This window comes from Pinirhizobacter soli (genome assembly GCF_015905305.1).
GTDB classification, from domain to species: domain Bacteria; phylum Pseudomonadota; class Gammaproteobacteria; order Xanthomonadales; family Rhodanobacteraceae; genus Pinirhizobacter; species Pinirhizobacter soli.
Genome location: NZ_JADZLQ010000001.1, coordinates 629,678 through 687,048, shown reverse-complemented (window position 1 = coordinate 687,048; position 57,371 = coordinate 629,678). Strand labels below are relative to the sequence as shown.

General features: G+C 63.5%; 46 protein-coding genes, 1 other RNA gene and 1 riboswitch (2 of these 48 running past the window's edge). Of the genes, 16 read left to right on the top strand and 31 right to left on the bottom strand.

The features are described 5' to 3' along the window. Positions 1–649 carry the 3' portion of a DnaJ C-terminal domain-containing protein gene (locus NDK18_RS02615; RefSeq protein ID WP_250624390.1) on the top strand. 263 nt of this gene lie to the left of the window's left edge, so only the last 649 of its 912 coding nucleotides appear in the window; its start codon lies beyond the left edge, outside the window; it ends in the stop codon at positions 647–649. A gap of 55 nt (positions 650–704) precedes the next feature. Here NDK18_RS02615 and pilH read toward each other — a convergent pair whose 3' ends face one another. The 8 genes from pilH to NDK18_RS02575 all read right to left on the bottom strand — a co-directional run bounded on the left by pilH (position 705) and on the right by NDK18_RS02575 (position 10,349). Further along, positions 705–1,070, bottom strand: coding sequence for a twitching motility response regulator PilH (gene pilH / locus NDK18_RS02610; RefSeq protein ID WP_250622668.1), 366 nt, complete (start codon positions 1,068–1,070; stop codon positions 705–707). Between the two features lie 111 nt (positions 1,071–1,181). Beyond that, positions 1,182–2,177, bottom strand: coding sequence for a YhdH/YhfP family quinone oxidoreductase (locus tag NDK18_RS02605; RefSeq protein WP_250622669.1), 996 nt, complete (start codon positions 2,175–2,177; stop codon positions 1,182–1,184). Positions 2,178–2,190: 13 nt separating this feature from the next. Next, positions 2,191–2,790, bottom strand: a complete 600-nt coding sequence (locus NDK18_RS02600; protein ID WP_250622670.1) for an LOG family protein — start codon at positions 2,788–2,790, stop codon at positions 2,191–2,193. 76 nt (positions 2,791–2,866) lie between these two features. Continuing rightward, on the bottom strand, positions 2,867–4,291 hold the full coding sequence (gene lpdA / locus NDK18_RS02595; RefSeq protein WP_250622671.1) for a dihydrolipoyl dehydrogenase: 1,425 nt from the start codon (positions 4,289–4,291) through the stop codon (positions 2,867–2,869). Positions 4,292–4,463: 172 nt separating this feature from the next. Continuing rightward, the gene (gene odhB, locus NDK18_RS02590) at positions 4,464–5,672 is read right to left on the bottom strand and encodes a 2-oxoglutarate dehydrogenase complex dihydrolipoyllysine-residue succinyltransferase (protein WP_250627015.1); all 1,209 of its coding nucleotides are present in this window, start codon (positions 5,670–5,672) and stop codon (positions 4,464–4,466) included. Between the two features lie 7 nt (positions 5,673–5,679). Continuing rightward, complete coding sequence (locus tag NDK18_RS02585) at positions 5,680–8,526, bottom strand: 2-oxoglutarate dehydrogenase E1 component (protein WP_250627014.1); 2,847 nt, start codon at positions 8,524–8,526, stop codon at positions 5,680–5,682. Positions 8,527–8,653: 127 nt separating this feature from the next. Beyond that, complete coding sequence (locus NDK18_RS02580) at positions 8,654–9,133, bottom strand: DUF7931 domain-containing protein (RefSeq protein ID WP_250627013.1); 480 nt, start codon at positions 9,131–9,133, stop codon at positions 8,654–8,656. A 37-nt stretch (positions 9,134–9,170) separates the two neighbouring features. Beyond that, positions 9,171–10,349 carry a cupin domain-containing protein gene (locus NDK18_RS02575; protein ID WP_250627012.1) on the bottom strand — a complete coding sequence of 393 codons (1,179 nt, stop codon included), beginning with the start codon at positions 10,347–10,349 and terminating at the stop codon, positions 9,171–9,173. A gap of 85 nt (positions 10,350–10,434) precedes the next feature. Here NDK18_RS02575 and cysK point away from each other — a divergent pair, with 85 nt between their 5' ends. Further along, positions 10,435–11,376 (top strand): cysteine synthase A, encoded by a 942-nt coding sequence (gene cysK, locus NDK18_RS02570; protein WP_250622676.1) that lies wholly within the window; start codon positions 10,435–10,437, stop codon positions 11,374–11,376. A 3-nt stretch (positions 11,377–11,379) separates the two neighbouring features. On the opposite strand, the gene purB is transcribed toward cysK, so the two are convergent. Continuing rightward, positions 11,380–12,747 carry an adenylosuccinate lyase gene (gene purB / locus NDK18_RS02565; RefSeq protein WP_250627011.1) on the bottom strand — a complete coding sequence of 456 codons (1,368 nt, stop codon included), beginning with the start codon at positions 12,745–12,747 and terminating at the stop codon, positions 11,380–11,382. Between the two features lie 119 nt (positions 12,748–12,866). Between purB and NDK18_RS02560 the strand changes: the two genes are divergently transcribed. After that, positions 12,867–14,264, top strand: coding sequence for a class II fumarate hydratase (locus NDK18_RS02560; protein ID WP_250627010.1), 1,398 nt, complete (start codon positions 12,867–12,869; stop codon positions 14,262–14,264). A 226-nt stretch (positions 14,265–14,490) separates the two neighbouring features. Here NDK18_RS02560 and NDK18_RS02555 read toward each other — a convergent pair whose 3' ends face one another. The 9 genes from NDK18_RS02555 to NDK18_RS02515 form a co-directional block, all read right to left on the bottom strand. Continuing rightward, positions 14,491–15,072 carry an SMI1/KNR4 family protein gene (locus tag NDK18_RS02555; RefSeq protein WP_250627009.1) on the bottom strand — a complete coding sequence of 194 codons (582 nt, stop codon included), beginning with the start codon at positions 15,070–15,072 and terminating at the stop codon, positions 14,491–14,493. After that, positions 15,069–22,043: a dermonecrotic toxin domain-containing protein gene (locus NDK18_RS02550; RefSeq protein WP_250627008.1), complete on the bottom strand. Its 6,975-nt coding sequence runs from the start codon at positions 22,041–22,043 to the stop codon at positions 15,069–15,071. The genes NDK18_RS02555 and NDK18_RS02550 overlap by 4 nt, the downstream gene beginning before the upstream one ends. A 102-nt stretch (positions 22,044–22,145) precedes the next feature. Further along, a complete protein-coding gene (locus NDK18_RS02545; protein WP_250627007.1) occupies positions 22,146–23,390 on the bottom strand; it encodes a hypothetical protein in 1,245 nt (414 codons plus the stop codon). Positions 23,391–23,490: 100 nt separating this feature from the next. Continuing rightward, a complete protein-coding gene (locus tag NDK18_RS02540; RefSeq protein WP_250627006.1) occupies positions 23,491–24,816 on the bottom strand; it encodes a hypothetical protein in 1,326 nt (441 codons plus the stop codon). Between the two features lie 127 nt (positions 24,817–24,943). After that, positions 24,944–25,927, bottom strand: a complete 984-nt coding sequence (locus tag NDK18_RS02535; RefSeq protein ID WP_250622683.1) for a hypothetical protein — start codon at positions 25,925–25,927, stop codon at positions 24,944–24,946. Further along, on the bottom strand, positions 25,924–26,781 hold the full coding sequence (locus tag NDK18_RS02530; protein WP_250622684.1) for an ABC transporter ATP-binding protein: 858 nt from the start codon (positions 26,779–26,781) through the stop codon (positions 25,924–25,926). Before NDK18_RS02530 ends, NDK18_RS02535 begins: the two co-directional genes overlap by 4 nt. Further along, positions 26,778–27,158 (bottom strand): GntR family transcriptional regulator, encoded by a 381-nt coding sequence (locus NDK18_RS02525; RefSeq protein WP_250622685.1) that lies wholly within the window; start codon positions 27,156–27,158, stop codon positions 26,778–26,780. The genes NDK18_RS02530 and NDK18_RS02525 overlap by 4 nt, the downstream gene beginning before the upstream one ends. 5 nt (positions 27,159–27,163) lie before the next feature. Next, a complete protein-coding gene (locus tag NDK18_RS02520) occupies positions 27,164–27,493 on the bottom strand; it encodes a hypothetical protein (RefSeq protein WP_250622686.1) in 330 nt (109 codons plus the stop codon). 27 nt (positions 27,494–27,520) lie between these two features. Further along, a complete protein-coding gene (locus NDK18_RS02515) occupies positions 27,521–27,748 on the bottom strand; it encodes a hypothetical protein (RefSeq protein WP_250627005.1) in 228 nt (75 codons plus the stop codon). A 211-nt stretch (positions 27,749–27,959) separates the two neighbouring features. Between NDK18_RS02515 and NDK18_RS02510 the strand changes: the two genes are divergently transcribed. Beyond that, positions 27,960–28,745, top strand: a complete 786-nt coding sequence (locus NDK18_RS02510; RefSeq protein ID WP_250622688.1) for an SDR family NAD(P)-dependent oxidoreductase — start codon at positions 27,960–27,962, stop codon at positions 28,743–28,745. Positions 28,746–28,797: 52 nt separating this feature from the next. On the opposite strand, the gene NDK18_RS02505 is transcribed toward NDK18_RS02510, so the two are convergent. Next, positions 28,798–31,041, bottom strand: coding sequence for a TonB-dependent receptor (locus tag NDK18_RS02505; RefSeq protein ID WP_250627004.1), 2,244 nt, complete (start codon positions 31,039–31,041; stop codon positions 28,798–28,800). A gap of 254 nt (positions 31,042–31,295) precedes the next feature. Here NDK18_RS02505 and NDK18_RS02500 point away from each other — a divergent pair, with 254 nt between their 5' ends. Then, positions 31,296–32,732: a porin gene (locus tag NDK18_RS02500; protein WP_250627003.1), complete on the top strand. Its 1,437-nt coding sequence runs from the start codon at positions 31,296–31,298 to the stop codon at positions 32,730–32,732. Here NDK18_RS02500 and NDK18_RS02495 read toward each other — a convergent pair. The 4 genes from NDK18_RS02495 to NDK18_RS02480 are packed head-to-tail and all read right to left on the bottom strand — an operon-like array spanning position 32,729 to position 38,755. Further along, positions 32,729–34,492, bottom strand: a complete 1,764-nt coding sequence (locus tag NDK18_RS02495; protein ID WP_250627002.1) for a M28 family metallopeptidase — start codon at positions 34,490–34,492, stop codon at positions 32,729–32,731. The two genes, NDK18_RS02500 and NDK18_RS02495, sit on opposite strands and share 4 nt — an antisense overlap. Before the next feature lie 55 nt (positions 34,493–34,547). Next, positions 34,548–35,771 (bottom strand): hypothetical protein, encoded by a 1,224-nt coding sequence (locus NDK18_RS02490; RefSeq protein ID WP_250627001.1) that lies wholly within the window; start codon positions 35,769–35,771, stop codon positions 34,548–34,550. After that, positions 35,768–38,098, bottom strand: a complete 2,331-nt coding sequence (locus NDK18_RS02485; RefSeq protein ID WP_250627000.1) for a putative bifunctional diguanylate cyclase/phosphodiesterase — start codon at positions 38,096–38,098, stop codon at positions 35,768–35,770. The genes NDK18_RS02490 and NDK18_RS02485 overlap by 4 nt, the downstream gene beginning before the upstream one ends. 6 nt (positions 38,099–38,104) lie before the next feature. Beyond that, on the bottom strand, positions 38,105–38,755 hold the full coding sequence (locus NDK18_RS02480; protein ID WP_250626999.1) for a carboxypeptidase regulatory-like domain-containing protein: 651 nt from the start codon (positions 38,753–38,755) through the stop codon (positions 38,105–38,107). 99 nt (positions 38,756–38,854) lie between these two features. Here NDK18_RS02480 and NDK18_RS02475 point away from each other — a divergent pair, with 99 nt between their 5' ends. Then, on the top strand, positions 38,855–39,424 hold the full coding sequence (locus NDK18_RS02475; protein WP_250622695.1) for a DNA-3-methyladenine glycosylase I: 570 nt from the start codon (positions 38,855–38,857) through the stop codon (positions 39,422–39,424). Positions 39,425–39,436: 12 nt separating this feature from the next. On the opposite strand, the gene NDK18_RS02470 is transcribed toward NDK18_RS02475, so the two are convergent. From NDK18_RS02470 to smpB, 5 genes are all read right to left on the bottom strand, one after another. Continuing rightward, complete coding sequence (locus NDK18_RS02470) at positions 39,437–40,459, bottom strand: LLM class flavin-dependent oxidoreductase (RefSeq protein ID WP_250626998.1); 1,023 nt, start codon at positions 40,457–40,459, stop codon at positions 39,437–39,439. Continuing rightward, positions 40,456–41,388, bottom strand: a complete 933-nt coding sequence (locus NDK18_RS02465; RefSeq protein ID WP_250626997.1) for an ATP-grasp domain-containing protein — start codon at positions 41,386–41,388, stop codon at positions 40,456–40,458. Before NDK18_RS02465 ends, NDK18_RS02470 begins: the two co-directional genes overlap by 4 nt. Before the next feature lie 113 nt (positions 41,389–41,501). Then, positions 41,502–42,644: an acyltransferase family protein gene (locus tag NDK18_RS02460; RefSeq protein ID WP_250626996.1), complete on the bottom strand. Its 1,143-nt coding sequence runs from the start codon at positions 42,642–42,644 to the stop codon at positions 41,502–41,504. A 558-nt stretch (positions 42,645–43,202) separates the two neighbouring features. Further along, positions 43,203–43,590, bottom strand: a transfer-messenger RNA (tmRNA) gene (ssrA, locus tag NDK18_RS02455). Between the two features lie 96 nt (positions 43,591–43,686). Further along, positions 43,687–44,178, bottom strand: a complete 492-nt coding sequence (gene smpB, locus NDK18_RS02450) for an SsrA-binding protein SmpB (protein WP_250622699.1) — start codon at positions 44,176–44,178, stop codon at positions 43,687–43,689. 70 nt (positions 44,179–44,248) lie between these two features. Between smpB and NDK18_RS02445 the strand changes: the two genes are divergently transcribed. Then, entirely contained in the window at positions 44,249–44,677 is a 429-nt protein-coding gene (locus tag NDK18_RS02445) for a type II toxin-antitoxin system RatA family toxin (protein WP_250622700.1), read from the top strand. Then, positions 44,670–44,927 (top strand): RnfH family protein, encoded by a 258-nt coding sequence (locus NDK18_RS02440; RefSeq protein WP_250626995.1) that lies wholly within the window; start codon positions 44,670–44,672, stop codon positions 44,925–44,927. The genes NDK18_RS02445 and NDK18_RS02440 overlap by 8 nt, the downstream gene beginning before the upstream one ends. Positions 44,928–44,931: 4 nt before the next feature. Here the strand turns inward: NDK18_RS02440 and NDK18_RS02435 are convergent, their stop codons facing one another. Further along, positions 44,932–45,396 (bottom strand): outer membrane protein assembly factor BamE, encoded by a 465-nt coding sequence (locus NDK18_RS02435; RefSeq protein ID WP_250622702.1) that lies wholly within the window; start codon positions 45,394–45,396, stop codon positions 44,932–44,934. An 81-nt stretch (positions 45,397–45,477) separates the two neighbouring features. On the opposite strand from NDK18_RS02435, the gene fur reads away from it, so the two are divergent. Continuing rightward, positions 45,478–45,891, top strand: a complete 414-nt coding sequence (fur, locus tag NDK18_RS02430) for a ferric iron uptake transcriptional regulator (protein ID WP_250622703.1) — start codon at positions 45,478–45,480, stop codon at positions 45,889–45,891. Between the two features lie 599 nt (positions 45,892–46,490). On the opposite strand, the gene NDK18_RS02425 is transcribed toward fur, so the two are convergent. Continuing rightward, positions 46,491–48,092 (bottom strand): MASE1 domain-containing sensor histidine kinase, encoded by a 1,602-nt coding sequence (locus NDK18_RS02425; RefSeq protein WP_250622704.1) that lies wholly within the window; start codon positions 48,090–48,092, stop codon positions 46,491–46,493. Between the two features lie 58 nt (positions 48,093–48,150). Between NDK18_RS02425 and NDK18_RS02420 the strand changes: the two genes are divergently transcribed. Beyond that, positions 48,151–48,777, top strand: a complete 627-nt coding sequence (locus tag NDK18_RS02420) for a response regulator transcription factor (protein ID WP_250622705.1) — start codon at positions 48,151–48,153, stop codon at positions 48,775–48,777. Here NDK18_RS02420 and recN read toward each other — a convergent pair. Beyond that, on the bottom strand, positions 48,774–50,441 hold the full coding sequence (recN, locus tag NDK18_RS02415; RefSeq protein WP_250626994.1) for a DNA repair protein RecN: 1,668 nt from the start codon (positions 50,439–50,441) through the stop codon (positions 48,774–48,776). The genes NDK18_RS02420 and recN overlap by 4 nt on opposite strands. A 169-nt stretch (positions 50,442–50,610) precedes the next feature. Between recN and hrcA the strand changes: the two genes are divergently transcribed. The 6 genes from hrcA to NDK18_RS02385 all read left to right on the top strand — a co-directional run. Beyond that, complete coding sequence (hrcA, locus tag NDK18_RS02410; RefSeq protein ID WP_250624391.1) at positions 50,611–51,666, top strand: heat-inducible transcriptional repressor HrcA; 1,056 nt, start codon at positions 50,611–50,613, stop codon at positions 51,664–51,666. Positions 51,667–51,751: 85 nt separating this feature from the next. Then, the gene (gene grpE, locus NDK18_RS02405; protein ID WP_250622707.1) at positions 51,752–52,297 is read left to right on the top strand and encodes a nucleotide exchange factor GrpE; all 546 of its coding nucleotides are present in this window, start codon (positions 51,752–51,754) and stop codon (positions 52,295–52,297) included. 120 nt (positions 52,298–52,417) lie between these two features. Beyond that, the gene (gene dnaK, locus NDK18_RS02400; protein WP_250622708.1) at positions 52,418–54,337 is read left to right on the top strand and encodes a molecular chaperone DnaK; all 1,920 of its coding nucleotides are present in this window, start codon (positions 52,418–52,420) and stop codon (positions 54,335–54,337) included. A gap of 116 nt (positions 54,338–54,453) precedes the next feature. Next, a complete protein-coding gene (gene dnaJ / locus NDK18_RS02395; RefSeq protein WP_250622709.1) occupies positions 54,454–55,572 on the top strand; it encodes a molecular chaperone DnaJ in 1,119 nt (372 codons plus the stop codon). 62 nt (positions 55,573–55,634) lie between these two features. Beyond that, complete coding sequence (gene dapB, locus NDK18_RS02390; protein WP_250622710.1) at positions 55,635–56,429, top strand: 4-hydroxy-tetrahydrodipicolinate reductase; 795 nt, start codon at positions 55,635–55,637, stop codon at positions 56,427–56,429. Between the two features lie 52 nt (positions 56,430–56,481). Continuing rightward, positions 56,482–56,583, top strand: a riboswitch (yybP-ykoY riboswitch). Between the two features lie 108 nt (positions 56,584–56,691). Then, a protein-coding gene (locus NDK18_RS02385) for a sodium:calcium antiporter (protein WP_250626993.1) crosses the window boundary here: on the top strand, positions 56,692–57,371 show its 5' portion. 325 nt of this gene lie beyond the right edge of the window; 680 of the gene's 1,005 nt are visible here — the first part of the coding sequence; the start codon lies at positions 56,692–56,694; the stop codon falls past the right edge of the window.

The window sequence follows — 57,371 nt, the reverse complement described above, 5'->3', positions numbered from 1 at the left end:
GGGCCAGGGTTTTGACTTCGGCGACATGGGCGGCGCCGGCGGCGGCGATTTCAGTGACTTCTTCGAAAGTCTCTTCGGGCGCGGCCGGGGTGGCGGGGGTGCGCCGCAAGCCCGCCGCGGACGAGACATCCAGGCCCAGATCGACACCGACATCCAGACCGCCTTCAGCGGTGGCAAGACGCGCGTGGCGCTCAATGGCGCCTCCGGTGGCGACCGCGTGCTTGAAGTACGGATTCCCGCTGGTATCCAGCCGGGGCAGGTGATCCGCCTGGCCGGCCAGGGACATCCGGGGTCCGGCGGTGGCCCGTCGGGCGATCTCCTGCTCGAAATTGGCATCAAGGACGATGCGCGTTTCCGGCTGGAAGGCCGCACCGTGCATTCGACCCTGGCGATCGCTCCCTGGGAGGCTTCCGAGGGCGCCACGGTGGCTGTGCCGACCCTTGCCGGCAGCGTGGACCTGCGCATCCCGGCGGGCTCACAGAGCGGCCGCAAGCTGCGGCTGAAGGGACGCGGTATGCCTGGCGGCGCCCATCCGGGCGACCAGATCGTTACTCTGGAAGTGCGCGTGCCGGTGGCGGTGAATATCGAACAGAAGGCGGCATTGCAGGCCTACCGCGAAGCGTTTGCCGACTTCGACCCGCGAGCCTGAGATACCGGCGACAGGGTGGGGGTCAGAGCAATTACTCTGACCCCTTCGGCACAGGTCACCCTGGCAGCAGTTCCTTCAAGGTGGAAACCAGCTCTTCTTCCTTGATTGGCTTGACCACATAAGCCTTGGCGCCCTGGCGCATGCCCCAGACCTTGTCGGTGTCCTGGTCCTTGGTGGTGACCAGCACGATGGGAATGTGGGCCGTGGTCGGCTCCTTGGAGATGGTGCGCGTGGCCTGGAACCCGTTGAGGTTGGGCATGACCACATCCATCAGGATGAGATCAGGGAGTTCGCGCTTGGCCGCTTCCACGCCGGCGGCGCCATCTTCGGCGGTGAGCGCCTCATGCCCGAGTTTCTCGACGATGCGCTTGATGCCAAGCAGTTGCGACGGCGAATCGTCGACGATCAGGATACGGGCCATGCATTTCCCCAGGGACGCTTGTTTTCCGGTAGCCGCTCGCGACTTCTTGCGGTCGGCCAGTCCGGTGGTGATTAGTACTTCCTGAGCATTCTACGGGTCGTGGCGGATTCATCAATCCTCAGCCACTCGCACCACGGTGCGACCGAAGGATTGGCCCTCCAGCATGCCCCCGAACACGCCCGGAAGCTCGTCCAGGGTGATTTCCCGGGTGACGATGGTGTCCAGGTGGGCCGGTTTCCAGTCACCCGCCAGGCGGTGCCAGATCTCCTGGCGGATGTCCCGGGCGGTGCCGGCCGAGGCGATGCCCAGCAGGCTTACGCCGCGAATGATGAAGGGCATCACCGTGGTGGCGAGCGCCGGGCTGCCGGCCAGGCCGCAGCTGGCGACATTGCCGTAGGGCGCGATCAACGGCAGCAAGCCGGACAGCATGTCGCCGCCGACGTTGTCCAGCGCTCCGCCGAAGCGGCCTGAATCGAGCGGCTTGCCCGAAAACTGCAGGTGGTGGCGGTCGATGCACTGCGTGGCGCCGATGCCCTTGAGGGTATCGAAGCGATCGGGCTTGCCTGAGATCGCGTGAACTTCGAAACCCGCCCGGTTGAAGATATCGATGGCCAGCATGCCTACGCCGCCGGTGGCGCCGGTGATGGCGATCGGGCCGAGTGTCGGGCTCTGGCGGTTGTCGAGCATCCGCAGCAGCGAGAGCGCCGCGGTGAAGCCGGCGGTGCCCAGGGCCATCGCTTCGCGGGTGCTAAGGCCGGCGGGGAGCGGGATCGTCCATTCGGCGGGAAGCTTCACGTATTCGCCATAGCCCCCGTCACGGGTTTCCGATAGCCCGCAGCCCGTGCACAGCACCGCATCGCCTTCCTGGAAGGCGGGATCGGCCGATGCCACCACGTGGCCGGCCACGTCGATGCCGCCATTCAAGGGAAACTGACGGAGGATCTTTCCCTTGCCGGTGCCTGCCAGCGCATCCTTGAAGTTCACCGACGACCATTGGACCTTGACCAGCACTTCACCCTCGACAAGATCAGCCACTGATATGTCGGTGAGGCCGGCGCGATAACCGTTAGCGTCGTTGTTGATGCGGAATGCGCGAAATCGTTTCATTGGTCGGAGTCCTTCAGGCGTGATCGCCCGCTTCGCCAGGAAGCCACTTGGGCGTATACACGGCTTCGTAGTTTTCCATCCACGTGAACATCGCTTCGGGATCCTCGCCGAACCATAGCGACTGGCGCTGCTCCATGCGAACGAAACCTTCTTCCACCATGTGGTCGATGCCCTGTTCCAGCGGCGTATAGAAACCGCGGGTACCGAGGAAGGCGCAGGGGTAAGTGTGCAGGCCCAATTGCGCCCAGGTGAGCATTTCGAACATTTCATCGAGCGTGCCGAAGCCGCCGGGCAGGGCGACGAAGGCATCGGAGAGCTCATACATGCGCGTCTTGCGCTCATGCATGGTTTCCACCACGTGCAATTCGGTAAGGCCGGTATGGCCCACTTCCTTGTCCATCAGGTGGCGGGGAATGACGCCGATGGCGCGACCACCGGCCGACAGCACGCCGTCGGCGACCTTGCCCATCAGGCCGACGCGTCCACCGCCGTACACCAGCGCCGTGCCCCGCCGGGCGATCATTTCGCCGAAGGCGAAGGCGCGCTCGGCATACTCCGGACGCGTGCCGGCGCTTGAGCCACAGTAGACGCAGAGCGAAGTGATGGCGTGCATGGACTGTCCTGGTCTTGGAAACGAAAAAGCCCGCTCATGTCGCCACGAGCGGGCTTTGTTGGCTAGCGTCGGGCGCTCAGTTGCCCTTGTGGATGGCGCGCTTGTCCACGGCCAGCGCCGCCTCGTGCACCGCTTCGGAAAGCGTCGGGTGCGCGTGGACGATGCGGGCAAGGTCTTCTGACGAACCCTTGAACTCCATGGCCACCACGCACTCGGCGATCAGCTCGGACACGCCCGGGCCCACCATGTGCACACCCAGGATGCGGTCGGTTTCGGCATGGGCGAGCATCTTCACCTGGCCGATGGCCTCATTCATGGCCACGGCACGGCCGATGGCGGCGAACGGGAAGCTGCCGGAACGGTAGGGGATGCCTTCGTCTTTCAGCTGCTTTTCGGTCTTGCCGGCCCAGGCGATCTCGGGCTCGGTGTAGATGACCCAGGGGATGGTGTCGTAGTTGACGTGGCCAGACTTGCCGGCGATCCACTCGGCCACCGCCATGCCTTCCTCGAAGCCCTTATGGGCCAGCATCGGACCGCGCACGGCGTCGCCCACGGCCCACACGCCATCGACCCCGGTGTGGCAGTGTTCGTCGACCTCGATGCGGCCGCGGTCGTCGATCTTCACGCCGACGTCGTCGGCCAGCAGGCCGTCGGTGTAGGCGCGGCGGCCCACGGCTACCAGCAGCTTGTCGACGACGAGGTCGTGGTCGCCGTCCTTGTCGTTGTAGGTGAGGTGCACTTCAGAGCCCTTCACCTGCGCCTTGGACAGCTTGGCGCCGAGCTTGATATTGAGACCGAGCTTGTTGAATTCCTTCAACGCGACCTTGGCGATATCGGCATCGGCGGCGCCGAGGAAGTCCGGCAGCGCTTCGATCACGGTGACTTCGGCGCCAAGGCGACGCCATACGCTGCCCAGTTCCAGGCCGATCACACCCGCGCCGATCACGCCCATGCGCTTGGGCACTTCGGTGATGTCCAGCGCACCGGCATTGTCGATGATGTACTTGTTGTCAAACTTGGCGAACGGCAGCTCGATGGGCACGGAACCGGAGGCCAGCACGACGTTGGTGGCGCTGATGGTCTGCTTGGCGCCATCGTTGCCGGTGATCTGAACGTTGTTGCCCTTCAGCAGCTTACCCGTGCCGAAGTAGCTGACGATCTTGTTGGCCTTGAACAACTGGGCCACGCCGCCGGTGAACTGCTTGACGATCTTGTCCTTGCGGCCGATGAAGGTGCCCAGGTCCACCTTGGCATTTTCAACGGTGATGCCGTGCACGGGCAGGTTGTGCGCGATGTTGTAGAACTGCTTGGATGAATCGAGCAGCGCCTTGGAGGGGATGCAGCCGACATTGAGGCAGGTACCGCCCAGCGCAGCCTTGCCGTCCTTGCCGACGAAGGCATCGATCACGGCGGTTTTCAGGCCCAGCTGCGCGGCGCGGATCGCGGCGTGGTAGCCGGCAGGGCCGCCGCCGATGACGATGACGTCGAATTTGTCGGTCATGACGCTATTAATCCTTTGGAAGGTGTCGCCGGGCGTTTGGGCCCGAGCGGTTTCTGCACTACAAATGGGGTGAAAGCTCGCGTTTTAAAGGTTTCGGGGAGCCCTGCGCTTTGGCGCGGTGGTCAGCGCCAGGGCCACCCCTTTACCTATTTTCTCTAGGCGCGGGGCGCGCCTAGAGACCAAGCAGCATCCGCTGCGGATTCTCAAGCTGGTTCTTGATGTCCACCAGGAACAACACCGCGTCGCGGCCATCGATGATGCGATGGTCGTACGACAGCGCGATGTACATCATGGGCGCCGCGATCACCTGGCCGTTCTCGACGATCGCGCGTTCCTTGATCGTGTGCATGCCAAGGATCGCGCTTTGCGGCGGGTTCACGATGGGCGTGGACAAGAGCGAACCGAAAGTGCCGCCGTTGGTGATGGTGAAGGTGCCGCCCTGGAGGTCGTCCAGGCCCAGCTTGCCGTCGCGCGCCTTCTTGGCGAAATTCAGGATGCCCTTCTCGACATCGGCGAAGGACATGTCCTGCACGTCGCGCAGCACCGGCGTGACCAGGCCTTTCTCGGTGGAGACCGCGATGGAGATGTCCTGGAAGCCGTGATAGATGATGTCGCTGCCGTCCACCGAGGCGTTGACCACCGGGTAGCGCTTGAGCGCTTCGGTGGCGGCCTTGACGAAGAAGCTCATGAAGCCGAGCTTCACGCCATTGGCCTTCTCGAACGACTCGCCCAGCGTCTTGCGCAGCTTCACCACCTCGGCCAGGTTCACTTCGTTGAACGAAGTGAGCATGGCGATGGAGTTCTTCGACTGCATCAGGCGCTCGGCGATGCGCGAGCGGATGCGGGTCATGGCCACGCGCTCTTCCGGACGCGAACCCGGGGTGGGCGCGGCGGCGGGCGCGGGGGGCGCTGCAGCCGTACCGGACTTGGAATAGTTGACCAGGTCTTCCTTGGTGACACGGCCATCGCGGCCGGTACCCGGAACCTTGGAAGGATCGATCTTTTCTTCGTCGGCGACGCGACGGCCGGCGGGCGAGAGTTCGTCGGTGTTGCCGGCCTTGGCGGCGGGTGCGGCAGCCTTCTCGGCCTTCGGTGCCTCGGCCTTGGCGGGTGCGGCTTCTTTCGCCGGCGCGGCGGCGGATGCGCCTTCCTCGATCACGGCGATCAGCTGCTGGCTGTTGACGGTTGCGCCTTCGGCTTGCTTGATCTCCTTCAGCACGCCGTCGACGGGCGAGGGCACTTCCAGCACGACCTTGTCGGTTTCCAGGTCCACCAGGTTTTCGTCGCGCTTGACGGCTTCACCCACCTTCTTGTGCCAGGTGGCGATGAGCGCGTCGGAGACCGACTCGGGCAGGACGGGGACTTTGACTTCGATGGACATGCTTGCCTTACTCCGCTGCGTGATCGGTGCCGACGGGCGCTACGAGCGCCTGTTCGACGAGAGCCGCCTGTTCGGCGACGTGGGTGTTCAGGTGGCCTGCGGCCGGTGCCGGCGAGCGCGCGCGGCCGGCGTAGGAAAGGCTCTGCTTCGCATCGATACAGGCCTGCAGGTGATGCCGGATCTGGAACCAGGCACCCTGGTTCATGGGTTCTTCCTGGCACCAGATGACTTCTTTCACACCGGTGTATTTGGCAAGTTCCGCGGACACTTCGGCGCGCGGGAACGGATACAGCTGCTCGACGCGGACGATGGCGACGTCCTTCAGGCCGCGCTTGCCCGCGTCGTCGAGCAGGTCGTAATAGACCTTGCCCGAACACAGCACCATGCGCTTGACCTTCTTGTCGGCAAGCTTCTGCTGGTCGCCGATGACGAGCTGGTACTGGCCGGTGGCAAGTTCATCCAGCGACGACACCGCCAGCTTGTGGCGCAGCAGGGACTTCGGCGTCATCACGATCAGCGGCTTGCGCACCGGGCGCACCAGCTGGCGGCGGATCATGTGGAAGGCCTGGGCTGGTGTGGTGGGCACGCAGACCTGCATGTTCTCCATGGCGCACAGCTGCAGGAAGCGCTCCAGGCGGGCGGAGGAATGCTCCGGACCCTGGCCTTCGTAGCCGTGGGGCAGGAACAGGGCCAGGCCGCACAGGCGGTTCCACTTCGCTTCACCGGAGCTGATGAACTGGTCGATCACCACCTGGGCGCCATTGGCGAAGTCGCCGAACTGGCCTTCCCAGATGCCCAGCTGATCCGGCGAGGTGGTGGCTTCGCCGTATTCGAAAGCCATCACGGCTTCTTCGGACAGCAGCGAATCGATCACGTCCACCAGCGCGCCCTTGCGCACTTTCGACAGTGGCAGGTAGGTGTTGTCGGAATTCTGGTCGTGCAGCACCGCATGGCGGTGGAAGAAGGTGCCGCGGCCGGCGTCCTGGCCGACCAGGCGCAGGTCGTGGCCTTCGTCGATCAGGCTGGCGTAGGCCAGGTTCTCGGCGAAGCCCCAGTCGCCCGGTAGCTCGCCCGCGGCCATCTTGCGGCGGTCTTCGTAGATCTTGGCCACGCGCGCGTGCAGGGTGATATCGGCGGGGATATCAAGGATCGTGGCGCTGAGCTCGGCCAGCTTCTTGCGGTTGACGCCGGTCTCGGCGGGTGTGGCAAGGGTGTTGCCGGCGAAGCGGGACCAATCGACGGGAATGTCGCGTTCGGGGGTTTCGTCCAGGGCGATCAACGAGCCACCGGCCTCCAGGCGCGCACGGTAGTCGTCGAGCATCTTCTGGCCATCGTCGGCGCCGATCACGCGGGCTTCGACCAGTCGCTGGGCGTAGAGGTCGCGGGTGGTCGCGCGCTTGCGGATCACCTGGTACATCAACGGCTGGGTGGCTGCGGGTTCGTCCGCCTCGTTGTGGCCATGGCGGCGGTAGCAGACCAAGTCGATCACCACGTCTTTCTTGAATTCCTTGCGGAATTCGTAGGCCAGGCGGGTGACCTGCAGCACGGCTTCCGGATCGTCGCCGTTTACATGGAACACCGGGGCATTGACCATCTTGGCGAGGTCGGTGCAGTACAGCGTGGAGCGGGCGTCCTGCGGGTTGGAGGTGGTGAAGCCCACCTGGTTGTTGATCACGATGTGCAGCGTGCCGCCGATGGCGAAGCCGCGCGCCTGCGACATGTTCAACAGTTCCATGCCCACGCCCTGGCCGGCGAAAGCGGCATCGCCGTGCACCAGCACGGCCAGCGACTGGCGGCGCTCGGCATCGCGGCGGCGCGACTGGCGCGCGTGCACGGAACCGGCCACCACGGGATTGACGATTTCCAGGTGCGACGGGTTGAAGGCCAGCGCCACGTGCACGCCACCCTTGGGTGTCTTGACGTCGGCGGAGAAACCCATGTGGTATTTCACGTCGCCGGAGTGATGCGGATCGTCCGGGTGGTCGAACTTGCCTTCGAATTCGTTGAAGAGCTGGTGCGGGGGCTTGCCCAGGATATTCACCAGCACGTTCAGGCGGCCGCGATGGGCCATGCCGATGATGATTTCGCGCATGCCGTTGTCGCCACCGGCGCGGACGACATCGTCGACCATGGGGATCAGGCTGTCGCCGCCTTCCAGCGAGAAGCGCTTCTGGCCGACGTACTTGGTGTGCAGGTAGCGCTCAAGGCCCTCGGCGGCGGTGAGCGCCTCCAGGAGGCGGATCTTTTCCTTCTTGTCGAACCCGGCGTCGGCGTTGGCCTTTTCCAGCCGTGAGTAGATCCAGCGCCGCTGGTCGTGGTCGCTGATGTACATGAACTCGGCACCGATGGTGCCGGTGTAGACCTTCTTAAGCCGTGCCAGGAGTTCGCGCAACTTCAGGCGCTGACCGCCGCCGGCGTAGGTGCCGCAGTCGAATTCGGTGTCGAGATCGGCCTCGGTGAGGCCATGGAAGGCCAGTCCCAGGTCCGGCGCGTCCATCTTGGTGGCAAGGCCGAGCGGGTCGAGATCGGCGGCCAGGTGGCCACGGGAACGATAGGCGGTGAGCAGGCGGATGACACCGGCCTGCTTGCGGGCATGGGCATCGTCGCCGGCGCTGACCGCGGGGGCCACGGCAGTACGGCGCTGGCGCTGGGCTGCCTCGATGCGGGCGATGGCCGCGGAGTGCGGGGTGTCGCCGGCCTCGCGGCCTTTGAACGCCTTGAAGTAAGTGTTCCATTCGGCCGAGACGGAGGAGGGATCCGCCAGCCAGAACTCGTACATTTGCTCGACATAGTCGGCGTTGCCGCCGGCGAGCTGGGAGGAATCGAAGAACTCGCGGATCAGGTTTGTGCTCACGTCACCACCGGCCAACACGACTTAGGATGTCCGCCAAGACCTAACCGTGTGGGCGCGGGCTGGCGGCATAAAGAATTCCTTAAGTATAGCCCCCTCGTGCTGCGTCGCGCCAACCTTGGGACGCGCTCTACAGGTCGATCCGGCGCAGTTCCGCCGCGGGCTGCGAGCGTTCCCACATGGCATCGAAATACCCCTGTAAACGGGCACGTTCGCCCACTTCCCCGGAAGGCCCGCGGGTGTCGTGCCGCGAGGCCTCGGGCCTGAACAGAAGGCCACCGGCGTCGACCGTGGTGTAGGCGCATGCGTAGGCAAGGTCGGCCGCCTCCGAGGGCACGCGAATGGACATCGCGCTGGACATGCGCTGGACCAGGGCAAGCAGGCGGGGTGCCTCGACCTGCAGCCGCGAGGCGTCCTGCACCAGGATGCGGATCCGGGCCCCGCGGCCGGACGCGGCCAGGGAGCGCAAGGCGTCAAGGACGGCTTCGTCATCGTGGACGTCGCTTTCCAGGTGATGTTCGAGGATCGACGCCTCATGCCGTGCGCTGGCCAGGAGGCTGGCCAGTGCGGCGGCCCGCGTCGGGGCGGAGGCAATGGGTTCGGCGGCCATGCTTGCTCCTGGCGTTGGGATGATCAGGGTGGACGGCCTAGCGACCGCGGGACGGGACCAGGACGCCATCGTTGACCAGCGCCAGCAGGACGTCGACGTCCGCACCGTCCAGGGATTTGGCGTCAATCCGTGGGTTTGCACAGACCGCGCGCGCGAAGCCGGTGTTGGTGTCGTACGCGTGGCCGCTGGCGAAGAGGCGTGCATGGCGGCCATGGCGGACCCAGGCCAACCGCGCCCAGGGATGGCGAAGGAACTCCCGTCCGGCGGCGAGGTGTTTTTCCAGGGCGGGAACGGTCATTGCCCGCGCAGGTCCCGCAATCGTCTGTGCGCTTCGATACCGGGTGATGAACCGGCCGAACCAGTCGGCCAGGGTGTCGTCATCGAGCGCCGAGGCGGTGGGCACGGCGGCGCGGACCCGGACGAGGGCAGCCGAATCGATCTCGCCTGCCGCCGTGGCAGGGGCAAGGTCAGGATCGGTGTAGCGGTCGTCGTCGGCCAGGCGCTCGGCGATGAAGTCGGCGAGGTCCCCGGTCAACTCTGCCTTCGAGGGCGCGCGCATGCCGATCGAGAGCGTCATGCAGTTGCCTATCGCCACGCCGTCGTGTGGCACGCCGGGCGGCAGGTACAGCATGTCGCCGGGTTCCAGCAGCCATTCGTGGGTGGGCTCGAAGATCGCCAGCTGCTTCAGTTCGACGTCGGGGCGGAAGTCCTTCGGCGCCGCCGGGTCGTTGCTGACCGCCCAGTGGCGCTGGCCGATGCCCTGCAACAGGAACACGTCGTACTGGTCGACATGGGCGCCCACTCCGCCGCCGTCCTCGGCGTAGGACACCATGACATCGTCCACGCGCCAGCTGGGCAGGAAGGCGAAGGCGTCGAGCAGGGCGGCGACGTCGGCGTCCCATTTGTCGACATCCTGCACCAGCAGGGTCCAGCCGCGCGGCGGCGTGGAGGCAAAATCTTCTTCGTTGAACGGCCCGCTGCGCACGGTCCAGCGGTCGCGCTTGTCGTCGTGGGTGATGAGCCGGGCCAGTACGGCTTCTTCCATAGCCAAACCGGCCAGGTCGTCCGGCTGCAGCGGCGGCTGGAAAGCCGGGAAGGCGTTACGAATCAGCAGGGGACGTTTCTGCCAGTAGTCGCGCAGGAATTCGGCGGGGGGCATGCCCAGGCGCTGGCGGTTGTCGCCGCGCACTTCGATGGGTAGGGAGGTTTTGGCCATGCCTTTCATTCTAGCCGTTGGGCCGGTTGCCCCGGGAGGAGGATGCGGCGCAATATCGGAGGTCCACGTCCCCGGGAAAACGACCATGATCTACGAGAGCATCCTGGACACCATCGGCAACACGCCCGTGGTGAAGCTGCATCGACTGGCGCCTGCCGGCATCACCCTGTACGCCAAGGTGGAAGCGTTCAACCCCGCCGGATCGGTGAAGGACCGCCTGGCCCTGGCGATCATCCTGGATGCGGAGAAAACCGGCGCGATCAAGCCCGGGCAGACGGTGGTGGAAGCCACCTCCGGCAATACCGGGGTAGCGCTGGCGGCGGTGTGCGCGGCGCGTGGCTATCCCTTCGTGGCGGTGATGAGCGAAACGTTCTCGATCGAGCGGCGCAAGCTGATCCGCGCCTACGGCGGCAAGGTGGTGCTCACGCCCGCCGCGGCCCGCGGTAGCGGCATGGTGAAGAAGGCCCAGGAACTGGCGGACAAACACGGCTGGTTCCTCGCCCGCCAGTTCGACAACCCGGCCAATCCCGCCTATCACCGCAGCACCACGGCGGCGGAGATCCTGCGCGACTTCGCCGGAAAGCGTCTGGACTACTTCGTGACCGGCTGGGGTACCGGCGGCACGATGACGGGCGTTGGCGAGGTGTTGCGGGTGGCGCGGCCGGAAACAAAGCTCATTGCCTGCGAGCCTGCCGGCGCGTCGCTGCTCAACGGCAAGGAATGGCAGCCGCACAAGATCCAGGGCTGGACGCCGGATTTCGTGCCTTCGGTGCTTAACCGCGAAGTGGCGTCCAAAGTGCTCACCGTCGATGACGTCGTTGCCCGTGACACGGCTCGCCGCCTGGCGCAGGAGGAGGGCATCTTCGTGGGCATCAGTGCCGGCGCGACGATGGCTGCGGCCCTGGAAGTGGCCAAGGATGCCGGCGACGGGGTGGTGATCCTGGCGATGCTGCCCGATACGGGCGAGCGGTATCTGTCCACCTTCCTGTTCGAGGGCGTGAACGAGGGATCGGACGAGGTCGATTGACCGCTAGATGCCTTTGGCCAGTTCCGAGGCCAACCCGGTGTAGGTGCCAGGGGTCATTTCCAGCAGCCGTTGTTTGGCCTGCTCGGGAAGATCCAGTCCACCGATGAATTCGCGCATCGAGTCGCGCGTGATGCCGTGGCCGCGCGTCAGTGCCTTGAGCTGTTCGTAGGGCTCGGGCAGGCCATAACGGCGCATCACCGTCTGCACCGCCTCAGCGAGCACTTCCCAGCTGGCATCGAGGTCGGTGGCCAGGCGGTCGGCGTTGATGGTGAGCTTGCCCAGGCCCTTGCGCAGCGATTCCAGCGACACCAGAGTGTGCCCGAACGCCGTGCCCAGGGCGCGCAGCACGGTGGAGTCGGTAAGGTCGCGCTGCCAGCGGCTGATCGGGAGCTTCTCGGCGAAATGGCCAAGCAATGCGTTGGCCACGCCGAAGTTGCCCTCGGCATTCTCGAAGTCGATCGGATTGACCTTGTGCGGCATGGTCGAGGATCCGACTTCGCCGGCCTTCAATGCCTGGCGGAAGTAGCCTTGCGAGATATAGCCCCAGATGTCACGGGCCAGATCAATCAAGATGACGTTGGCGCGGCGGATCACATCGCAGAACTCGGCGATGCCGTCGTGGGGTTCGATCTGGGTGGTGTAGGCGTTGTACGACAAACCAAGCTGCTCGACGAAGCCCTTGGACAGGGCTCGCCAGTCCACTTCCGGATAGGCCGCCACATGTGCGTTGAAGTTGCCCACGGCACCGTTGATCTTGCCGGGGATCTCCACCTCCACCAGCTGGTCGCGCTGGCGCACCAGACGCGCCACCACGTTGGCCAGTTCCTTGCCAAGCGTTGTCGGCGAGGCGGTCTGGCCGTGGGTGCGCGAGAGCATCGGCAAGGACGCCTGCTGATGGGCAAGCGCGCGTAGCGTATCGATCACCTGGTCGAAGGCCGGCAGCAGCACCTCGTCGCGAGCGTCGCGGAGCATCAGCGCATAGGACAGGTTGTTGATGTCCTCGCTGGTGCAGGCAAAGTGCACGAACTCGCGGGCCTGGGCTAGCGAGGCGTCGTCGCCCATGCGCTCCTTGATGAAGTACTCCACGGCTTTCACGTCGTGGTTCGTGGTGGCCTCGATGGCCTTGATGCGGGCGCCGTCATCGAGCGAGAAGCCATCGGCAATGGCCAGCAGCTTTGCCTTTTCTGCCTCGCCGAAGGCAGGCAGCTCCACGATGCCGGCATGGGCGGCCAGGGCGAGCAACCAGTGGATCTCCACGTGCACCCGCCGGTGCATCAGGCCGTATTCGCTGAAGATCGGTCGCAGCGGCTCCACCTTGGAGGCATAGCGCCCGTCGAGCGGCGAAAGGGCGGTGAGGGCGGCATGCGACATGGCGGCGTCCGGGCGTTTTCGTGGGTCAGCCGGCGATTATACCCGTGCTGCCTCCACGCGGCTTTAGCCTGGGCCCTGCCTATACTCAAGGCCTGGTCCCATCTTCAGGAATGCCCCGTATGACCAAGTTCCGCACCGAACGCGACAGCATGGGCGAGCTGAACGTCCCGGCCGATGCGCTCTATGGCGCCCAGACCCAGCGTGCCGTCGACAATTTCCCCATTTCGGGCCTGCCCATGCCCCGGGAGTTCATCCGTGCCCTGGGCCTGGTCAAGGCGGCTGCCGCCGAGGCCAACGGCAAGCTGGGATATCTCAAGAAAAAGCAGGTGAAGGCGATCCGCGAGGCCGCCGAGGCGGTGGCTGCTGGCCAGTACGACGCGCACTTCCCGATCGACGTATTCCAGACGGGCTCGGGCACCAGTTCTAACATGAACGCCAACGAGGTGATTGCCCATATCGCTGCCAAGGCAGGTACGCCGGTGCACGCGAATGACCACGTCAATTACGGGCAGAGCTCCAACGACGTGATTCCTACGGCGATTCTTGTGAGCGCCGCACTCACAGTGCACGAACGGCTGCTGCCGTCGCTGGCGCATCTGCAAAAAATCATCGACAAGCGCGCCCGCGAACTTCGCAACGTGGCCAAGACAGGACGCACGCACCTGATGGACGCCATGCCTGTGACCTTCGGGCAGGAACTGTCCGGCTGGTCGGCCCAGGTGGCATTCGCCCGGGAACGCATCGGCGACACGCTTGTGCGAGTGCGCCGCCTGCCGCAAGGTGGCAGTGCCGTTGGGACTGGCATCAATGCCGATCCTAAGTTCGGGCCCGCTGTGGCGTTGGAATTGAAACGGCTGACCGGCGTGAAGTTCGAATCGTCGACGAATTTCTACGAGGGCATGTCCTCGCAGGACGCCGCGGTGGAGCTCTCCGGCCAGTTGAAGACATTGGCCGTGTCGCTGATGAAGATCGCCAATGATCTTCGCTGGATGAATTCAGGTCCCCTGGCCGGCCTTGGCGAGATCGAACTGCCGGCGCTGCAGCCCGGGTCTTCCATCATGCCCGGCAAGGTCAATCCAGTGATCCCTGAAGCCACGGCGATGGTGGCGGCCCAGGTGATCGGCAACGATGCCACGATCACCATCGGCGGACAGTCAGGCAACTTCCAGTTGAATGTGATGCTGCCGGTGATCGCCTATAACCTGCTGCAGTCGATCCAGCTGCTGGCCAATGTATCGCGTCTGCTCGCGGACAAGGCGATCGCGGGTTTCACCGTGAACCGGGAGCGGATCAAGCTGGCGCTGGATCGGAACCCCATCCTGGTCACCGCGCTCAACCCGGTGATCGGTTATGAAAAGGGCGCAGCGACCGCCAAGCAGGCGTACAAGGAGGGAAGACCCATCCTGGACGTCGCCGAGCAGACGACCGGACTGACACGTGAGGCGTTAAAGGAATTGCTCGATCCCCTTGCCCTGACCAAGGGTGGCATTCGCGAGGGTGGTGGCGGAGGCGGATAACTCAGGCGCCGTCCAGGGAGTGATCTCGCACGGCGCTGCCGTTGTGCTGGACTATTCACTCAATACCGACAGCGACAGCTCCTGTGACCTAATTCGCATCTCGAATTCGTAGTTTCCCGTCAAGTCCGTGCTGTACGGCTCAGAATCCAAACCGCCGGTTAACCGGCGGTTTGGAAGCATTTCTGTGGTCCTTAGAGCCCAACATGCGGCCGACGATGGTTCGCATCTATACACCGCTTGATTGAACCTTCAGCCAGTAGTTGATCAGCTCCAACCTAAGAAAATCGAGCATGGTCGTTGCTTCTTCCTTCAAATCGCCATGATCGTTATGGATCCAAAAAACCGTCGGATCGTTGTCTGCTACGTCTACGCAGTAATAGTCCTGCCCCTGGACGTTGCATGCGATGACAACAACGGATGAAGATGGCTTGCCATCTTCCCCATGGCGGTGCAAAACCGTGGATGCATCGCCTGATGGGAACTCACTCAGAAACCTGTCCGCGAAGTCACGATTGACTTCGTAATGCTCCGGACGATAGCTGTCTTCAAAATCGCTATTGATGAACGGCGCATCCTTTCCAGCGCGATACAGAAATTCTGCTAACGCGGGAGGGACTTCATGATTCGGGCATACCTTGTGCCACGCGTGGAGAATCTCATGATCCGCCATGCCTTTCAGCTTTCCGGGGGCTACCCATGCTTCAGCGTCATCGAGCAGGTGAGCGATAGAGTTCCACTGCGCTTCTTCAGGTTTAACCCCTGGATAGAGTACCGGACGCATGGCGATGGTCGTGTAATTGATCGTCATGATTGTTTCCACTGGTGTATGTCGGCCTGAGCCAGCGGCGTACGGCTTCGCTCGCGGTCACCCTTGAAGGAAAAATAGACCCCCAATTCAATGTTCGGGAAGTAACTCTTGAATTGTCCGAGGATGTTCTGGCAAGAGGCGCACGGTGTCAACTCGGTGTAAATAATCAACTTGCCGCTCAAGTCGGCATTGGGTGCTTTAAATTTCGAGCCTACGTATACCTCCATTTGGGCAACCACATATTCAAGAAGCGCCGCTTCCGTATCGGACGGCCTGTCCAGGGCCAGTATGTCTTTTGGAACCTGGTTCTGTTCACGAGGCGCCGCTTTTGTATCCGACGGTCTGTTCTTTGCTGGTTTTTCTTTTGCGACCTTTACGTGGTATTTGAAATGACGCCCTTCAACTTCCATGCCGCCTTCATTGTTGAGGCGAACCACCTGTTGGAAGAGGGTCTCTCCCTCCTTAGGCTTGGCAAACTTCTTATCGTCGTAGTTAGAAGCAAAAATGAGGTAAGCCGGACTCTCTTTAGCGCCACTGCTTCGACTCGCGAGTGCATTTTGCTGTATCGCCGTGTATGTGTCCGCGATCTTTTCGAACATCACTGTGTCAGGACGGCCAGGCAGCTTGATAGCGTCGGCGACGACAATCGCGGCAAAGTTGCTATTTCCTACATTTTGACTGCGAACGGAACTTCCGGAGGTCGAAGACGACGAAGAAGAGGGCCGCTGCCTTGGGGGGGTGACTATGGACGCCTGAGCAGCCGCGACCACACTTTTCGCATCGTATGCTTCCGGAGAAATGGCGTCAGCGGCGCCTGACGGGCAGCCATCTGCTGCGCCTAGCATTCGGCGCACGCGACACAAGCTCGCTACAGCGCCGTCTGCTTCATCCGCAGTCTCGCGGTGACGCTGGAAAATAGCCTTGTCCTGTTCCGCTTGTTTCCATACTGCCCCCCTCAGGGCATCGGCATTGGTAGCGTCCGGCCCAAGTTTCTCGCGGTCGGCCGGCGTCAGGGCGAACCAGATGGCTGCATAGATATCACCAGCCTCGTTCAGTACGCGCATGTTCGAACCGAGAACCTGATATCCGTCGCCATCGCCACGAATAAGCCGTGACCCGTCGCCCTGGTACAACGCCATATCGCCGTCGGCATTCACGGCCAGATCGGCCTCCCATCCTGGTAGACGGTCCAACAAGTCCACGACGATGCTTCTTTCGCTCGCCGCAACGACGCGCCCCGTTCGCACTGCCTCGGCCAGGCGTTGGGCACGCGTCATCTCCGACGCATCGAGCGAGCGCTTTTTTACGTTGCTGGCCAGCCGGCCGTTCGGCATCAGGTCGGCTTTGCGAGTAATTTTCGCGTCGAGGAGGATCTGCTCGGCGGCACGTCGTGTCAGCCCCGGGGATGCGCGCATCAACTGGAGCTCGAGCATGGATTGAGGCTCTTCCGATTGGCCATACCAGGTAAGAAGAAGCGTGTTCGGGTACTTTCCGGCCATCTTGCTCAACTGCTTGCCTAGCTTGTCTAGGAGGGAAGGCGTGGTGGGCTCCTTAATGATGCTGCCCATGAAAGCCGTACCGAACAGATCGCCAAGGCTTTCCAGCACTGGCGATTGCAAGTCGTCCAGCGCCACGCGGACGGCCTTCGTGGTGCCTGGTTGGCCGTATACGGTGACATGGCCATCCTGATCGGACACCTCGATGGCGGTGTCCTTGGGCCAACCGTCCAATTTCGTCAGCATTGCAAGGACGGGCGTGGGGTCTTGCAGCTCGTTGAAATGATCGGCATCGCGCGACAGGCGCGCAATGACGCTGCGCATGCGAGCCCGGGTGATCGCATCGTCAAGCTCGGGCGACGGCGTTCTCTTGCCGAGCTGAATGTCCTTGAGCTGCTTTGCGGATACACCCGTGATATCCAGCACGGCACGCGCCTGGGTGGTATCCACGCCCTGCGTAATGGAACCCAACTTATGAAACGTCCACAGGCGGTCTTTCGTATCCAGCCTCCAGACGCCATGTTGGTCGCGCCCAATCAATGGTGCGAAATCCAACCCTGAATAAGTGGAGGATGGAGACAGGCTTTCCGGTGAGCCGGAGGAAATCACCCGGTAATGCCCGGCGCGGTCGGATTCCGCCTTCAAACGATAGGTTTGATCATAGGCACGAAGATAGATTTTCCCATTCACTTCATACGTGCCGTCCTGACCCAACTGCCGGTCGTTTAGCGAAATCGAGTCCGGCGTGATACCGGACAGCATGATCGGTTTCAATGCCGTCGACTCCTGCCCCATCCTGGCATCGAGCGTTCCGCTATCGAGGCGACGCGCGCGCGCGGCTACCCAGCCATTGACGTCGCGTCTTTCATGGACGGAAGTCCAGGCGCTGCGCTCGTCGGATGTCATGGCTTGAAGCACCGCACTACCCAGATCGTCGGGCGCGCCACCGGCGAAAACAGGAACACTGCCCCGTTCGGGCCCGTCGCTCGCGATAGGCGCGTAAGTGCCATCCGGGCGCCTGTATAGCTGTAACCGCCGGGATTCCTTGGAGACGTCGCCATAGAGATGGGTGGATTTATTCTTAATCCGATACAAGGAGCCATCATTCATCGCTACAGCGGCGGGAATGACTTCCACCGCCAAATTCCTCGGCCATGCCGGATCGTTAACGAGAATATTGAGGTAGGCCGCTTCGCTATGCTTCGTATGAGGGCCGTTCTGCAACCGGAACAGAACATCATGACGCCTTGCCTTGGCGTACTGATCGGCCACGACACTCCCCGCTTTTCCGCTATCAAATGGCCCTGCAGTGCCGCCAGCGCCGTCCAGTTCGGCGGATACTCGTTGCAACAGATCCGCGGGAATCGAAGGAAAGACGCGCAGTACCTGCGATGGCCTGCCGGTCGACGCGTCCATAGACGCCGCTCCGGTAGAGACTTGCCGCAAGCACATATTCTGGAACGTCGCGCGCTTCTTCTTGATGTGGCTGATGACCTCGGTCACCGCCTGGCCTCGGCGTACCGGCTTCTGTTTCGCCCCCTGCAGACTTTCGTTAACCCCAAACGTCGGTAATGCGTCGATGACGGCATCGAACAAGGAGAGCCGGTTTGGGACGTTCTGATTCCCGGCGCCAGCAGCCAGGGGGACGTATTCAGTGCCTGCTCTGTGCAGGACCTTTACCGGCGAAGCATTGGCCACGGTTGTCGCAGTCGGCTCGTAGCGTACTTTCAGAACCGGTGCGCCATTGCCGTTGGAGATGTACACCTCGAGAGGATGTCCGCTCCGGTCTGCCAGGGCCTGCGCGATAACACCCTGCATGCTTTGTGGAACCGGGGACAAATCGTTGCTCAGCACATCGGGTAGCGCGTCGAGGTCGAGCAGATTCTGATATCGCTGCATATGTTCGGACAGCAGGCTTGACGGCGATTCACCATCCCATATCCCACGCAGCGTGGGCCGATCGAGGCTAAGGTCATCGATCAGATCTTGCATGTGCTTGCTGGACCAGGAGGCCTGTCCTTCCGGGAGCATGCGCTTGAAAAGCTCCGCCGAAGTCAGACTATCGACGTTGTCAGGTTTCGGACTCCAGCGGCCGTCCGCTCCACGTAGCAACTCAGGACCACGTACCGCCACCTCTTGCCACCGGGCCATAAGACGCGGGCGTTCGGGCTCACTGGCGTCCACTTCGACGATATCGTCGTTGTCCATGCGCGCGTACGTTCGCTGATTCACCTTCATTAGCCCATTTGCGTCGACGGGCGGTAATCCCATTTGCTCCGCGTTGGGGACCTTGAAGTATCGTGGTAACGCGGATGTCTTTCCTCCACGCACCCCGTTCCGTGGGGGTGCTTCGGGTTCAAAATCGACAGCCGACAACAGGCCAGCGAGCAGATCCGGCAAGAGTTCGGCGGCGGCCTCGCTTCCTTCTTGCCGCCGTAACTGCGTATATTCCATGGCGGTACTGGCGAATGCCGCCAGGTTGGGCCCGATGAACGCCGGGCCTATGAGCGGCAGGCCGCTGAATGAACTGATCATCCCCATGACCGCCTGATACAGGGCCATATTTTGCGCAATCGTGGAATCGCGATCGACGTCTGCGGTGGGTTTGACAAGCGTCTTGAGATTGCGCTTGCGAAATGCCTGCTCGCGGGCATACATGGCATCCCAAAGGGTGCCCTTGAGACTTTGGCCCAGTTCGACCTGGCCGTTGCGCATGTCGCCTGATGCGGCGGCTACTTCGGCCCTGCGAATGAATGACTCCCGCACATCCAGTGGAGCGCGTTCTGCCAGAAGTATGCGCCCGCTTGGCGTACCGATATTTTCTTCAACGATATCCCCCAGCTCTGTCGCGGAGGAGAACGCCTTCAGGCACTGATTGGGAAGATAGAGCACGCCTCCATCGGCGTGGGTATCGCCCCGCCCATCACCTCCGAGCCCGCCCGTATGAAATACAAAGGCTTCCAGCTCCGTGCCGAACAGCCGTAGAGGACTGACCTGCCATTGGCGCCCCGAGAGCGTTGTCGGGCGCTCGTGAGGTTTTTCGAGGACTTTTCGCAACAGCTCCGCTGAACTTGAGGGGAAATCACTCAGCACCGCCATATCCAGGCTTGCCTTCAGTGCCAGCGGATAGCTGCCAAGCAACGTTGGCTTCGCTGAATCCAGGAGTCTATCGAGACGGACCTGCGCCTCGTTACCGAGGTCTTCCTGACGAATGAGCGTTGTCCATTCACGGATGCTCCGACCGGTGACCGCGGTGTTGGCCGCACCCTGGGAAATCGACACGTGTTGTGCGGACAAGTTCCCACGCCGAAATTCGGACAAGCCTTCGTCATCCTGAAAGTTGCCCTGGGCAGCTTCCCACAAGGTGCGACTGACGTTGGTCTTTTGCGGAGCGCGCGGGTGATATGCCGGCACAGGGTGCGAGCCCATGTTCCAGTTCTCTTGGGTAGGCCAGGTCTGTGAGTGAAGCGTGGCTTCGCGTGGGTCGACATCCAATCCAAAGTGGAGACGGATATGCTGTTTCAGATAGTCGGCCATGTCATTGGGTAGCGCCGCTACGTTTTTTTCCAACTGGGTCAATGCGGGTTGCACCGCAGCATAGGCCGCCAGGCTTTTCCTTGCCTCTTCCTGCTCCGCCGGCTCGGCGAGCATCCATCCGGGGATAGCCTCCTCCAGTGCCTTCTGGCGCATGCGAAGCTGGTAGGCGCGACCCGATAGCAGGGCCACATTGACTAGTGTTGCGGGTGCGGCCGCCTGGGGGCTGATGGGCTTGGGTCGCAGCGCCGCGGAAGTTGCACCCGTGAAAATAGACGATGTCGTTTCGAAGGATGACACCGGCTCGCCTGGGGCGGTAAGCGCTCCAGCGAGACCCCCCGGATAAATATCGGGGTGCCCGCTAACCATATACCGATGAACGCCACTCGCTGACGTTTCGTTTTTCCTCGCGTCATGCGATTGGATGGCTATCGATGACGTGGATGCATGGAGCGGATCGACAGTTATTACGGAGTTACTACCGGGTTTGCCAGAAGGAGAAATTCTATGATCGCGCGCGGTATTTTGCGTATCGTGCAAGCGATGTCTCTCAACGTAACCATCGCGCCCCATGCTACTCAGCTCATTCTTGCGCTCGTGGTGTTCGCGCTGCTGACGGAATTTTCCGATCTCTTCGGCCGAGGCGCCTCGGATCATGGCGGCGTCGTGCTCCATATTCCAGATAGCCCGCTTCAGTTCGCGGTTCTGTGCTTTGTCGTCAGACTTCTCCAACTGATTTTTTAGCGAGTTCAGTTGCCTGACATGACTTTTCTCGGTGTAGCTCGCACGCACCGGCACCTGTAAGCCGAAGGCATTCAGGATGCGTTCGGCGACAGGCCTTCCGGAACCGGCCTGTGAACCCCAGAGCGCGCTTGCAAAGATTTCAAAAGCAGTAGCCATGTCGCTGGGCCTGCCTATGCTACCGGGGTCGAAAGAGTGACAGTTGTGTTCGGCCGCCCGCGCCCAGTCCCCCACCGGCAAGCGCCGAAGTGTTGTTTCGACGTCCTGCGTTGGCGGCGAAGCGTCCAGCCGTTTGTATACGTTCGTAACCAATAAAGCCGGCGTAAGGCTGGCCATGTAGGGCCCGACTTTCTCAAGTAAAATACCGCGCTGCTTTTCGTCTAGTCGATCGCCGAACAAAAGTTCGATAAGCGCGGCATTCGCATCCATCGGCTGTTGATGCTGCGCCTGATAAAGTTTGGCCAACATACCCAGCGTGACCGACCCCATCAGGAGCATCGCTGCCATGGGGCCGCCCCCCGCGGCAGTGGCCACGGGCAGTCCCGGTACCTGAATATCTGCAATCGTGGGCGCTCCTGCCCAACTGACACCGGTGATGGCGGCGAAGGTCGACAAGATCAGCCCAAGATCGATCACGGCCTGCGTTGCGAGCGACCGCAATCCGTCGCTACGGGCCCATTGTGAAATGTCCACGTCTTTCTGCAAGAGACGGTGTAACTGTCCACCAAGCATGAGCCTTAGCTTTTCGTCCAGTACCTCATCGACGGGTAGCGGGTTCGCTTCCGGCAAGCCCAGCACTTGTCTTTGCTCGTGATCTTCCAGAAGCCCCAGCAGGCAGTTCGTAAAAACCATGCCCGGATTATTCTTCTGCGTGCTTTCGGGATTGTTCGAAAAGCAGCGATCACCACGCACATGGATAGCCACTACCTTTTTTGCACCCGACGCGCCGATCGCTCGTGTTGCCCGCCCATCCTGCAGATCGATTCGCAGATCACTCGGCCAGCTCGGAAGGCTTGTTGCCAATCGCGCCAAAAGACGCGCGGATGAAGCACCAGTGCCGTTGTCAGGATAGTTGCGGCGCGCCGCCGGTATGTTGCCTACGCCTTGAAAAGCCTTGCGTCCCGCTGAGCCAGGAATTCCATCGTCAAGTCCGCGAGAACGTGCGAATGAAGGGGTGTCGCAACGGACAGATGTTTGCATGGGGCACCTCAAAAGCTCGGCACTTTACCCAGCAACTGCCTTTCAATCTTTCAGGTTACGCTTGTCCTAACCGTTCGAGGCGGGCTTGCGCTTCGGCCTGATTCAAAGGCCGCCCTCGTCACACGAACTCTCGCTGTCGGTATCGAGCGAATAGTCCAGGACCACGGGGGCGCCATGCGAGATCAGATCCTGGCCACCCTGGGTGAATTGATCGCGAATCCAGGATGCGCGCTCCTGGGCGCGGAATGGATCGTCGGGCGATAGCACGTGTAGCGCAATATGCTGCACCTCGCGCGGAAAGGCACGACCGATTCGACTTGTGCTGCGGCATAGCACGAAGCGGTTTCGAGCGGGGTCGAAAAAACCGCCCTCCCTCATTGCATGATGTTCGACTTCAGCGCAGGGCGCGCACGGAACGAATCGCCCTGCCATGGGAACGACAACGTGTTTGCCTTGATGAAGGCCAAGCGTTCGCGTGGCTTCCCCGTAGACATGATCACTATGCGTGGCGACGTATTCTTCAATGCACTGCTCAGCGTGCATGGTTTGTGTGATGCCGGGCGGCAACGTCTCGCCGAGGCTGGGGTCGCTCAGCGGGTAGCACACCTCCACGTGGTTGGAATGCCCAACGTTTCGAAGGTCCTGCAATACCGCAAGGATGGTCCTGAATCCTGAGGCGCACTGGTGGATTATCTCCATCGTGGAAAGGTTGGTACCTTTGCATAGGCCGATGCCGCTTTCGATCTCCCGCGATGCCTTTTCAATCGTCAAGGCGATACTTCTTTCCGAAGCGAAGGTCTCCTTCAACTTCTGCACGTGGCGCCATCGCCGGGCCGTAATCACCTGGTCCCAGTCGCGGATGTCGCGCGGGACCCGGCGTACGGCATTGTCGGGGGGAAGGACATCGCAAAATGCCGCCCGCAGCGAGTCGACGACTTTTTCGACGTGGAAGTTCGAGCACAGGTGAAGCCTGTCACCGATCACGCTGGCCTGGACTTCCAGTGGATCGACGTGGTGGACGGCTTTCATCGTCATGTTGATGGCGATGCAGACATGTCTGAGTGACTGATGCAGCCTGAAAAAACCCCGATACGGCTTGGCAGGTCCGGGCGATATGGGCGCGCGATGCAGTCGGTTCGCCGATTCCTTGTCCAGGTAAAAGGCCGGGCGGTTGCCTGCGTGGTGGATGTTGCCTGATGCTGCAGCGCCCGGACGGTGCAGCCCCAGGACAGGTTGGTTCGAAACGGCGTAAGGCGGGATCGCCATCGGTCCGTCACTGCGTGCCTCGCCGCCGGGCGAACGCGGGCCATTAGGCAGGGCGGGGGGCAATCCGGTTGCAAGGAGCATCGTCCACCTCGGATGTTGTGTTGCGTGGTTTCCAGTCTACTGACGGAGTGTCCGATGTTCGATGCACCTGCCTTAGATGGAGCGTGTACTGGTTTCTTCTTCAGCTATCGGGTGGACGTGCGGGTGTCATGGAAGCAACGTCAAGTGCGTCCCGGCCGATGGGGTGGGAAGCGAGGTCTTCGTAGTCTTCCATATGCTGGTAACGAAGGGTTTCAGTGCCGTCAGTGACGCCGACGCTGGCAAGCATGATCTCGTGAAAAGAATGATGATTCTTCGGCGGTATGAGATTGGCGAGCATGACAAGCCGCGCCTCGGCCAGTGTTGGCCAATCCGCGACACCCGACTTGCTATATCCCACCATCTCCTTGCACATGGCGTAATGATTCAGATAGCGAAGCGTATGGCCACTTGGGCCGGAGATGACCGGTTTGCCCAATTCCATCGCTTTCACGACCCACGCATTGACAACAGGATCGGCCGGATCGTGGTACCTCACCACGTTCGAACGGGCCCCCGTCTTGTGCTGGCGAAACTGGGACCCTAAAGGATTGGTCAGTCGTGTCGGGCTGGTTGGGCAGTTGTCATTTTCGTCCAGGATGTCTTCTTCGGTGCTCCAGGGAATGCGCAAGTCATCGCACAAGAGGGTCTTTCGCGCTGACTCATCGAGGGAACCCAGGACGTGGAAGACGCCGGCGTTGGCATCAAGGCCTTCGAGGCCCAGATCGTCCTGGACGAATTTATTCGGGTCGGGTTTCGTCGCCAGCAATGCCGTCCACCGGTCGGCGATGAGGTTGGACAGACGGGCGGGGTACTGCTCGGGTTGGGTGACCTTGTAGATCTCCAGGTCGAAGTCACGCGTGTTCCACGGTGCAATGATGTTGTCTTTGGGAGCCGCATTGAACATGCAAAGGCGACGATCGAGATTCACGATATAGCGTTTGTCGCGATATTCCGTGGCCGATCGATCGATGTTGTATTCCCGCCGTTCGGCTTTGATAAGCGTGGCCAGGACGTGGGCGTCGAGCGTGTCGATGTCCTCGCTGAGCTCATGGGCGCCGCCGATGTGCTTCATGCCGCGGATCTCGTCACGTTCATGTTCGTCGAACGCGGCTATGTAGCTGGGCGCACCGGTCAGTGAACGAATGCGCTTGGCGATGTCTACAAGCCTTGGGTCCGATTTGAGAGCCTTGCCAAGCTGCGTCTCAAACTCATAGTTTCTCGTTGAATTTGTTCGATAGGGCTCAGTGTCGAAGTGATTGCAATTTGCAGCAGGTATCTGGCTGCCGCATGCCACGCCCGTTGGGTGGGACGTCGCGCACGTATTCACGACATTGCTTAATACGCCAGGACCATATGGAGAGGAGGGGGTAGGGGAATCCGTCCTCGAGGAAGTGGAGAGGGGGAGAGTTTGGATGTCGAGCTTCATTCAAGTACCTGTGCAGCGGTTAGGATGTTGTCCTCCGCCTCATGGTTGTCCGGAATGCCTGGGCGAGCTTCCAAAAAAAAACCGCCGGCTAACCGGCGGTTTGGAAGCATTTAGATTTCAGTGCCCGCTAGGTATCGTCGCGCCAGCGGCGGATCCAGACGGCGCCGGCAATCAGCGCCACGCCGCAGATCAGGCCGATCCAGGCGGTGGTGGTTCCCAGCGTGGCGTACAGGTTACCCAGGCTCAGGAACTGCACCATCGGGTTGTCCGGGTTTTCCACACCATCCAGGCCGATGCCCAGGCTGACGTTGTTGCTGGCGTGGTGGGCGGCGGCAAACCAGCTGCCCGGCCACACGCTACCCAACAGACGCGGCAGGAACTGGCTCCAGTAGAAGTTGCTCGAAGGCAACAGGCCCATCAGCTGCACCCACCAGATCAGCACGCCAGTGACCACCGGGATCGCCACCGCCCACAGGAAGGGCTTGGACTTGGCCCAGGCCGAGCACAGCAGCAGCCAGCCCACGGTCGGCAGTGCCCACAGGAAGTACATCGGGATGCTGGCAATCAGGTTGGCGATCACCCGGAACGGATGGGCCAGGGTCAACAGCTGCCACACGCCCAGGCCATGCATCGACAACACAGTGGCATACATCAAGAGGGTGATGACCCCGGCAACGACGCCGGTGACGAAGGCCACGGCCGGGGCGACGATGGTGGCAGCCAGCACCTTGGACAGCACCGTCTGCGTGTCGCTGATCGGCAGTGATTTCCAGAACAGCAGGCTGCGGTCGCGGCGATCGTCGTACAGGGCGCCCAGGCAGTAGAAGAACACCACGAAGCCCATGACTACCGAGATGATCGCGGTGGAGAACAGCATGGCCGTATCCAGGCCCATGCCCACCATCGCCAGCTGCTTCTCGTCGAGCATCCGGCCCAGTTCGCGGATGGAATTGCCGCCGAAGCGGATGTTCTGCCCGGAGACGACTTCCCCGGCGATCAGGGTCATCAGGTTCAATACCAGGAAGATGGCGCCGCCGATCAGGGGGGCGCGGATGAAGCCGCCCTTGTGTTCCCAGATTTCGCGTTTGACGAGCCAGTAGAGGGTGTTCATGCGTAGGTTCCCTTCATGGTGGCGACGAAGAGGTCGGCGATGGACGGCCGGCGCAATTCCCCGAGCGTGGACAAATGCCCGCGATCGGCGTTATCGAACAGGAAGATGCTCTTGCCGAACACCTGCCGTTCGTCGAGCGGCTTGAGCGCGCGAACCTCGGCGGCGCGTTCGGCGCCCACCATCACTTCACAGAAGCGTTCGCCCACGGCGTCCATGTCGGCATCGAGCACGATGCGGCCGTCGCGGATGAACATCAGGTCGGTGAGGATGTGTTCGATTTCCTCCACCTGGTGCGTGGTGATCAGGATCGTCTTGTCCTCGTCGAAGTAATCTTCCAAAAGGCTCTGGTAGAACTGCTTGCGGTAGAGCAGGTCCAGGCCCAGGGTGGGTTCGTCCAGCACCAGCAGGCGGGCGTCGATCGCCATCACCAGGGCCAGGTGCATCTGCACGATCATGCCCTTGGACATCTGCTTGACCTTCATCCGCGGCGTCAGCTTGGTGCGTGCCAGGAAGGCCTCGCACTTGGCGCGGCTGAAGCGGGGGTGCACGGCGGCGACGAAATCCACGGCGTCCTTCACGCACAGCCACCGCGGCAGCACCGCCACATCGGCGATGAAGCACACCTGCTCCATCAGCTTGCCGCGGCTATGACGCGGGTCCATGCCCAGCACGGAAAGCTCGCCGTCGAAATCGGTCAGGCCCAGGATGGCCTTCAGCGCCGTGGTCTTGCCCGCCCCGTTGGGGCCGATCAGTCCGACGATGCGGCCGGACTGGATCTGGAAGCTGGCGCCGGCCAGCGCCCTGGAGTCCTTGTAGGTCTTGGACAGGCCGTTGGCACTGATGACGGTGCTCATGGGGTCTCCTTCGCGTTGCCGCCTTCAGGCAGGTCGCGCAGCAGGGTCTTGAGGTCCAGCCCAAGGCGCTGCAGTCGAGCCAGCACAATCGGCCACTCTTCGCGCAGGAAACGCTCCCGCTCGGATTTAAGCAGCGCTTCGCGAGCGCCATCGATAACGAACATGCCCAATCCCCTCCGTTTCTCAACCAGTTGTTCGTCGACCAGCTCCTGGTACGCCTTCGAGACGGTCAGCGGATTGATGGAAAAATCCGCTGCCACTTGGCGCACCGACGGCAGCGGGTCGCCCTCGTTCAGGGCGCCGTCCAGGATCATCGCCACCACGCGTTCGTGCAGCTGGCGATAAATCGGGACGCTGTCGTTCCAGGTAACGGTCATATGGGTTATTCCTTGCCTGCGGGGCGAAGTGCCGTGCCAAACGAATAGTAGGGCATGGCCAGTTGTGATCCGATCATTCCCAGGGCCTGGTCGCTTGCATCACGGGCCAGCGCGCTTGCGCCATTGCCCCGGTGCAGTGCGCCTGTCGCGCCCATCTGGGCTGCGGTCGGGCGGACGACGATGGTCTGGAACTGGGTAACTTTGATGCCGTCGATGACGGAAGCCAGCGGCTGGGCCGGGGCCGGGAATTCGATGTCTGCGGAGCGCAAGGCGAACAGGGTGGCTCCGACTAGCAGGGTCGAGACGGCCATGGCGATGGGGTTCGGCGCTTTCATGGGTGTTCTCCGCGGAAGGAAGCTGCGTTACTCGGCGTCGGGGGTGACGACGATGGGGGCCAGCGTGGTGATCGTGGCGGTGACCGTCATCGGGGCCAGGTCGGTCACTTCGATACCGTTGATGAAGCGGGCGGCGGAAGCGGCGGCGACGTGGGCAACGGGGGCGGCGTAGTTGGTGGTGTCACGGACGGCAGCGACGCTGGCGAAGGTGATCAGCAGGGAGGCGACGGCGGCGGTGGCGTTGATGCGGTTCATGGTGATGTCCTCTGGTGGTGCTGTGGGTGACCGGTGTTGTAGTGAACTATAACACCATGTTTCGAGCCGTCAAGGAATTTTTTGAAAAAGTCACCATGACTAATGGCCTATATTTGAAAAACCCTTTCAAACCAGAAAGTTAACTGGTGCATCTGGCATTCGAGGGGCGATTTGGGCATGCTCGGGGCGTGATATCGACCGGGGAAAAGGCATGCGAAGCGGTCTGGAAGGGCGCATCGTGGTGGTCACCGGCGCCAGTAAAGGCATCGGATTGGCCTGCGCAACGGCATTTGCCCGGGAAGGAGCCCTCGTGGCGGGCATTTCCCGCAGCCGGGAACACCTGGAGCTTGCCCAGGGGGATTTGCACGGCCATGGCCTGGACCTGGCCATCTACGATGCGGATCTTTCCGACGCCGTAGCGGCGCGCGAAACGCTCGCGCGAATCGCGCACGAACTGGGCCCGGTCGATGTTCTGGTCAACTCCGCTGGCGCCGCGCGGCGCTATCCGCCAGACGAGCTCGACCTGCACGCATTCGAACAGGCCTTCGCCGCGAAGTACTACACCTACGTCAATGCCATCGAGCCCTTGATTCGAGGCATGGCCGAACGCGGCCGAGGCAGCATCGTCAACATCGTGGGGCAGGGTGGACGGCGGGCCAACATCATGCATATCGCTGGCGGATCGGCCAATGCCGCCTTGATGCTGACCACCGTGGGTTACGCCAAGGCGTATGCGGCGCGTGGTGTGCGCGTGAACGCGATCAACCCGGATCTGACCAGGACTGGCCGGGTGGAGGAGGGCCTGAATGCTTCGGTTCGCGCCACGGGCCGCGACCGCGAGGACCTCCTCGCCGAACAATTGCGCGAGATCCCCATGGGTCGAATGGCCGAGCCTTCGGAAGTGGCAGACGTCGCGCTCTTCCTCGCCTCGGACCTCGCCAGCTATGTCACCGGCGCGATCATCCCGATGGATGGCGGCAAGGCTTCGGTGATCTAAAGCGGTGTCGTCGATCGGGGTCAGTGTAATCACTCTGACCCCGATGGGCTCCTTACAGTTCGGCGCGGAACTCGATGCCGATCACGCGCGGGTCGTTGACGAACGCCGTGCGGTTGTTGAAGTCGATCGCGCCGGTGATCACTTCCTTGCCGGTGATGTTGCGGCCGTAAAGCGCCACTTCGCGCTTGCCGAAGTCCCAGTTGTAGCCCAGGCGCAAGCCGCCTTCGAGGAACGCCTTGGAACGGTATTCGGCCGAGTCGTACAGGAAGAAGTTGATCTCGCTGCGGTAGTTCCAGTCGGTGTAGACGAAGAATTCGCCGTTGTCGCCATAGGGAATACCGTAGCGGGCAGTAAAGGTGCCGATCCACTTGGGCGAGTTCGGCAGCACGTTGCCATTGATCAGGGCGTTGCCCTGGGCGTTGAGCGGGTCGAGCACCGTGCAGCCTGAGCCGCAGATCGCAACAGCAAGGTTCCGGTCCTTCAGTTCCGTATGGTTGTAGCTGCCGCCGGCGGTGACGATGAAGTTCGGAGTGAGGTAAGCCTCGGCATCGAACTCGGCACCGTAGCCTTCGGTCTTCTTCGCATTGAGCAGCTGCGTCACGTTGGTGGCGCCGCCCACCGCGGTGAGCTGTTCGTTGTGCATGTTGTACTTGTAGATGTCGGCGTTGAAGCGCAGCTTGCCGTCGGCGGCGAGCGTCTTCATGCCGAACTCGTACGAAGTGATGGTTTCAGGCTTGGCCGTGGAGATGGTGTCGGCGAAGGTGAGGCGGCCCTGCACGCTGGGCGCGCGGAAGCCGTTGGCCACGCGCACGTAGGCATTGGTCTTGTCGCTGATGGCGTAACTGCCGGTGATGTCGCCGCTCCAGCGGGCATCGGTGGGCTTGGCGGTGAGCGGGCTAAGCGGGCCATCGAAACCGAACACGCGGCTGGCCGAGAAATCGCGCTTGTCGTGCGAGAAGCGGGCGCCGGCGCGAATGTCGAAGCGATCGGTGACATCGTAGTCGGCCGAGCCGAACACCGCCCATGCCTTGGTGCGCTGGGACTGCTGCGCCCAGTCGTTGAGGGCGTGGTTGGCCAGCGTGTCGTACGAGAAGTTATCGATGGCGATATCTTCATCGAAGTAATACACGCCGGTCTGCCACTTCAGGCGCTCGGTCTGGTCGTTGGACAGGCGTATTTCCTGGGTGATCTGGCGGTCCTTCGGCAGCGCGTCGGCGGTTTCGGACGGGAAGGGGATCACGCCTGGGCCGCTGGGCGGCGCGAATACGGCCCCGTAGCCGCCGTCGACGTCACCCAGGCTGTAGGTGGTGGCGCGTTCCAGGCCCGTGATCGAGGTCAGGTTCAAGTCGCCAAGCTTCCAGTTCAGGTGCAGATTGCTGCCCCAGGTGAACAGGTGCTGCTTGTTGTTGCCGTCCTGGGCCACCTTGTCGCGGTCGAATCCGGGCACGAAGCTGGGTTCGCCAAGTTCGATGGCGTTGGCGCGGTTCACCATGGCGCTGCCGTCGAGCCATCGGGCGTGCACGTTGATCAGCGCGTTGAAATCGCTATTGGGTTCGTACAGTGCCTGCACGCGCACGGCGCGGTCGTTGTAGCCACCCAGGTCGTCGTTCTTGCCCTTGAAGGTGTTGTCGATCCAGTTGTCGCGATGCTGGGCGAGCGCCGAGATGCGTGCCGACCATGCGGAGGAAAGCGCGCCGCCGATGGCGGCCTCGGCGTTGGCGGTGCCGAGCGAGCCATAGGACACACGGGCGTACCCTGTGGTTTCCTGCGTGGGCTTGCGCGATTCGAACTTGATCACGCCCGCCGGGGAGTTACGTCCGAACAGCGTGCCTTGCGGACCGCGCAGTACTTCGACCTGTTCCAGGTCGAACAGGGGAAAGCCCTTCAGGATGGGGTTCTCCTGCACGATATCGTCGTACACCATCGACACCGGCTGCGAGGCATTGAGGTCGAAGTCGCTGTTGCCCAGGCCGCGAATATAGAAGCGCGGGAATTCCCTTCCGTAGGACGTCTCGGCGTAGACGCTGGGCGCGCGCGAAGCCAGCTGCAGCACGCCGTCACCGGCCTGGCCGAAGGCCTCGAGCTTGTCCGCCGGCAGCACCGTCATCGAGATCGGCACCTTCTGCATGTCTTCCACCCGTTTTTCCGCCGTTACCGTGATCGTCTGCAAGGTGGCGGGCTTGTCCGCGCGCGGGGCGGTGGCGGTGTCCTGGGCGAACGCAGGTACGGCGAAGGCGGCGGCGAGGGACAGGGCAAGGCGGGCGCGGCGCGGCAGGCGCTGGGAGGCGGTGGGCATCGGCGTGGATCTTTTTATTGGGAAGGGGTTGGCCGGCGCGCCATGGATTCCCCTAGGGCGGCCGAGATCGGATTATCGCCGCAGGAACGGTGGGTTTGAACTATGAATTTTCGGCAAAATGTATAAACCGCTGATTCTGCTGCGATTGTTTTCGCAGCCTTTTGCGCTCGTTGTCACTACGCCGAAACATCCGCATCGTACCGTCCGCCCTTGTCGCCAGGATAGGCGACGCCGTTGACACAAGGAACGTGAGCATGAAACGAAGCATCCTGGCCGTGGGCCTGTTGGCCGCCATGTCGAACGTCAATGCCGCCGAGGCGGACGTTGAGCTTTACGTCGATCAAAAGACCCGGCAGATCTTCGCCGAACCGGGCCCCGGCCGGACCCGGCTGGGAGCGTTTCGCAAGGTCGACGAGCCCGCTGCCACGAGCCACGCCACAGCGAACGTCGCTGCGCCGTCTGCGGCCACCGCCCCGGCCGACGGCGACCACCGTCCCGCCGAGACAACCGTCTCGGCCTCCACGGCCAGGGTCGCGGCGGTCAAGCCGCCTGTCGGGCCTTGGCATGAACGCCTGCAGCTTCGCGGCTATGTGCAGATGCGCTACAACCAGGTGCTTTCAGGTGATGAAGCTCGGCTGGCGACGCCGGGAGATCGGTTCCTGGGTGCGAACCAGTCGTTTGGGCTGCGACGTGTTCGCCTGGTCATCAGCGGCCAGGTGAGCGAGCGCGTATTCGTCTACCTGCAGCCGGACTTCGGCAGTACGCCCACGGGTTCATCGACATCCAACTTCGGCCAGCTACGCGATGCCTATGCCGATATCAATCTTGACCGCGCCGGTGAATGGCGCTTGCGCGCCGGGCAGTCGAAAGTGCCTTATGGCTTTGAGAACCTGCAGTCGAGCCAGAACCGCCTGGCACCTGATCGCGCCGACGCGCTCAATGCCGGCGTGCGCGACGAGCGCGATCTTGGAGTGTTCCTTTATTACTCTCCGAAGGTTGCCGCCCAGCGCTTTGGCGAACTCACCAAGTCGGGGCTGAAGGGAAGCGGGGACTATGGCGTACTTGGACTGGGCGTCTATAACGGCCAGGGCGCCAACCGCGCGGAGGGCAACGACCGGCGCCATGTGGTGTTGCATGCCACCTGGCCGTTCAAGCTGTCTTCTGGACAGTTCGTGCAAGTGGGCGCCGATGCCTATGCAGGCCAGTACCGGGTGGGGACGCCGACGTCGATCAAGATCGATGGCACTTCGTTTACCCCTGCGGTTGATGCTGGCATCCAGGGCTCCACCGATCGCCGGGTCGCCGCCCACGTGATCTGGTATCCGCAGCCTTTCGGCCTGCAGGCGGAGTGGACGGTCGGTGAGGGACCGCAGCTGGATGTCGCGCAGCAGCGCATCCGTACCCGCTCGCTTCGCGGCGGTTACGTGCAGGCGATGCTGCGCCGCACGGGCGCCTATGGCGTGCTGACGCCTTACCTGAAGTGGCAAACATACCGGGGCGCGGCGAAGTTCGACACCAATGCCCCGCGCATGCTGGTCGACGAGCTGGAAGCTGGCGTGGAATGGCAGCCGTCCAATGCGCTGGAAATCGCCGTTGCCTACGCCAACATGCGCCGCACCAACACGCGCCAGGCGCCGTACCCGCGGGTGCGGGCCAACGTGGCGCGTGTGCAGCTGCAGTGGAACTTCTAGTGCTTCTTCTTCGCCTTCGCCGCAGGCTTGGCAAGCATCGCCTCGCGCGCCGCGCGGAACTCACTGCCTTCGCTCCACGCTGGCCACACGTCGCTGTCGGCCAGCTTCGCCCCCACGTCGTAATAGGCCTGCACGTTCTGCAGCACGCCGGTGAAGTCCCAGCGAGGGTCGAAGACGTCGGCCGGCTGGTGGTAGCGATGGGCGACGTAGTCGGCCACGGCGGCTTCGCCGGCCGCCTTGCCGCCCTGGACCATGTCCACGCCGCCACCGGCGGAAAGCGCCGGCACGCCGGCCTTGGCGAAGTTGAAATGATCTGAGCGGAAGTAGTGGCCCTTTTCCGGCGCGTCGTCACCGCTGACCACGCGACCACGGGAAGCAAGGACATCCTTCAGTACATCATCGAGCTGCGACTGGCCCAGGCCCACCACCGACATGTCGTGCGTCGGGCCCATGATGTCTATCGCATCCATGTTGATGTCGGCCACCGTCTTGGCCAGCGGGAACACCGGGTGCGCCACGTAGTACTTCGAGCCCAGCAGCCCCGATTCTTCCATCGTCACTGCGGCGAACACGATGCTGCGCTCCGGGTGCGGGTTCTTCGCCGCGAACGCCTCGGCGATCTCCAGCATCGCTGCAATGCCGGTGCCGTTGTCGACCGCGCCGTTGTAGATGGTGTGGCCCTTGAGCGAAGGATCGGTACCCAGGTGGTCCCAGTGCGCGGTGTAGACGATGGCTTCGTCCGGGTGCTTGCTGCCTTTCAGTACGCCGATGACGTTGCTGGAAATGGACGTACCGATGGTGCTGTCGAGCGTGATGGACGCCTTCGCATCCAGGGGCACGGCCTTGAAACCGCGCTGGTTGGCCTGGGCTGAAAGCGCGTCGAAGTCTTTGCCGGCTTTGGCGAAGAGCCGTTTGGCGGCATCGAGGGTGAGCCAGCCGGCGATGGGCATGCGGGGGGCCGGGTCTTCGCTCACCGGAAGGTCGAGCCGCGGCATGGAGAAGCCTGATTCCACCACGTTCCAGCCGTAGCCTGCCGGTTCGGTCTGGTGCACGATGAAGACGGCGGCGGCGCCTTTGCGTGCAGCCTCTTCGTACTTGTATGTCCAGCGGCCGTAGTAGGTCATTTCCCGACCCTTGAACAGCGCTTTATCGGTGCCGTTCCAGCCCGGGTCATTCACCAGCACCACCACCGTCTTGCCCTTCACGTCTACGCCGTCGAAGTCGTTCCACTGCTGGTCGGGCGCGTCCACGCCGTAGCCGGCGAAGATGATGTCGGAGTCTTTCAGTTCCACGTGGGCCGATGCATTGAGCGTGGCGACCACCATGTCCTTGGCGAAGGCGAACGATTCGGTACCGCCGCCCTCGGCGACATCAAGTTTGAGCGTGTCCTGGTGCTCCAAGGTCGTGGTGACGGCCGGAACGGCCTGGAACCATTCGCCTTTCACGCCGGGCGTAAGGCCGATGCGCTTGAACTGCTCCACCAGGTAGTTTGTGGTCAGGCGTTCGCCGATGGTGCCGGGCTTGCGGCCGGCGAATTCGTCCGAGGCGATGGTACGCAGGTGGGCTGAGAAGTCGTCGGCGTTGATAGCCGCCTGGAACGTATGCGAGCCGGGCGGCACCGCCGGAACCGGGGGCGGCGGCGCGGTTGAAGCCTTGGCCGGCGCGGTGGATGCGGCCGCCGGAGCCTGGGTGTCGTTGTGGCTGGAGCTGCACGCGGCAAGCGCGGCGACGAGGATGATGAGCCAGGGCTTGCAGCGCATGGGGATGCCTTTGGGCGCGGGGATCACCGATGGTGCCCCCCTCGGGCAAGGCCGGTCAATACAACAGGCGCGCGCTTACCTGCATCTGGGTGGCCTTGACGCTGGGCGATTGGCCCGTGCTTGCCAGGTACGAGCGGTAGCTGTCCACGCGCATCAATTCATAGGTGATGCGCAGCCAGTCGTGCGGACGCCACGCCAGTGCCGCCGTCACCGCGTTGCCGTGCTCGCCGCCGTCGCCGAAGCTGGAGTCGTTGTCGGTGCTGAAGTGTTCCAAGCGCAAGGCAGGCCGCCAGGCGCCCTGGTTCCAGCCCACCAGCACGAAGGCGGAGCGGAAGTGTGTCTGCACGTGACGAGTCCCGGGCAGCGCCAGCGTACCGCCCTCCATGGCCTGCGCGATCCAGGTGACGGGGCCCGATTGTGTGGTGGCGCCAAGCGACCAGAACTTCGTTCGCCAGGCATAGAGGCGGTCCCCGCCTTCATAGGGCACCCATGCATGCGGGTCGGCGCCGTTGTCCCAGCGCAGCAGGGTCACGCGCGTATTGCCCGGCGCGCGCCAGGTGAGGTCCGCGTGCCAGCCGATCTGGTTGGTGACGCGGCGGAAGGGATCGTAGCGCTCGGTGGGCGCTTGACCATTTTCGCTGGGCTGGTCCGGCAGGCGGATGCGTTCGCCCAGGCCGTAGGTCAGGTCGCTGAGCGACCAGCCGCGGGTGGGCAGGATGTTGCCTGCGATCTCGTTGCGACGGAATAGCGCGCCGGTGGCAGCAAGTGAGCTGCTTTGGCCGCGCCACTGAAGTTGTCCCTGCACGCCGACATCGCGCAGTTCTTCCCCCACCCAGCTGTTGATCGCCGAGGGCGTGATGGTCCACGGGCTGGTCCAGCCGATGCCGTCGTTCTCCAGCGACACCGGCGGGAAGAACACCCCGGCCTGCAGCGACCAGCGCCATGGCGAGAGCGACACGGGGCGATAGCGTAGGTAACTTTCCACCAGGCCCAGCATGCGGTGATCGGTGGTCTGCGCCTGCACGTCCACCAGGCCCAATAGCGAAGGAGTGGCCTGGGCCGTCACGATCAGGCCGCCCCCACCAAATTGCAGGCGGGTGTCGCCGCTGCCGTAGCGCGTCTTGCCGTAGCCGCCTTCGGTAAAGCTGGTGGGCGAGGGCGCATCCACCAGGCGTCCATCGAGGAAGGCATGGATTTTCACGTCCTGTGCCGATGCCGCGCTACCAGCGAACGCGAGCCCGGCGAGGACGACGCCGCGAACGCTGGCCGGGGCCATCATGCCGTCGAGCCGTCGACCAGGAAGCGTTCGGCGAAGGCCGGGGCCGGCATGGCAGCGGCGATGTGAAAGCCTTGGGCGCAGTCGCAGCCGACTTCACGCAGGTAGTCCAGTGCGGCTGAGTCTTCGGCGCCTTCGGCGGTGACGCGCAGGCCCAGCCGATGGCTCAAGTCCACGATTGACCTCACCACCACGCGGTCGCCCTCGTCGTGGGCTACGTTGCGGATGAAGGTCTTGTCGATCTTCAGTTCGTGGATAGGCATCTGGCGGAGGTACGCGAAGGAGGATTGGCCGACGCCGAAGTCATCCACGGCGATCTTGAACCCTAGATCGGCAAGCCGACGCAGTTCCTGAAGGGCGCGGGCGGGATCGGCTATCACGGCGCTTTCGGTGACCTCCAGGGTGAGGATCGACGTGGGCACGCCGTGCAGGGCCGTAAGGTCGCCGATGCGGCGGGTGAGGTCGGGGTCTTCCAGGTCGCGCGCGGAAAGGTTCACCGCGATGTTGATGGGATGCCCCGCGTCGGTCCACGCTCGGGCGCGGGCCAGGGCGTCGTTGATCACCCAGCGGGTCAGGCGGCCGATGTTGCCGGTTTCCTCCGCTACGCCGATGAAGGCGTCCGGTGGCACCAGGCCGCGCCGCGGGTGCTGCCAGCGGATCAGTGCTTCGGCCGCCATGACGCGTCCGCTGGCAAGGTCCAGCTTCGGCTGGTAGTGCAGGGCGAGCTGGCCCTGGTCGATCGCTTCGCGCAGGTCGCCCATCAGCGACAGACGATCGGGGCGGTGCGGGTCGGTGGCGGCATCGTAGAACGCCAGGCCGCGCGCGGACCCTGCCGCGGCGAACTGGGCGACCTCCGCATGGCGCAGCAAGGTGGCGGCGTCTTCACCGTCCCCCGGGGCACAGGCGATGCCGATGGCCGGCCCCATGTCGATGCTGAAGTCGCCTTCGACGAAGGGTCGGCCCAGGGCATCGAGCAGGCGCGAGGCAAGCTCCGTGGCACGGGTACGGCCGGCATCGGGAAGCCACAGCACGAACTGCGTATCGGACACGCGCCCGACGAAACGCGATCCGGCCAGGTCCGACAGGCGGCGGCCTGCGTCATGCATCAGCCGGTCGCCCAGGGCATGGCCCACGGTCTTGATGATGTCCGGAAGGCGGGTAATGCCAAGCATCACCAGGGTCGCCTCGGAGGTGGCGCGGGGGCGGTCGATCGCCGCCTGGCTGGCCACCCGGTTGGGAAGCCCGGTCACCGCATCGTGCAGCGCCTGCTCGCGAATGCGCTCCTCGCGCTGGCCGATGGCCGCGGTCATGGCCTGGAAACTGGTGGCGAGCTGGCCGATCTCGTCATTGCGCCGTATGCCCTCTGGCGCCCGGTAATCGCCCGCTTCGATTCGACGGGCCGCGGCGGCCAGTGCCTCCACGGGCCTGGAAACACTGCGGGCGATCAAGAGCGAGCCGAGCACTCCCAGTACCAGGCCCAGCACCAGCAGCCCGGCCCAGGTAAGCCATACCGAACGATACGGGCGCAAGGCTTCGTCCAGCGAATAGCCAAGCACGGCGGCAACCTCCGGATCGCCCGCTGCCTGGGGAAAACTGCGCGCCAGCACCAGGTATTCGCGTCCGCCGGACTGGGCAAGCACGGGTGCATCCGGGAAATGGTCGTTGCCGGCGAAGAACCCGGGAGGCAGCCGCGCCTCGCCTCCGCCGTGGGCCACCACCGACCACGGTTTGCCCGCTGGCCGCGTCATCATTTCCACGTCGCGGGGCAGGGTGGAGAGCTCCTGCATATGCGACAGCAGCTTGTCGTCGATGGGAACGCTGGCCACGACCAGGCCGGCCGGTTGCGGGGCATAGATGGGCACGATCACCTGCCAGAACACCGCGCCGTCCTCCGCCACGACCGCTGCCTTGCGGCCATCGAAGGCGCCTTGCAACAGGGTGGGTCTGGCAAACGGCGCGGCGGCCGCTCCGGGATGCGCCGTGTCGGCCTGGACCTTGCCGTCCAATCCCACCAGCTGCATGCGCGTGGCGCCGACCCGGCGGCCATGGTTGCGCAGGATCGACAGCACCGTGCCGTGGTCCTGCTCGCCAATGGCCGAGCGCAGCCCGTAGTCTTGCGAGAGCACCTGGACCGACGAGGCCACCCTTGTCGCGATGTCGTCCATCTGCGCCACGAAGGCGTTGGAGTTCGCTTCCAGCTGGGTGCCGCCCTGGCGTACCAGCTCGCGGCGCGCTACCTCATAGCCGAGGCCCGCCGTCAGCGCCTGCACGGCGATGATGGTCGCGACGAAGAAGAGCGCAACCCGCAGGCGGAAGCCCAGGTGTGGCATGGCCGGTCAGTACCCCATGTGCTCGCGGTCCATGCTGGCCCGCGGATCCGGGAGCAAGGTCAGGTGGACATTCAGCGGTGCGGCGGGACTGCCCTCCGCGACGACCGCTTCCAGCCGGGCGCCCTGGTCGCCGGGCTTGAGCTGCGGGTGCCAGACGCGCAGTTGGTAGTTGCCGGGCGCAAGGCCCTCGAATTGCGCGTTGCCGTCCTTGCCTGTCACGCGCGCCGGTGCGCTGGTGACGAACAGGTAGGTGATCATCTCATCGTGAATATTGCAGCCCACGGCGATGATGCCGCTGCCCTCGATGGTCAGCGGCGGGGAACTGGTGCCCGGGCGCAGCACGTATTCAAACCGCTTGAGCTCGGAGAACGAATACACCTGGTGGCGGGTGTTGTCCGAATTGCGGAAGACCACCTGTTCGCCGGGTCGCATGACCTCCACGTAAGGTATGAAGGTCTCGTTGCGCTGGTCGATGGTGTGCGTGGCCGTTGCGGGCACGGCCGCGGCCGCATCGCCACCGGGAGACTGAAGCGTGACCACCGCGCTATCGGCCGGACGCCCGTGCCCATCATCCACGTGCACCACCAGGGTGCTTCCGTAAGCGTTGGCAGCCAGGCCCATGACGAGCCCCGCCAGTGTTTGGTATGCCCTGCGCATGCCGTTCTCGCATCCCCTTGGAAAGCGCCCTCATGGTAGCTGGGCCGAGGCACTACAATGCAAGCCATTGCCGATATCGGTGTGGGGATTTGGGAAGCCATGGCTAAGGAAGTCGTTCGCTGTGCGTGGGCGGGTATCGATCCAAAGATGTGCCACTACCACGACACCGAATGGGGCGTGCCCATCCACGACAGCCGCTCGCTCTGGGAGAAGCTGGTCCTGGACGGTTTCCAGGCAGGGTTGTCGTGGAAGACCATCCTGCACAAGCGCGACGCGTTCCGCGAGGCCTTCGACGGATTCGACCCGGAAAAGATCGTCCGTTACGGCAAGCGCGACGTAAACCGCCTGATGGCCAACGCCGGCATCATCCGCTCGGCCTCGAAGATCGCCGCCACCGTGGGCAATGCACGGGCCTTCCTCGACATGCAGGAAGCGGGCGAGGATTTTGCCGAATTCACCTGGGGCATCGCCGGGGGCAAGCCGCTTCGCAACGGCTGGACATCAACGGCCCAGGTGCCGGCGCAGACCGAAAATTCGGTGGCCATGTCCAAGGCGCTGAAACAACGGGGCTACAAGTTTGTCGGCCCCGTCATCGTCTATGCCTGGATGCAGGCCACCGGCATGGTCAACGACCACGTGAAGGAGTGCTTCCGCTACAGGAAGGTCTGAACCTTCCGTAGTTCAGTGCCTGCGTATCACCTCGGCGGCAAAGCGCTCCATTTCTTCCAGCTGCGGGCTCATCTGCAGCAGCAGGAGGTGAAGCCCGGCATCTTCAAAGGCCTTGATGCGATCGCGCACCTGCGCCGCGGTGCCGACCAGGCCTGGTCGAAGGCCGCGGTTGGACACTGAATACTCGCGGATCTTCAGCTCGCGCTCGAGCTGGGTCCCCGACAGCCACTGGTCGAAATTGGCGAAGCCCGGGGCATCCGGGTCGAGCGTGGTGATGCGTTCGACTTCAGCCAGGGCTTCCTTCTCGCTGTCGCGGACGACGGCGTAGGCGGCCATGCCGTAGATCATCGGTGGCAGGCCGGTTTTCTCGCGGCGCGCGCGCATGTCGGCGATCTTCTCGGCGATCACTTCAGGTTCGTCGCCGTGCATCACATACGCGTCGCAGCGGCTGGCGATGAGGTTCTTCGCCGCTTCCGATTCGCCGCCGGCGTAGATCGTGGGCCGTGGCGATGACTTCGGCTTCGGCTCGCAGATGGCGTCGGTAAGCTGGTAACGCTCGCCCTGGTGGTTGAAGGGCGTTTGCGACCACAAGCCATCGACCACCGTCAGCCATTCGGCCGTGCGGCCATAGCGATCGTCGTGCTGGTCGAACTGCAGGCCATACTGGGTGGCTTCATCGGCCCACCACGACGAAACCACGTTCAGCGCCAGGCGGCCGTTGGAGATGTTGTCGATATTGGCCGCGGCCTTGGCGAACAGCGCCGGGTGATGGAAGTTCGGACGCACCGCCACCATGATTTCAAGCCGCTTGGTGACGGCGGCCAGCGCCGCGGCGCTCGACCAGGCGTCCATGGCGGGCTCCTTGACGCCCTTGATGTCGTTGAGGTTGAGCTCGGCGATCAGCGTGAGGTCGTAACCGATCTCCTCGGCGCGACGGCAAAGCCGACTGAAGTAGTCCCAGCTGGCTTCCATGTTTTCGTCGCGCACATTGCGCAGCCAGCCGCCGAAGACCGGCGCCCAGAATCCGTACTTCATGCGGCTTTCCCCTGGTACGTGTGGATGGCCTGTTGCAGGTAGTCGGCAAGCTGCTCGTGAGGGTCCCAGCCCAGCACGTTCAGCGGATCGGCGACGAAATTCGACAGGCCGTTGATGTCGTAATAGCGGCGCGTGCCGTCACGGTCGTCCACCATGAACTCGATGCCGCCGATGTCCATGTTCGATGCGCGGGCGATGGCTTCGGTTTCGCGGATGGTTTCGGCATCGGGCTTGAATTCAACCGCGCTTACCGTCGGCTTGTCGACCAGGCAGAAGTCCGCTGGGCACAGGTCGAAGGTGCCGCCGTCGGTGTTCAGCGCAATGGCATAAAGGAACTTGCCGTCGAGCGTTTCCATGCGCACTGCCTGAGCATTGCGTGCCGGCACATATTCCTGCACCAGGCAAACGCCGTCGATGCCCGTCGGCGTGGTGCCGGCAAGGACCGCCGCACGAAGCTCGTCCGGCGTGTCGTAGCGAACCACGCCGCTGCCCGAACCGCCGATGTTCACCTTCACGATCACCGGGAACCGCAGCCCCTGGGCCGCCGCTTCCAGGTCCGCCCGGCGATGGACCACGCGCGTGGCGGGAATGCTCAAGCCCTGGGCCTGGATCACCGCCATCTGCCGGGCTTTGGAAGCATCCACGCTGAGCGCGCGGGTGCCGTTGATCACCCGGGCGCCATTCAATTCCCAATGCGCGTAAAGCGCCTGCGCATAGAAGATGGGGTGTTCGTCCTGGCGCAGGAACGAGCTCATGGCCAGCCGGCTGAAGATCACCGGCGCCGGCGGCGTGCGGTCGGCGAGGTCGAACAGGTGGTCTTCGAATCGGATGGCGCGGTAGGGGATGCCGCGCCGATCAAGCGTGGCGAAGAGTGGCTTGAACCACTCAGGGTGCTCGTAGACGATGGCGAGCGGTGGACGGGCGGGCATGACGAAATCCGGGGGTGGGGTCCGGCATGGTTCACATGGGTCGCCTTGCGTGTCAAGCCGCAAGATCGGGCGGACGTCTGGACGTCCGCCTGCAGCGCGTTCGGTGCCTGGCATCAGGGCGAGCCTTCGAGTGAAAGAGTGTCCCTCTGCACTGGCTTGGGCGACCTTCCCGCGAGGTTCGATACCTTCTTTCCAAAAGCGTTGACGGGAACTTCGACGTACCTATGGACACCGAATGCGACAAGAAGGACCAGGCCAAGACTGATGACCCAGGCGAGCGTAAACCAAACACCTTGGTCGATCAGGATGGACATGACGACATATCCGATCGTCGAGTGAAGCAGGTATAGCGGGAAGCTGATGTCCGCCACGAAATCCAGGACCCTGTTGTTCCGGAACCTGTTCCTGAGCACATAGCACATGGAAAATAGAACCAGCGCGTAGGTGTAATTCCTCGCAAGCGGTCCACCGATGCTGCCCTCGTACGACGAGGTGATCATCAGGAACAGGACGTAGATGATGGCTCCGTAGCCCAGCGCGGCCGGCACTGAGAGCTCGTCATACAGGACGTAGTAGAACAGGCAGCCCAGGAACATGAAGGTCATGAACTTCATGTCCGACGTCAGCAGCGACATCATGGATGCCGGGTTCGAGCCATGCGCGGCAAGGAAAGCCGCCAGGCAGCACAGGATCAGAAAGCCGATCGATAGCGCGAGCACTTTATGGGCGCTCCTTCCGCCGACCAGCAATACCAGCGCGAAGATCACGTAGAACTTCACTTCCACGGCCAGCGACCAACAGACGAAATCCAGGGAAGGGATGCCCGTCACGCTGTGCAGCAGTGGCAGGGTCTCCAGCAGGTACTTCAAGCTGATCCTGTCCGACAAAGGCGTGTGCCAATACCAGGAACAGATGAAGTACATGGAAAGGCTTATCAGCAGGCAGAACCAATAGACGGGGTAGATGCGAAAGAACCGCCTCACCAGGAAGGCGCCCGTCGAAATGTTCCGCAGGCTAATGGGTATGACAAACCCGCTTATGAGGAAGAAAACGCCGACGCCGAAAACGCCGTAGAGAAGCCCGCCCTGTCCAGGCGACATGACGAGCTGCGTGTACCAGGGTTTTACCGGTACAAAGCTTGCCGGCACGCCGATGATCGCGCGCACGGCAGGCGAAAAAAAGATGCCCCAGTAGTGGTAAAAAACGACCGACAGCGCGGCAATCGCACGCAGCTGATGGGCAAACTTGACCTTCATATCGGGTACCGGCCGGCTCCCGCGGTAGAACAGGTGAGTGCGCCTACGGGCCGGAAAGGTTGCGCGGAGAAAAGACAGTGGAATCAGTACATGCGACGTACCAGGGGTCGCATTGGCTGGGCTCCACCCAGGACGACGCCCCGGCGCCGCAAAGCCTGCAGGGATGCCATTCGCTCCGTAGGCACGGGAAAGGATCGCTCGTCGCCATCCGAGAAGACGGTCAACCTGTCGCCGGTCAACTTAAAATGTGGTTTCTCAATGGGCTCGAGCAGCGGCGTGTCGCCCAATGCCCAAGAGGCCGCGCCGTCCGCCTCGATCACGAGATAGGCGATCGTGGGTTGGGCGGAGAAGACCCAAGTTTCAAAAGCTCCGGCGGCGTCGTCTTGGCAGTCGCGCTGTTGCCGGCACGCCCGAAGCAGTTCTGCACATGCCTGGTCCCATCTTGCGCGGACGGCTTCCCGGTCGGGAAAAAGTTCCCTCTGGTGCATGAGTGCGTAAAGTCACGAACGCCATGCAAGAAAAAACCCCTTGCGATGAGCAAGGGGTTTTGACTTAACGTGGTGGAGGTGGCGGGAGTCGAACCCGCGTCCGAAGGCGTTTAACCCCCAGTTCTACATGCTTAGCTCACCGTTGGATCTCGTTACCTGACAGCACGGCGTGCTAAGCGCACCAGGTAACCAGCCCGTTGGATTTAATCCGCAGCCGCCGGGCCGGCAACGTTGGACTGTCTCATGATAATGACCCTACACCGGCGAGCATGAGCACAAGACCGGTTCGGGGAAGGGCCTTTATGGGGCCACAGAATTAGGCGGCGAGAGCCACCTGATTCACTTCGTAATTGCTATCGTTGGCAATTATGGGTTTTGCGACTGGTTTAACGAGGAAAGTCACCCCCTCGGCATGCACCAGGCGATCGCACTACCCCCGTCGAAGCCAGGACACCCCCGGGGAAAGCTTTGAAAGCCGTTGCCAGTATATAGGGCCGCGGCGTGTTTACCCAAGCGCCGCCGCAGCTCCGTTCAGCTAGTCGCGGAACGGGCCGTTAGCCCATGCGGTTGTGCGCACGCATCACGCGCTGCTTGTCCACCTTCCACTCGCGCTCCTTCTCCGAGGCGCGCTTGTCGTGTTCCTGCTTGCCGCGGGCCACGCCGATCTCCACCTTCACCTTGTTGCCCTTCCAGTACATGGCGGTGGGCACCAGGGTGTAGCCCTTGCGCTCGACGAACCCCATCAGGGTGTCGATCTCGGCGCGGTGCAGCAGCAGCTTGCGCGTGCGGCGGTCCTCGGCGATGACGTGGCTGGAGGCCTGGATCAACGGTGGGATGGAGGTGCCGACCAGGAACAGCTCGCGGCCCAATACCACCGCATAGCTGTCGGTGAAGTTGATGCGGCCGGCGCGCAGCGCCTTCAGTTCCCAGCCTTGCAGGGCGATGCCTGCCTCGTGGCGGGAGTCGATGTGGTATTCGTGACGGGCGCGCTTGTTCAGGGCGATCGTGCCCCCGGCTGCCTTGTCCTTGTCTTTTTGCTTGGCCATCTTCGCTAAAATCGGTGTTCTTTCATGGTGGGGCAGGCCTTGGGCCGCTCCCAAAAGGATGCGTGGTTCCGTGACCGAAATCCGCCGCAGCGCGCTGGTGCCTTATACGCCAGCGCAGATGTTCGACCTGGTAAACGATGTCGAAGCATACCCAAAGCGCTTCGGCTGGTGTGACGCCGCCAGCGTGATCGAGCGCGATGGTGACGTGCTGGTGGCCCGGCTGGACCTCAAATTCGCCGGTATCCGCCAGTCGTTCACCACCCGCAATACCCCCGAGCGGCCCCATCGCCTTGCGATGCATTTCGTCGAGGGGCCGTTTACTTCACTGGAAGGGTTGTTCGAATTCACAGCCCTGGGCGAGCACGGCTGCAAGGTAGGGCTGCTGCTGGATTTCGAATACGCCGGAATCGGCAGCAGCGTGCTGAAGATGGGGTTCCAGGCCCTGGCCACAAGGATGGTGGACGACTTCAGCGCCGAGGCCGCCCGCATCTATGGTTGAGTGCATCGCCATCGAGGTGGCGCGGGCGTTCCCTGATCGCCAGGAGGTGCTGGCGCTTACCGTGCCCCGGGGCACTACCGCCGCTGAGGCGGTGGCCCTGGCCGGCTGGTCGCCTGCCGCAGCACTGGGGGTGTTTTCCCGGCGGGTACAAGGCGACCACGTATTGGCCGATGGTGACCGGGTTGAGGTTTACCGCCCGCTTACCCTCGATCCGAAGGAAGCCCGCCGTCGGCGGGCTTCAGGGCGCTGACGCCTTACTTCTTGTCGTCGTCGCTGCCGCTGCCGAAGCCACCGTCGTCGCTCTTCTTGGCATCCGGATCGGTATTCTTGTCGCCCTTGGTTTCCGTGGTCGGGTAATCCTGGTGGTACTTTTTCTGGTCCTTCAGGATGGCCTCGGCGTCGGCGGCGAAGAAATCGCCCTTGGTACTTACCAGCACGTCGTTGTTGAAGGCCAGGCTGAAGGTCCGGACCTTCATGGTGCCGCCGCGGTGGGCCACGGTGGAGACGTAATCCCAGCGGTTCTGGTAGAACGGCGAGCTCACCGAGGGCGAACCCATCAGCACCAGCACCTGGCGCTTGGTCATGCCCGGCTGGAGCTGCTCGACGGTCTTCTTGTCGAGCAGGTTGCCCTGCTGCACGTCGGGAACGTAAACGAGCCCGCAGGCGGCAACCGAGGAGGCGAGGATTGCCATGCCCAGCGTGCGGAGGAGCTTTTGCATGCGTAGTGCGTCCGGATCGTAAAGCGTTGGATGATACACTAAGCGCCTTAAGGCACCGTGCTTTCAAGAGGGGTGAGACAGATGGATCAGGAAACCAGGGAATTGCGCAAGGCGGGCCTGAAAGTCACCCATCCCCGGATGCGGATCTTGCAGATTTTCGAGGATTCCGAGGCGCGCCACCTGACCGCCGAGGATATCTACAAACACCTGCTGTCCCACGCCGAGGACATCGGCCTTGCCACCGTGTACCGGGTGCTGACCCAGTTCGAGGCGGCCGGAATCCTCATGAAGCATAATTTCGAGGGTGGACAGGCCGTCTACGAACTGGACCGCGGCAAGCACCACGATCACATGATCGATGTTGACAGCGGAAAAGTGATTGAGTTCGTCAGCGAAGAGATCGAGCGCCTCCAGCACGAGATCGCCGAGAAACACGGCTACGTCATCGAAGACCACTCCCTGGTCCTCTACGTCCGCCCCAAGAAGCGCCGCTAGCTGGCCTGTAGCGTGGCGGTTCGGAGCGGCCGGGTGGCGGCGTTTTCGTCACTAAGTCCTCGTCGGGCTTTGCCCTCCTGCGGAAGCGTGACGAAAACGCCGCCACCCAACCGCTCCCCCGGACGCTAGGCGGGCTGTGGGGAGAGCAGGGTACGAAGGCCTGCGATTAGGTCGCTCAGTCAACGCGTTGCGCAAGCGATGGTCGGCTTGTCGGCCGAGTGGAGGGGAGTGGCGGGGGTGTGACCCTGAGAGCGCTTCCGCAGGAGGGCGCAGCCCGACGAGGACTTAGCGACCAGGGTCACACCCCCCCCGCGCCCCACCCCCCCCCACCCCCAACACCAAGCAAAAAAAAGCCGCCGGAGGGCTCCTGCCCACCAACGGCTGTCCGGTATATCCAGCGCCATTGCAAACGAGTTGCTCGTTCGCTTCGGCGGCCGACTTCACCGGCGAGGCTGACATCCTGTCGCCTCATCAGATCGCCCGTCCCCACGAGCGATCTGGGCTCACTGTCTTTCGACAGTGGCTCCCCCACATCGATGGCGGCATCCTAACGAGCTCTTCACTTTCCCGGTATCGGAATAATTCCTATAAGGTTTTTCCTACACGAGACTGTCCGGCGCCGGCTTCACGTTGACGCCGTCGCTCCGCAGCAAAACCTTGAAATGCAAGCCTTTAACTGAAGGCTGAATGCGGAAGCTGCCACTGAGCGCGGTAATCCGGTCGCGCATGCCTTTCAGGCCGCGGCCGCCCGTGAAGACCGGTTCTGCTGGTAGGCCGTCTCCGTCGTCCTGAACGCTCAAAAGGGCTAGCGTGCTTCCGGATCGCTGACCAATGCGCAGGCGCACCAGCAGGTTTTGGGCGTGCGAATGCCTGACCACGTTGGTGGCGCTCTCCTGGACGATGCGGTAGATCGCGGTGCGGGTGTCGTCGTCGAGGGTGCGGGGGTCGCCCACCATGTCGAAGTGATAGGCGACGCCTGCGGCGGCCAGCATGTCTCGCAGCGGGCCTTCGTCCAGGGCACGGTCCAGGCCAAATTCGTCCAGGACCGAAGGCCGCAGGCTGTCGAGCATGCGGTGCAGGGCGCGGCGCATGAAGCCCAGGATGCCGTTGATCGAGGTGCTGATGTCGTCCAGCCCCGCATCACGCAAGCGGCCCTGGGCAAGCTTCAGATGGGTCTGGATGGCGGTGAGGTTCTGGCCCAGCTCATCGTGCAGTTCCCGAGCCATGTGCCGGCGCTGGGTTTCTTCTGCCTGCAGGTTGCCGCGCGCGGCGTCCCGGAGCTGCCGGGCGAGTTTGTCCAGACGGCGGTTGGCCTCGGCCAGGTGGGAGTTCTGCTGGGCCACGCGTTCGCTGCTGTGGCGCAAGGCGTCGGTGGCGGCGCCTAGCATCAGCGTACCGGTGCCCGCCACCGCGATGAACAGGTGGGCCGCCGCCGTGGGGGCGCCAAGCCCGGTCATGCTCTCGGTGAGGTTCAGGCCGACGCTGATGATCAGCATCGACAGCGTGGCGCCGCGCCAGCCATGGCGGAAGGCGAAGAACAGGCCGGGGGCCAGCGACAGCACGCGGGCATATTGGGCGTGCGGGGAGTATTCGGTGAGCGTGATCAGGATCGCCAGCGCCGGCAGCAACACCAGCAGTCCGTCGATGGCGAGCGCGGCCATGGCCTGGCGGCCGGGGCGTTCGCGTACCAGCAACACCAGTACCGGCACCACCAGCAGCACGCCCAGGTAGTAACCCAACAGGTCGCTGCCGAGCGAATCGGTCAAGGCCTGGAAGGCCGATGCCGGATGCAGGGCGGCAAGGATCGTGGCATTGCCCACGGTCGCCGCCAGCGCGGTGAGCATGGCCGAAAGCAGCAGGCGGGCCACGCCATCGGGATCGTCGAGGCTCGCGTGCAGGTGGGCGCGGCGGAGCAGCCACAGGGTGAAGGCCACGATCAGGGGTTCGGGCATGTCGCCGGCGACGAAGCCGAGCACGCCGAAATGGCTTCCCGCGCGCCAGTCGCAGAACGCGCTGGCGGCAAGTTCCGCGCCGATGACCCACGGCCACGCACGGCTGCGGGAAAGCAACAGCACGCCGAAGCGGAAGCCGAAGGGTAGTACCCAATAAGGCTGGTGGCCGGGCCACAACGCCACCCAGGCAAGGAAGTAGACCAGGCCGAGGAAGGGGCCGGAGCTGGCCCAGGATCGATTCGCGTGCATGGTGGCGATCTTATGAGGATATTCGCGTCGGCGGGAGAACCTGCGTAAAGTACAAAGCATGTACAGCATCGTCCTGGTCGATGACCACGCTATCGTGCGCGAAGGGTTCAAGCGCCTCATCGACATGGAGGCAGACCTCGACGTGATCGCCGAGTGCCGCAACGCCGACGAAGCGGTGGAGGCGGTTGCCCTGCATCGGCCGGACCTCGTCGCGGTTGATCTTTCCCTGCCTGACGGTAGCGGCCTGCCGCTGATCGAGCATCTGCGCAGCGTGGCGCCGGATACTCGTATCGTGGTGCTGAGCATGCACGACGGCGAGCCCTATGTTTCCGAGGCCCTGCGCCGTGGCGCGTCGGGCTACGTCACCAAGGGCGTGGCGCCCGAGGAACTGGTGGCCGGCATGCGCGCGGTAATGCGCGGCGAGCAATACTTAAGCTCCGACCTCAAGGAGAAGCGCGCGGGACGGGCGCCGGAAACGCTCGACCCGATCAACAGGCTTACCGCCCGCGAGCGCGAGGTATTCCTGTTGCTCGCTTCGGGCAGGGCGCCCAAGCAGGTCGCCGCGGCCTTGGGGATCGGCCAGAAAACGGTTTACATCCACCGCGCCAGCGTCATGAACAAGCTGGGAGCGGGATCGGAATTGGATCTCTACCGCATGGCCAGCGAGCGGGGCCTTGCCGGCTAGCTCTTGACGCTGTCGAGCATCTGCTTGGCGTGGGCCCGGGTCTGTTTGGTGATCTCAACGCCGCCGAGCATGCGCGAGAGTTCCTCGCGGCGGCCGGCGGTGTCCAGTACGTCCACTTCCGTGCGCGTGGAGGCTCCGTCGGTGGACTTGGACACGCGCAGATGCGCGTGTCCCTGTGCCGCTACCTGCGGCAAGTGGGTGACGCAGAGCACCTGGCAACGTTCGCTCAGCGCGCGCAATTTCTGGCCGACCACTTCCGCCACGGCGCCGCCGATGCCGGTGTCCACTTCATCGAAGACCATGCAGCCGATGGTGTCGCTGCCCAGGGTGGCGACCTCGATGGCAAGGCTGATGCGCGCCAGTTCGCCGCCCGAGGCTACTTTGCGCAGAGCGCGGGGCGGCTGCCCGGGATTGGCACTGACGAGGAATTCGCAGCGCTCGCGGCCTTGCGGATCCGGATCGGTGCCGGTTTCGTCGGCCAGTTCGATGCGCAGAATGCCTCCGGCCATGCCCAGGCCTGCCATGAGCGCAGTCACTTCATCGCCCAGCCGGGTGGCCGCGGCACGGCGCGCCTTCGATAGCGAGGCGGCGGCGGCGGTCCAGGCGGCCATGTGCTTGTCGCGTTCGCGTCCGAGGTTTTCCAGGGCTTCGCCTGCGCCTTCAAGTGAGGTGAGTTCCTCGCGCAGTTCCACGGCCTTGGCGCCGAGCTCGGCCATCGGCAGGCGGTAGCGGCGGGCGAGGTCGTGCAGATGCGACAGGTGTGTCTCGCTTTCGGCGAAGCGCTCGGGGTCGAGGTCGACGTCCTGGGCGTAGCGGCCCAGGGCATCGACGGCTTCGCCGAGCTGGATCTGCGCGTTGTCGATCAGTTCCACTTGCGGCGCCAGGCGGGGGTCGATCTCTGCCAGACGTTGCAATTCCAGTTGCGCGCGCAGCAGGGCACGGCCGATCGCCAGTTCGCTCTCACCGTCGATCAGTTCGACCACGGCCGAGGCGCCCTCGGCCAGCCGCCCGGCGTTGGCCAACCGGCGATGGTTGGCTTCGAGTTCCTCGAAGGCCGCCGGATCGAGCGCCCATCGTTCAAGCTCGGCTGTTTCGTGGCCGAGTATCTCGATGCGGTGTTCGCGGTCGTCGCCGCCGGAAAGCTTCTTGATCCGTAAACCTGCATCGCGCCAGGCGCCAGCGGTGGCGGCAACCTCCGCCAGGAGCCCTTCGTTGCCGGTGTAGGCATCGAGCAGGGCGAGCTGGTGGCTGCGCGAAAGCAGCGCCTGGTGCTCGTGCTGGCCGTGGATCTCCACCAGCTGGGTGGCCAGTTCCGACAGCTGGGCCAGGCTTGCCGGCCGGCCATTGATCCACGCCCGTGAACTGCCGTCGCGGATCACCCGGCGCAACTGGCAGCCCTGGCCATCGTCCAATTCCTCCTGGCGAAGCCAGGCGAGGGCCAGGGGCAGGGCGGCGAGGTCGAATTCGGCCGACAGCTCCGCACGGTCGCTGCCGGCGCGGATCATGCCGCTGTCGGCACGCCCGCCGGCCAGCAGCATGAGCGCATCCACCAGCAGGGATTTGCCCGCGCCCGTCTCGCCACTGACCACGGTAAGTCCCGCCCCGAAGGCGATTTCCGCTTCCTCGACCACGGCAAACTGGCGAACATAGAGCGATGTCAGCATGGAGGTGGGGTGCGGCCGGTTGGGTTGCAGCGATTGTAGCTGCCTTCCCGTCGCACGGAATGCGACAATGCCGCCGCCTATTGCAAGTCTCCCGCTACGGCCTTATTGAAGCTAAGGTCAACTATTCCTTCCCATCCACCGCCAGATACCCGCCCAAACCGTGTCCACGATCCCGCCTGAAGGTACCGAACTCGATGCGCGGGCGCGCCGGCTGCTGCGGACGCTGATCGCCCAATACCTGGTGGATGGGGAACCGGTGGGTTCGCGCACTCTTTCGCGATCGTCGGGCCTGGAAGTAAGCCCCGCCACCATCCGCAACATCATGGCGGATCTGGAAGACGCAGGGCTGGTGTCCTCACCGCATACCTCCGCCGGCCGCATTCCCACGCCACGTGGCCTGCGCCTGTTCGTCGACAGCCTGATTGAACTGAAGCCGCTGCCGCGCGAGGAAATGGTCATCCTGCAGCGGCAGCTTCCGCCGCAACAGACCACCACGCGCGACCTCTTGGGTAACGTATCGAACCTGCTGTCGGCGATGACGCACTTTGCCGGCGTGGTCAGCGTGCCGCGCCAGGCCGACTTCCCGCTTCGGCACATCGATTTCGTGGCCTTGCCCGACGATCGGGTACTGGTGATCCTGCAGTTCTCCGACAACCACGTGCAGAACCGCATCGTCCAGCTCACCAAGCCGTTGTCGCCGGGCCAGCTCGAAGAGGCAGCCCAATACCTTAATCATCAGTTCGCCGGTTTCCGCATCGACGATATCCGCAGCTTCCTGCTGGGCGAGTTGCGTGCCGCCGGCAGTGAGCTGAACCGGCTGCTCACCAGCACGGTGGAGCTGGCGGCGGCGTCTTTTGCCCCTGAGGGGGCGGCCGACGTGCTGGTAACCGGTCAGACCAACCTCATGGGGTATTCGGAGCTGGCCGACATCGAGCGCCTGCGCGACCTTTTCGATGCCTTCCAGCAGAAACGCGATCTCCTGCAATTGATGGAAGTGTGCGCCAGGGCGCCTGGGGTGCGGCTTTTCATCGGCGAGGAGTCAGGTTTTTCGGCCCTCGACGGTTGCAGCGTGGTCACCGCCTCCTACGGCGCGCAGGGCCGGGTACTGGGCGCGGTGGGCGTGATCGGGCCCACTCGCATGGCCTACGAACGCGTCATTCCCGTGGTACAGGCAACGGCCAGTTTGCTCTCCGATGCCTTGAATCGGGCCGCGACGGCCTCATAACCGCCGCGGGAGGCGGTTTTTACCGCGAATGTACACACCCGGGTGGTATTGCCCCTGGTTTTTTACGTCGACATCTGGAGTCAGCATGCAAAACACCGACCCGCACGCGCCTAACCCGGCGCCGGAAGACAGCGCGGCCACCGGCGGCGACGAGCGCAACGCCGAGATCGAGGCGCTCACCATCCGCCTGGTCCAGGCTGAAGGCGAACTGGCGCAAATGCGCGAGATCGTCCTGCGCGAGCGGGCCGAGATCGAGAACCAGCGGCGCCGCCTGCAGCGGGACCTCGACCAGGCCCGCCGCTTCGCCAACGAGAAGATCCTGGCCGACCTCCTGCCCGTGTTCGACGGACTGGACCGGGGCCTGGCGATCGAGACCGAGGACGCAGCGACGTTGCGCGAAGGCATGGAGCTCACCTTGAAGTCGCTGGACAAGCTCGGCCAGACCCATGGCCTGAAGGTGATCGATCCCCTCCACCAGCCCTTCAACCCGGACCACCACCAGGCCATGAGCATGGTCCAGTCGCGTGAGTTCGAGCCCAATACGGTGGTGGCGGTACTGCAGAAGGGCTTCGTGTTGAACGATCGCCTGCTGCGTCCGGCCCTGGTGGCGGTGGCGAAGGAAGCGGAATAGACCGTTTTTCCAAAGGCGCCGGCATGTCGACGCTAAAGCATTGAATCGAGGGGCTCGGGCCCCACTTATTTGACCTAGTCGCGGCCGCGGGGGCCGCCTTGAAATCCGGAGCAACGAAACATGGGCAAGATCATCGGTATCGACCTTGGTACGACCAACTCCTGCGTCGCCGTCATGGACGGCTCGACCGCACGAGTGATCGAGAATTCCGAAGGCGACCGCACCACGCCGTCCATCGTGGCCTTTACCAAGGACGGCGAAGTGCTGGTAGGCGCACCGGCCAAGCGCCAGAGCGTGACCAACCCCAAGAATACCTTCTACGCGGTGAAGCGCCTGATCGGCCGCAAGTTCACCGACGCTGAAGTGCAGAAAGACCTCGACATCGTTCCCTACGGCATCGCCGCGCACGACAACGGTGACGCCTGGGTGCAGACCGGCGACGGCAAGAGGATGGCGCCGCAGGAGATCTCGGCCAAAGTGCTGATGAAGATGAAGAAGACCGCCGAGGACTATCTCGGTGAGGCGGTCACCGAAGCGGTGATCACGGTACCTGCCTACTTCAACGACAGCCAGCGCCAGGCCACCAAGGACGCCGGCAAGATCGCCGGCCTCGACGTCAAGCGCATCATCAACGAGCCCACCGCCGCGGCGCTTGCCTATGGCCTGGACAAGAAGGGCGCCGACCGCAAGATCGCCGTGTACGACCTGGGCGGCGGCACGTTCGACGTGTCCATCATCGAGATCGCCGAAGTCGATGGCGAGAAGCAGTTCGAAGTGCTTGCCACCAACGGCGACACCTTCCTGGGTGGCGAAGATTTCGACAAGCGCGTCATCGACTACCTTGTGGATGAATTCAACAAAGAGCAGGGCATCGACCTGCGCAAGGACCACCTTGCCCTGCAGCGCCTGAAGGACGCCGCCGAGCGTGCGAAGATCGAACTGTCTTCCTCGCACCAGACCGACGTGAACCTGCCTTACGTCACGGCTGATGCGTCGGGTCCGAAGCACCTGAACATCAAGCTCACCCGCGCCAAGCTCGAAGCGCTGGTCGAAGACCTCGTCAAGCGCACCATCGATCCGTGCCGCACCGCCCTGAACGATGCGGGCCTGCGCGTCTCGGACATCGACGAAGTGCTGCTGGTCGGCGGCCAGACCCGCATGCCCAAGGTGCAGGAAGCGGTCAAGGACTTCTTCGGCAAGGAACCGCGCAAAGACGTCAACGCCGATGAAGCCGTCGCCGTGGGCGCGGCCATCCAGGGCGGCGTGTTGGGCGGCACGGTGAAGGATGTGTTGCTGCTTGACGTCACCCCGCTGTCGCTGGGCATCGAGACCATGGGCGGCGTGTTCACCAAGCTGATCGAGAAGAACACCACGATCCCGACCAAGGCCTCGCAGACCTTCTCCACCGCCGACGACAACCAGACTGCCGTGACTGTGCACGTGCTGCAGGGCGAGCGCGACCAGGCCCGCTTCAACAAGTCACTTGCCAAGTTCGACCTGGCCGGCATCGACTCGGCCCCGCGTGGCCAGCCGCAGATCGACGTCACCTTCGACATCGATGCCAACGGCATCCTGCACGTGTCCGCCAAGGACAAGAAGACCGGCAAGGAACAGCGCGTGGAGATCAAGTCCGGTTCCGGCTTGTCCGACGATGAGATCCAGCGCATGGTGGCCGACGCCGAAGCCAACCGCGAGGAAGACCGCAAGTTCCAGGAACTGGTGGGCACGCGCAACAAGGCCGATCAGCTGGTGCATGCCACGCGCAGCGCGTTGAAGGAACATGGCGGCAAGATCCCGGCCGACCAGCTCGCCGGCATCGACAGCGCCGTGTCCGACCTTGAGAAAGCCAAGGAAGGTGACGACAAGAACCTGATCGAGTCGAAGATCACCGCGCTTGAGCAGGTGGCCCAGGCGCTTTACGCCGCGGCCCAGGCCGGCCCCACGCCTGAGTCGGCCCAGTCGGCCCCGGGTGGTGGTTCGGCCCAGCCCGACGATGTGGTCGACGCTGAATTTACCGAAGTCAAAGACGACAAGAAGTAAGCAGCACCCCAGGCGGACGGTGAGTGATCGCCGTCCGCCGATCCGTTTATGATTCGCCGCCTTTTCGCACCTTGCGGCACTGACCGGCGCATTGGCGCACATGGATTACCGAACCAATGAGCAAGCGTGACTACTACGAAGTGCTGAGTGTCGAGCGCACGGTGAATGAAGCCGAGCTCAAGAAGGCATTTCGTCGCGTGGCCATGAAGTGCCATCCCGACCGCTGCCCGGACGATCCGCACGCCCAGGAAAAGTTCAAGGAGGCCAAGGAGGCCTACGAAGTACTCTCCGACGCGCAGAAGCGTTCGATGTACGACCAGCATGGACATGCGGCCTTCGAAAACGGCTTCGGCCGTGGCGGCGGCGCCGGCTTCGGTGATGTCGGCGACATCTTCGGCGATATGTTTGGCGATATCTTCGGTGGCGGGCGCCAGCGCGCGCGCCGCGGCAGCGACCTGCGCTACATGATGGACCTGGACCTCGAGGAAGCCGTGTTCGGCATCGAGAAGAAGATCCAGATCCCCACGCAGGTGAACTGCCAGCATTGCAACGGCTCAGGTTCCGAAGACGGCAAGGTCAGTACCTGCAAAACCTGCGCTGGCCACGGCCGCGTGCGCATGCAGAATGGCATCTTCTCCATCCAACAGGCCTGCCCGCATTGCGGCGGCAGTGGCCAGGCGATCGAGAAACCCTGCAAGAAGTGCCACGGCGAGGGACTGCTGCAGGAAGAGCGCACGTTGAGCGTGCGCATTCCCGCAGGTGTCGATACCGGCGATCGCATCCGCCTTACCGGCCAGGGTGAAGCCGGTCCCGCCGGGTCGCCTGCCGGCGACCTCTACGTGGAAGTGCGCGTCAAGGAACACGCCATCTTCCAGCGCGAGGGCAGCGACCTCTTCTGCGAAGTGCCGATCCGGTTCTCGCAGGCCGCCCTCGGTGCGGAGTTGCAGGTGCCCACGCTCGATGGCGAAGTGCCCATCGCGGTGCCGCCGGAAACGCAGACAGGCCATCAGTTCAAGTTGCGCGGTCGTGGCGTGAAGTCCGTCCGTGGCGGCCGCACCGGCGATCTCGTCTGCCGCGTGGTGGTGGAAACACCCGTGCGCCTGACACGCGAACAGCGCGAGTTGTTCGAGCAGCTGGAAGCCACTTTCGAAGGCGCCGAAGTGGGGCGGCATACCCCGCGGTCGAGCAATTTCATCGACGGCGTGAAGCAATTCTGGTCGCGCGTCACCTCCTGACGCGGCACACTGGACGGGTGGCGTGAGCCACCCGTTTCCATTTGGCCAGGACTCCCAAGCACATGACCCGACCGATCCGCATTGCCATCAACGGAGCCTCCGGGCGCATGGGTCGCGCCCTTGTAGGTCTGGTGGGCCCGGACGACCGCTTCGAACTGGCGCGTGCGATGGTGACGGCGGGTTCGCCGCACGAAGGCAAGCCCGTGCGCGATCCAGGCACCGGCTTGCGCTATGTCAGCGACTGGCATGACGCCACGGGCATCGACATCGTGGTGGACTTCAGCGGCCCGGCGGGGCTCGCCTCGGCGCTGGATCATTGCCAGGCCCATGGGATTCCCCTGGTGACAGGCACCACCGGCATCGATGCCGCCCTGGAAGCACGTCTGGTGCGGGCAGCCGAACGCATCGCGGTTCTCCGCGCGGCGAATTTCAGCCTTGGCATCGCGGTGCTCACGCGGCTGCTGAAGGAAGCGGCGGCCGCCTTGCCCGACTGGGACCTGGACATCGTCGAGGCGCATCACGGACGCAAGGAAGATGCGCCTTCCGGTACCGCCCTGGCGCTGGGGGAAGCCGCCGCAGGCGCGCGCGGTACCACCCTGGCCGATGCCGCGGTGTATGCGCGCGAAGGCCGCCCAGGCGCGCGCAAGGGCGGCACGATCGGCTTTGCCGTGGTCCGCGGCGGCGACATCGTGGGTGAGCACACCGCCTGGCTGATGTCCGGCGGCGAGCGCCTGGAACTGGGTCACCGCGCCACCGACCGGGCAATCTTCGCCCGTGGCGCCCTGGAAGCGGCCAAGTGGCTGACCGGGCGTGCCCCCGGGGCCTGGACCATCGACCACGTCATCGGCGGCGGCTGATCGCGTAGCGCGTCCTGCGGTTGCCTCGGGCAACCATCCCCGCTAACCTTCCCCCGATGTCATTGGGGAGTAGCCATCCTCGTTCCCCCTGAGGAGTTCGCGTCAACACACTTGCGGCTTGCCGCATGGCGCGAACAGCAGTTGCCGGTTGCCCGGCAACCCGCCCGGCGAGACCTTTGGCCATCGACGTGTTCACCCGTGCCGGGCGAGCCGCGTCGTTGTGCCATTGGTTCTTACGGTCCGCCCGGCGAAGTCGAATTCCATGCTGATGACCCTCGCGCTCTTCCTCGGCGCCGCCGTGGCGATCTATCTCGCCTGCGAATACTTCGTCAACGGCATCGAATGGTTCGGGCGCAAATTGAAGCTCGGGGCGACGGCCACCGGCACCGTGCTTGCCGCGTTCGGCACTGCCTTGCCCGAGAGTGCGGTCACCTTCGTGGCCGTGGTCTTCGGCAAGACGCCCGAAGCCCGTGACATCGGTGTTGGCGCCGCCCTGGGCGGCCCGCTGGTGCTGGCCACCATCGCCTACGCGGTCGTGGGCATTTCGCTGTGGAGCTGCCGCCGCAAGCTCGCCCGTGCCGATCAGGTACTGCGCGTGGACAGCCGCCGCCTGGCGCGCGACCAGTCGTGGTTCCTGGCAATCTTCATCGTCAAATGCGGCCTGGGCCTGGTGGCCTTCGCCATCAAGCCATGGCTGGGCGTGGTGTTCCTGGCGGCCTATGCGGCCTATGTGTGGCGCGAGATGCGCGACGACGACACGGCGCCGGAAGACGAAGAACTGGAGCCGCTGAAATTCCGTCCACGCGATGACGATCCGTCCATGGCCTGGGTGGCGTTCCAGGCGGGGCTCGCGCTCACCGTGATCGCCATCGCATCGCGCGTGTTCGTCGGCCAGCTCGAGGCCATCGGCGAAGCCTTGCATCTTTCGCCCCACCTGGTGGC

Excerpts from the sequence above, each read along its gene's own strand:
- pilH (WP_250622668.1), bottom strand. The coding sequence starts at position 1,070 with ATGGCCCGTATCCTGATCGTCGACGATTCGCCGTCGCAACTGCTTGGC.
- NDK18_RS02605 (WP_250622669.1), bottom strand. The coding sequence starts at position 2,177 with ATGAAACGATTTCGCGCATTCCGCATCAACAACGACGCTAACGGTTAT.
- NDK18_RS02600 (WP_250622670.1), bottom strand. The coding sequence starts at position 2,790 with ATGCACGCCATCACTTCGCTCTGCGTCTACTGTGGCTCAAGCGCCGGC.
- lpdA (WP_250622671.1), bottom strand. The coding sequence starts at position 4,291 with ATGACCGACAAATTCGACGTCATCGTCATCGGCGGCGGCCCTGCCGGC.
- odhB (WP_250627015.1), bottom strand. The coding sequence starts at position 5,672 with ATGTCCATCGAAGTCAAAGTCCCCGTCCTGCCCGAGTCGGTCTCCGAC.
- NDK18_RS02580 (WP_250627013.1), bottom strand. The coding sequence starts at position 9,133 with ATGGCCGCCGAACCCATTGCCTCCGCCCCGACGCGGGCCGCCGCACTG.
- NDK18_RS02575 (WP_250627012.1), bottom strand. The coding sequence starts at position 10,349 with ATGGCCAAAACCTCCCTACCCATCGAAGTGCGCGGCGACAACCGCCAG.
- cysK (WP_250622676.1), top strand. The coding sequence starts at position 10,435 with ATGATCTACGAGAGCATCCTGGACACCATCGGCAACACGCCCGTGGTG.
- purB (WP_250627011.1), bottom strand. The coding sequence starts at position 12,747 with ATGTCGCATGCCGCCCTCACCGCCCTTTCGCCGCTCGACGGGCGCTAT.
- NDK18_RS02560 (WP_250627010.1), top strand. The coding sequence starts at position 12,867 with ATGACCAAGTTCCGCACCGAACGCGACAGCATGGGCGAGCTGAACGTC.
- NDK18_RS02555 (WP_250627009.1), bottom strand. The coding sequence starts at position 15,072 with ATGACGATCAATTACACGACCATCGCCATGCGTCCGGTACTCTATCCA.
- NDK18_RS02550 (WP_250627008.1), bottom strand. The coding sequence starts at position 22,043 with ATGCAAACATCTGTCCGTTGCGACACCCCTTCATTCGCACGTTCTCGC.
- NDK18_RS02545 (WP_250627007.1), bottom strand. The coding sequence starts at position 23,390 with ATGCTCCTTGCAACCGGATTGCCCCCCGCCCTGCCTAATGGCCCGCGT.
- NDK18_RS02540 (WP_250627006.1), bottom strand. The coding sequence starts at position 24,816 with ATGAAGCTCGACATCCAAACTCTCCCCCTCTCCACTTCCTCGAGGACG.
- NDK18_RS02535 (WP_250622683.1), bottom strand. The coding sequence starts at position 25,927 with ATGAACACCCTCTACTGGCTCGTCAAACGCGAAATCTGGGAACACAAG.
- NDK18_RS02530 (WP_250622684.1), bottom strand. The coding sequence starts at position 26,781 with ATGAGCACCGTCATCAGTGCCAACGGCCTGTCCAAGACCTACAAGGAC.
- NDK18_RS02525 (WP_250622685.1), bottom strand. The coding sequence starts at position 27,158 with ATGACCGTTACCTGGAACGACAGCGTCCCGATTTATCGCCAGCTGCAC.
- NDK18_RS02520 (WP_250622686.1), bottom strand. The coding sequence starts at position 27,493 with ATGAAAGCGCCGAACCCCATCGCCATGGCCGTCTCGACCCTGCTAGTC.
- NDK18_RS02515 (WP_250627005.1), bottom strand. The coding sequence starts at position 27,748 with ATGAACCGCATCAACGCCACCGCCGCCGTCGCCTCCCTGCTGATCACC.
- NDK18_RS02510 (WP_250622688.1), top strand. The coding sequence starts at position 27,960 with ATGCGAAGCGGTCTGGAAGGGCGCATCGTGGTGGTCACCGGCGCCAGT.
- NDK18_RS02505 (WP_250627004.1), bottom strand. The coding sequence starts at position 31,041 with ATGCCCACCGCCTCCCAGCGCCTGCCGCGCCGCGCCCGCCTTGCCCTG.
- NDK18_RS02500 (WP_250627003.1), top strand. The coding sequence starts at position 31,296 with ATGAAACGAAGCATCCTGGCCGTGGGCCTGTTGGCCGCCATGTCGAAC.
- NDK18_RS02495 (WP_250627002.1), bottom strand. The coding sequence starts at position 34,492 with ATGCGCTGCAAGCCCTGGCTCATCATCCTCGTCGCCGCGCTTGCCGCG.
- NDK18_RS02490 (WP_250627001.1), bottom strand. The coding sequence starts at position 35,771 with ATGATGGCCCCGGCCAGCGTTCGCGGCGTCGTCCTCGCCGGGCTCGCG.
- NDK18_RS02485 (WP_250627000.1), bottom strand. The coding sequence starts at position 38,098 with ATGCCACACCTGGGCTTCCGCCTGCGGGTTGCGCTCTTCTTCGTCGCG.
- NDK18_RS02480 (WP_250626999.1), bottom strand. The coding sequence starts at position 38,755 with ATGCGCAGGGCATACCAAACACTGGCGGGGCTCGTCATGGGCCTGGCT.
- NDK18_RS02475 (WP_250622695.1), top strand. The coding sequence starts at position 38,855 with ATGGCTAAGGAAGTCGTTCGCTGTGCGTGGGCGGGTATCGATCCAAAG.
- NDK18_RS02470 (WP_250626998.1), bottom strand. The coding sequence starts at position 40,459 with ATGAAGTACGGATTCTGGGCGCCGGTCTTCGGCGGCTGGCTGCGCAAT.
- NDK18_RS02465 (WP_250626997.1), bottom strand. The coding sequence starts at position 41,388 with ATGCCCGCCCGTCCACCGCTCGCCATCGTCTACGAGCACCCTGAGTGG.
- NDK18_RS02460 (WP_250626996.1), bottom strand. The coding sequence starts at position 42,644 with ATGAAGGTCAAGTTTGCCCATCAGCTGCGTGCGATTGCCGCGCTGTCG.
- smpB (WP_250622699.1), bottom strand. The coding sequence starts at position 44,178 with ATGGCCAAGCAAAAAGACAAGGACAAGGCAGCCGGGGGCACGATCGCC.
- NDK18_RS02440 (WP_250626995.1), top strand. The coding sequence starts at position 44,670 with ATGGTTGAGTGCATCGCCATCGAGGTGGCGCGGGCGTTCCCTGATCGC.
- NDK18_RS02435 (WP_250622702.1), bottom strand. The coding sequence starts at position 45,396 with ATGCAAAAGCTCCTCCGCACGCTGGGCATGGCAATCCTCGCCTCCTCG.
- fur (WP_250622703.1), top strand. The coding sequence starts at position 45,478 with ATGGATCAGGAAACCAGGGAATTGCGCAAGGCGGGCCTGAAAGTCACC.
- NDK18_RS02425 (WP_250622704.1), bottom strand. The coding sequence starts at position 48,092 with ATGCACGCGAATCGATCCTGGGCCAGCTCCGGCCCCTTCCTCGGCCTG.
- NDK18_RS02420 (WP_250622705.1), top strand. The coding sequence starts at position 48,151 with ATGTACAGCATCGTCCTGGTCGATGACCACGCTATCGTGCGCGAAGGG.
- recN (WP_250626994.1), bottom strand. The coding sequence starts at position 50,441 with ATGCTGACATCGCTCTATGTTCGCCAGTTTGCCGTGGTCGAGGAAGCG.
- grpE (WP_250622707.1), top strand. The coding sequence starts at position 51,752 with ATGCAAAACACCGACCCGCACGCGCCTAACCCGGCGCCGGAAGACAGC.
- dnaK (WP_250622708.1), top strand. The coding sequence starts at position 52,418 with ATGGGCAAGATCATCGGTATCGACCTTGGTACGACCAACTCCTGCGTC.
- dnaJ (WP_250622709.1), top strand. The coding sequence starts at position 54,454 with ATGAGCAAGCGTGACTACTACGAAGTGCTGAGTGTCGAGCGCACGGTG.
- dapB (WP_250622710.1), top strand. The coding sequence starts at position 55,635 with ATGACCCGACCGATCCGCATTGCCATCAACGGAGCCTCCGGGCGCATG.